Below are 56,476 nucleotides of genomic sequence, written 5' to 3'. Positions count from 1 at the left end.
TCAGCTCGGCCGGAGCCGGGGGATGCTCGTGGGACACAGTCACTCCGTTGAAGATCGAATCAGCGGGCCATGTTCACCTCATCCGTAAAAAATCGCCAGCGAATGCTTTCAGATCAGGGTATTAGGCGATGAATCGCATGTATTTGCGCACCTAAAAGAATCTAATAAATAGATAAAAGCAAGCCGATATTTACGCTTATTTTCGATCTTTGTTTGGCGCATCATGGCGTCATTCCACCCATTCAAGGAGCACGACCATGCTGCAACTGCGCCCGTTCGAAAGCCTCGGCCACGCCAACCACGGCTGGCTCGATGCCCATCATCATTTCTCGTTCGCCGAGTACTACGACCCAGCGCGCATGAGCTGGGGCAACCTGCGGGTCTGGAACGATGACTTGATCGCGGCGGGCAGCGGCTTCCCGCCTCACCCGCACCGCGACATGGAAATCATCACCTATGTACGTGAAGGCGCCATCACCCACCAGGACAGCCTGGGCAACAAAGGCCGCACCGAGGCGGGGGACGTTCAGGTGATGAGCGCAGGCACCGGGATCGTGCACAGCGAGTACAACCTGGAAAAGGTCGACACTCGGATCTTCCAGATCTGGATCATGCCTGAGCGCGTCGGCGAAGCGCCTTCCTGGGGTACCCGGCCCTTCCCCAAAGGCGAGCGCGGCGAAGGTTTCGTGACCCTGGCCAGTGGCCGGGACGGCGATGAAGACAGCCTGCACATCCGCACCGACGCGCGCCTGGTGGCCGCCACCTTGCGTGCCGGTGAAACCGCCGAGTACCGCTTCGACGCCGGCCGCCGGGGCTACCTGGTGCCAGCCAAGGGATTGGTCGAGGTCAATGGGCTCAGGGCCAAGGCGCGTGATGGCGTAGCCATCGAGCAAGAAGACGTGCTGCGGGTCATTGCGATCGAGGACAGCGAAATCGTCCTGGTGGATGTGGCCTGACTCCGGCCTTCACGCCCGAAGTAGGCTGACGGTGAAACCCCAAGCGTTCGGCGAAACAGTACGCTGAACGCGCTGGGGCTTTCATGGCCCACGTCCGGCGCGAGCTCACCGGATGCGATTAATCAGATGCTCCGCTCAAAGCGGACCGACTGTCGAAGGGCTCAGCGGGTTTGCAGGAAACTCATGACCTGCTCGGCCGCCGCTGCCGGGTCTTCCTGCATGAAGCAGTGCCCTCCGGCCACCTGCTGGGCACTCACCTGATGGTTCAATGCGGCCAGCCGCTGCACCGAGTGGGGTACGAAGGGATAGGTATGTTCACCGTAAAGGATGCGGGTGGGGGTCTGGATCCGCGTCAGATGGGTCCACATCCGCTCGGGAAACGAACTGAAGATTTCGACCTCGCGGCTAGGCCGGCACTTGAGCACGACACCATCACCACATTCACCGATGGCATGCTCCACATAGGCGTGCAACGAGGCATCGGTCCAGCCTTTGAAAATGCCACGCCCTTGCAGCGAGGCCAACGCCGCCTCCCGATCCGGCCAGTGGCTGCGGCGGGTCGCAGCCTTGCGTGCCAGGGCATGGCGACGGTGCAGCCCGACCAGCGCGGCGGCACCCATCACGCCGATCATGCGACGGCTGAACAGCACCGGGTCCAGCAGCACGGCGCGCTCGAACAGGCGCGGCTCAGTGGCCAGAATCAGGCCGGTCAGCACCCCGCCAAAACTGTGCCCGACCGCGAAGCGGGGCACGTCGCCGTATTCGCCGCGTCCAGCGTCGAAGGCTTCCACCGCCAGCGCCGCGCTGCGATTCCACCCACGAAACACCCCGCCGTGGTCACTGTCGCCATGCCCCTGAACATCACTCAGCCACAGATCGAAGTGTTCACCCAAGTGCATCAGCAAGGGCTGGTAGGCCAGGCAGCAAAAACCGTTGCCGTGCAAGAAGTGCAACAAGGGCCGCCCGCTGGCTGGCGAGCGCCAGCCACGCAAGGTGAAACCTTCGGAGCTTTCGTGGGACCAGGGAATCAACTGCATCGGCCTTGTGTACTCATCGGTTCAGGAAAACACCGATTCTACAAATAGCAGCGGGTACAGCGAAATCACCAGCAGCAAGGCCATCAGGACATTGAACAGCGTCAGCCAGCGCGGGTTCTGCAGGAAGTTGCGCAAAGCACTGCCAAACATCACCCAGATCCCGACGCTGGGCAAATTGACCAGTGCGAACAAGGCTGCGATGACGATCACGTTGAGCACATAGCCCTGGGCCGGCGTATAGGTGGTAATCGCCCCCACTGCCATCACCCAGGCCTTGGGGTTGACCCACTGGAACGCCGCCGCCCCCCAGAAGCCCAGAGGCTTGCGTGTGTGTGCGGCATCGCCGGAGATCGGCCCGGAGGTGGCGATCTTCCAGGCCAGGTAAAGCAGATACACGGCGCCCGTGTAGCGCAGGATGCTGTACAGCGACGGCCAGGCAGTGAACAACTGGCCCAGGCCGAAGCCCACGCCCAGCACCATCACCATGAAGCCAATGCTGATACCCAGGGCATGAGGGATCGACCGGCGCACACCGAAGTTCACCCCCGAAGCCAGCAGCATGGTGTTGTTCGGCCCTGGGGTGATCGATGAAACGAAGGCAAAGAGCACGAAGGCGGTGAGCAGATCGGCTGATCCAAGCATGGCAGGCTTCCACAAAGGGTTGTTGTGTTGTCACACTAGCCGAGCGCTTTTCTGCGCGACCCGTACAGTTGCAACAAATTGCACCGATACACATGACTGTATCGGCTTCAAACGACTTGCCCTGCCCCTTCAAGGACGTCTGCACATGAGCTTGACCATTCGCCCTGCCGTGCGTACCGATGCTGCGCAAATCCTCGCCTTCATCACTGAGCTTGCCGAATACGAACGCGCGCGCCATGAAGTGGTGGCCACCGTTGCCGACATCGAACACAGCCTGTTCGACGAAGGCAGCACCGTCCACAGCCTGATCTGTGAGCGCGACGGTGTGGCCATTGGCTTTGCCGTGTACTTCTACAGTTACTCCACCTGGCTTGGACGCAACGGCATCTACCTGGAAGACCTTTACATCACGCCCGAACAACGCGGCGACGGCGCCGGGCGGCAAGTTTTGCGGCACATTGCCCGCGAAGCCGTGGCCAAAGGCTGCGGGCGTATGGAGTGGAGCGTGCTGGACTGGAACGAGCCAGCCATCGGTTTCTACAAGTCCCTCGGCGCCGAGCCTCAGGATGAGTGGGTGCGTTACCGGCTCGATGGGGAGCGGTTGGCGCAATTTGCTGCGCAGACCTGAGACCCCGGGGCCGCGTCCCGGCCCTTACCCGTCCGGGACGCCTGGCGTCCATGTGTCCTGATCGATGATGCATGGCCACATATCATTCCGCTTGATAATAACCTTCGCGCCGTTCGATTCGTTCCCCGCGCGCAAGACTCGCAGAATCCGCCCACTATCCAATCATTGGCGGAGTTCTCCATGGAACAATCACTCAAACCCCTGCGCTTTCCCCTCGCTGCCCTGGCAGTGCTGGTGATCGCCGCGTGCGGTCGTACTCCGGAGGCTGTACAGGCTCCTGCCGCGCCCAAGGTCAGCGTGGCCAAGGTGATCGAGCAGCCGATCAACGAATGGGACGAGTTCACCGGTCGCCTGGAAGCGCCGGAAACCGTCGAGGTGCGTCCGCGAGTCTCCGGCCAGATCGACCTGGTGGCTTTCACCGAAGGCGCCCAAGTGCAAAAAGGTGACCTGCTGTTCCAGATCGACCCGCGTCCGTTCCAGGCCGAGGTACGCCGTCTGGAGGCGCAACTGCAACAAGCCCGCGCCACGGCGCTGCGTAGCGAGAACGAAGCCCGTCGTGGTGAACGCCTGCGTGACAGCAACGCGATTTCCGCAGAGCTGGCCGAATCGCGCAGCAGCGCCGCCGCCGAGGCTCGCGCCGGCGTCGCGGCGATCCAGGCGCAACTGGACCTGGCCCGCCTGAACCTGAGCTTCACCCGAGTGACCGCGCCGATCAGCGGCCGTGTCAGCCGCGCCCAGTTCACCGCCGGCAACATCGTCACCGCAGACGTCACGCCGCTCACCTCCGTGGTTTCCACCGACAAGGTCTACGCCTACTTCGACGCCGACGAGCGGGTCTACCTCAAGTACACCCAGCTGGCCCGCGACGGTCAACGCGGCCAGAGCACCCCGGTATACCTGGGCCTGACCAACGAGACCGGCAATCCGCACCTGGGCCAGATGAACTTCGTCGACAACCAGGTCAACCCGCGCACCGGCACCATTCGTGGCCGCGCGGTGTTCGACAACCGCGACGGCCGGTTCACTCCCGGCCTGTATGCCCGCCTGAAGCTGGTCGGCAGCGCCAAGTACGACGCCGTGCTGATCAACGACGAGGCCGTGGGCACCGACCTTGGCAAGAAGTTCGTACTGGTCATGGACAAGGACAACAAGGCCGCCTACCGCGCTGTGGAACTTGGGCCCAAGCTCGAAGGCCTGCGGATCGTGCGCAGCGGCCTGAGCAAGGATGACCGCATCGTGGTCAAGGGCCTGCAGCGCGTACGCCCCGGCTCGCCGGTCACGCCACAGGAAACGCCGATGGCCAGCGAAGAGACCCTTGCCACCCTGGCCCGCCAGCGCCAGGCCCTGGAAGCCAGCAACAAGGCAGCACCGGCCGTCGCCGGCGCTCGTGAAAACGTCGCCAGTGCCCAGGCACCGCGCGGTTAAGGGACCCCACCGATGAACTTTTCGAAATTCTTCATCACCCGGCCGATTTTCGCCGCCGTGCTTTCGCTGGTGCTGCTGATCGCAGGCTCCATCGCGCTGTTCAAGCTGCCGATCAGCGAATATCCGGAAGTGGTGCCGCCTACCGTGGTGGTGCGCGCCAACTTCCCCGGCGCCAACCCCAAAGTGATCGGCGAAACCGTCGCCGCACCGCTGGAGCAGGCGATCACGGGCGTCGAGAACATGTTGTACATGTCCTCGCAGTCTACCGCCGACGGCAAGCTGACCCTGACCATCACCTTCGCCCTGGGCACCGACCTGGACAACGCCCAGGTGCAAGTGCAGAACCGGGTCACCCGGACCCAGCCGAAGCTGCCCGAAGAAGTGACGCGCATCGGTATCACGGTCGACAAGGCCTCGCCCGACCTGACCATGGTCGTGCACCTGACCTCGCCGGACAACCGCTACGACATGCTGTATCTGTCCAACTACGCCATCCTCAACATCAAGGATGAGCTGGCGCGCCTGGGTGGCGTGGGTGACGTGCAATTGTTCGGCATGGGCGACTATTCCCTGCGGGTCTGGCTCGATCCGAACAAGACCGCCTCGCGCAACCTGACTGCCAGCGACGTGGTGGCGGCCATCCGCGAACAGAACCGCCAGGTCGCCGCCGGCCAGCTGGGCGCCCCGCCCGCCCCTGGCGCGACCAGCTTCCAGTTATCGATCAATACCCAAGGCCGCCTGGTCAACGAGGAAGAGTTCGAGAACATCATCATCCGCGCCGGCGAGAACGGCGAGATCACTCGCCTGAAGGACATCGCCCGGGTAGAGCTGGGCTCCAGCCAGTACGCCTTGCGCTCGCTGCTGAACAACCAGCCGGCGGTGGCGATCCCGATCTTCCAGCGCCCGGGGTCCAATGCCATCGAAATCTCGGACGAAGTTCGCGCCAAGATGGCCGAGCTGAAGAAGGACTTCCCCGAGGGGATGGACTACAGCATCGTCTATGACCCGACCGTGTTCGTTCGCGGCTCCATCGAGGCCGTAGTGCACACCTTGTTCGAGGCCCTGGTGTTGGTGGTGCTGGTGGTGATCCTGTTCCTGCAGACCTGGCGCGCCTCGATCATCCCGCTGATGGCCGTGCCGGTATCGCTGATCGGCACCTTCGCGGTGATGCACCTGTTCGGCTTCTCGCTCAACGCGCTGTCGCTGTTTGGCCTGGTGCTGGCCATCGGGATCGTGGTGGACGATGCCATCGTCGTGGTGGAGAACGTCGAGCGCAACATCGGCCTGGGCCTCAAACCCATGGAAGCGACGCAAAAGGCCATGAGCGAAGTGACCGGGCCGATCATCGCCACCGCGCTGGTGCTGTGCGCCGTGTTCGTGCCGGCCGCGTTCATCTCCGGCCTTACCGGGCAGTTCTACAAGCAGTTCGCCCTGACCATCGCCATTTCGACCGTGATTTCGGCGTTCAACTCGCTGACCCTGTCGCCGGCCCTGGCCGCGGTGCTGCTCAAGGACCACCACGCGCCCAAGGACCGCTTCTCGCGGTTCCTGGAAAAACTGCTGGGCAGCTGGCTGTTCGCCCCGTTCAACCGCTTCTTCGACCGTGCAAGCCATCGTTATGTTGGCGGTGTGCGCCGGGTCATTCGTTCCAGCGGTATCGCCCTGTTCGTCTATGCAGGCTTGATGGGCCTGACGTACCTGGGCTTCTCGTCCACCCCGACCGGTTTCGTCCCGGCCCAGGACAAGCAGTACTTGGTGGCCTTCGCCCAACTGCCGGACGCCGCCAGCCTCGACCGCACCGAGGCGGTGATCAAGAAGATGAGCGAGATCGCCCTGGAGCAACCTGGCGTAGCCGACTCGGTGGCCTTCCCTGGCCTGTCGATCAACGGCTTCACCAACAGCCCCAACAGCGGCATCGTGTTCACCCCGCTCAAACCCTTCGACGAGCGCAAGGACCCGAGCCAGTCGGCGGCCGCCATCGCGGCGGCGCTGAACGCCAAGTTCGCTGACATCCAAGACGCCTACATCGCGATCTTCCCGCCGCCGCCCGTGCAGGGCCTGGGCACCATCGGTGGCTTCCGCCTGCAGATCGAGGACCGTGGCAACCTGGGTTACGAAGCGCTGTACAAGGAAACCCAGAACATCATCGCCAAGAGCCATAACGTGCCGGAGCTGGCAGGTCTGTTCACCAGCTATCAGGTCAACGTGCCTCAGGTCGATGCCGCCATCGACCGCGAAAAAGCCAAGACTCATGGCGTGGCGATCAACGACATCTTCGAGACGCTGCAGATCTACCTGGGCTCGCTGTACACCAACGACTTCAACCGCTTTGGCCGCACCTACCAGGTCAATGTCCAGGCCGAACAGCAGTTCCGTCTCGACGCCGAACAGATCGGCCAGCTGAAGGTACGCAACAACCTGGGCGAGATGATCCCGCTGGCGACCTTCCTCAAGGTCAGCGATACCTCGGGACCTGACCGGGTGATGCACTACAACGGCTTCATCACCGCCGAAATCAACGGCGGTGCCGCGCCCGGCTACAGCTCCGGCCAGGCCGAGGCCGCCATGGAGAAACTGCTCAAGGAAGAACTGCCCAACGGCATGACCTTCGAATGGACCGACCTGACCTACCAGCAGATCCTGGCGGGCAACACCGCGCTGTTCGTCTTCCCGCTCTGCGTATTGCTGGCCTTCTTGGTGCTGGCCGCCCAGTACGAGAGCTGGAGCCTGCCGTTGGCGGTGATCCTGATCGTGCCGATGACCCTGCTGTCGGCCATCACCGGCGTGATCATCTCGGGGGGTGACAACAACATCTTCACCCAGATCGGCTTGATCGTGCTGGTGGGCCTGGCGTGCAAGAACGCCATCCTCATCGTCGAGTTCGCCAAGGACAAGCAGGCCGAGGGCCTGGATCCGCTGGCTGCGGTGCTGGAGGCGTGCCGCCTGCGTCTGCGTCCGATCCTGATGACCTCGATCGCCTTCATCATGGGTGTGGTGCCGCTGGTGTTCTCCTCCGGTGCCGGCGCTGAAATGCGCCATGCCATGGGGGTGGCGGTGTTCTCGGGGATGATTGGCGTGACCGTGTTCGGCCTGTTCCTGACGCCGGTGTTCTTCTTCCTGATCCGCCGTTTCGTCGAACGTCGCCAGGCCCGCAAGGCCGAGCGCGCCCACTCGCTGGAGAGCCATGCATGAACCTGCTCAAACCCCTGACCCCGAGCCTGCTGGCATTGGCCCTGGCGGCCTGCGCGGTGGGCCCGGACTACCAGGCGCCGGCGACCGAGCCTGCGCACCTGGACGCCGAACTGCCGACCAAGGCCTTGGACCGCAGCCGCTTCGAGAGCATCTGGTGGAAGCAGTTCGACGACCCGGTGCTCAACCAACTGGTACAGGCATCGCTGGAAGGCAACCGTGACCTGCGCGTGGCTTTCGCCAGGCTCAAGTCAGCGCGCTCGATTCGCGAGGACGCCGAGAACGACCAACTGCCGGTGGTGACCAGCCGCGTCAGCAGCGACATCGGCAAAGGCCAGATCCCTGGCCAGACCGAGCAGCGGGTCAACAGTGAGCGCTATGACCTGGGCCTGGACATGGCCTGGGAGCTGGACCTGTTCGGCCGCATCCAGCGGCAAATCGAGGCCAGCCAAGCGCAGGAGGAGGCTGCTGCGGCCGACCTGCAGCAGTTGCAGGTCAGCCTCATCGCAGAACTGGTGGACGCCTATGGCCAACTGCGCGGCGCCCAACTGCGCGAGAAGATCGCCTTGGCCAACCTCAAGACCCAGCAGGAGTCGCGCAGCATCACCGAGACCCTGCGCGATGCCGGGGTCGGCAATGACCTGGACGTGGTTCGCGCCGATGCCCGCCTGGCCGCGGTGGAAGCGACCGTGCCACAGTTGCAGGCCGAACAAGTGCGCGCCCGCAACCGCATCGCCACCCTGCTTGGCCAGCGTCCGGATGCGCTGAGCGTGGACCTCTCGCCCAAAGCCTTGCCGGCGATTGCCAAGGCCTTGCCGGTGGGTGACCCCGGCGAACTGCTGCGCCGCCGCCCGGACATCCGCAGTGCCGAACGCCAGCTGGCAGCGGCCACGGCCAACGTCGGTGTGGCCACCGCGGACCTATTCCCGCGGGTGAGCCTCAGTGGATTCCTGGGCTTTACAGCGGCGCGTGGGTCGCAGATCGGCTCGTCGGCGGCCAATGCCTGGGCTTTGGGGCCGAGCATTACCTGGGCGGCGTTCGACCTGGGCAGCGTCCGGGCCCGCCTGCGCGGCGCCAAGGCCGATGCCGAGGGGGCGCTGGCCAACTATGAACAGCAGGTGCTGCTGGCCTTGGAAGAATCGGCCAATGCTTTCAGTGATTACGGCAAGCGTCAGCAACGGCTGCTGGCGTTGATCCGCCAAAGCGATGCGAGTCGCAAGGCGGCTGACTTGGCGTCGGTGCGGTATCGGGAAGGGACTGTCGATTATCTGGTGCTGCTCGATGCGGAGCGGGAGCGGCTCAGTGCCGAGGATGCGCAGGCGCAGGGTGAGGTTGAGCTTTATCGGGGCATTGTGGCGATCTACAAGGCTCTGGGGGGCGGGTGGCAGCCTGAGGGGCAGGCGGTGGCCAGCGTTCGCTGAGGTTTTTCTAGGACTCCTTTGGTTGGTTCCTCCCCCAACCGTTTGCCCTGCTGGCCTTTGGTCTGCGGGGCTTTTTTTTGAGGGGCTTGGGCTTTCAGGCTGTGTGAATATCCGGGTTTGGTGGGGGCGCCACCGGCGCTTTTCGCCTTTACGGCGACCTACTTTTGCTCTTGGGCAAAAGTAGGCAAAAACCGCTGGCTCCCACATCCGGCCCCTGCGCTGCGCTCCGGGGTCCCCTCCGCTCCGGTGCCTTTCGGGGCTTCGCGGCCTCCGGCTGGCTGCGCCAGCCTCCATCTCGCGACTTCGGCTAGCGCCGAAGGGCGCTGCGCGCCTGCCCCTCCAGACACCTCCACTCGGCCTTCTGAGGTCGCGATAGGTGGCGTCTGGACTATCGCGTATCAAAAGCAACGGCAACGGCAAACAAGTTAATTGTTTGGCTGTTTGTTCCGGCCTATTTGCGGGTAGGAGCGCCGCCGCTCCTACAGGCACAGCGCCGTTCTCAAGAGCTGTGAGCCTGTGTGTGCGGCGGTTCGGCGCCCCGATTTACCCGCGAATAGGCCCAAAAGCTCACCACAAAAACCACTCAATGAAACAACGCCAGCCCAGGCGCCGCCCGTAACTTGCGCCCCATCAGCAGGCCGAGCGGAGGTGTCTGGAGGGGCAGGCGCGCAGCGCCCTTCGGCGGTAGCCGAAGTCGCGAGATGGAGGCTGGCGTAGCCAGCCGGAGGCCGCGAGGCCCCGCAAGACACCGCAGCGAGGGGACCCGGTGCGAAGCGCCGGGCCGGATGCAGGGGCGCGCGGCTTTTGGTTACTTTTGGCCAAGACCAAAAGTGACCCGCCGTAAGGGCGGAAAGGTGACTAACCGTCGCCAAATCAAACGGATAAGCCCACAAACCACAAAACCACAAAACCATCAGGAAACCGCCGAAACCCCCTCAACCCCACGCGCAGCGTACTTCTGAGCCAACACCGCACACACCATCAACTGAATCTGATGAAACAACATCAACGGCAAGATCATCGCCCCAATCCCACCGCCCACGAACAAGACCTGAGCCATCGGCACTCCCGTAGCCAGGCTCTTCTTCGACCCGGCAAACAAGATGGTGATGCGATCTTCCACACTGAACCCCAACACACGCCCCAACACCCGGGTCACGAACAACACCGCTGCAAGCAAGATCCCGCAGACGACGAACAGCCCCGCCAAATGCTGCGCCGAGACCGTATGCCAAAGCCCGGTGACCACCGCATCGCTGAAAGCCGTATACACCACCAGCAGGATCGAACCTTGGTCGACGATCTTCAGCCACCGTGCATTGCGCTTGACCCATTCCCCGATCCAGCGACGGGCAACCTGCCCTGCCACGAACGGGACCAGCAGTTGCAGCGTGATCTTCAACACCGCGTCCAACCCCGACCCGGTGTCGCCCTCGGCACCGAGCAGTAGCATCACCAGCAACGGTGTGAGGAAGATCCCCAGCAGGCTCGATGCCGCTGCGCTGCAGATCGCCGCCGGAATGTTGCCGCGCGCCAGGGAGGTGAAGGCAATCGCCGACTGCACTGTCGCCGGCAAGGCGCACAGATAGAGCACGCCCAGATACAGCTCGTTGCCCACCAACGGCACGAACAGCGGCTTGAAGGCCATGCCCAGCAACGGGAACATCACGAACGTGCAGGCGAACACCAGCAAGTGCAACCGCCAATGGCTGGCGCCAGCGATGATCGCTTCGCGCGACAGCTTGGCGCCGTGCAGGAAGAACAGCAGGCCAATCGCCAAATTGGTCAACCAGCCAAAGAACACCGCGCCATCGCCTGAACACGGCAAGAAGGTGGCGATCAGCACGACCCCAAGCAAGGCTAAGGTGAAGTTATCGAAGATTTTTCTGACGTACTTCATGGTTTATTCCGAGTTGTATTTATGCAGGAGCAAACGATAAGGTCTCGCCTTCCCTACCGCTAACGCCGGAACCCCCACTAGTGTCGCTGAACGGACATCCCGAGGCCTGCCTCGACCAGCTCGAATGCCTACCACGACAGGTCTATGGCCAGGCCGAAAGCCTCCCCAACATTGCCTTGGGCTATCGTCACCGGCATCCATGGGGGCAACTCTCCCACGCCCGCAACGGCATCCTGCGCGTGCACACGCCCGAAGGCCTGTATCTGGTGCCCCCCCAACGGGCCGTCTGGATCGCCGCACAGGTTCCCCACCGTGTGGTCTGCGAGCCCAACACCTGTATCCGTAGCCTGTATATCGAACCTGCCGCCCTGCCCTGGCCGGCCATGGCCTGCCGGGTGGTGGTAGTGGAACCGCTGCTGGGCGAACTGATCCAGGCGTTCTCGCAATTGCCCGTGCACTATGACGAGTCAGGCGCCGATGGGCGTCTGGTGCAGGTGCTGCTCGACCGTCTGGCCAGTGCCCAGGAAGAACAGATGCTCCTGCCGCTCCCTCGCGATCGTCACTTGCGTCAGATCTGCCGTCGCCTGCAAGCCTCGCCCGACGATACCCGCAGTCTGGCCGACTGGGCGCTGCGTCTTGGCATCTCGGAAAAGACCCTCAGCCGGCGCTTTCTGCGCGAGACCGGCCTGACCTTCCGCCTATGGCGTCAACGGGTGCGCCTGCTAAGTGCCTTGCCAGCGCTGGAGCGCGCAGAACGGGTCACTGACGTGGCCTTGGCTTGTGGCTATGCCTCGCTTTCAGCATTCATCGCGGCCTTTGGCGAGCATTTCGGCCAATCGCCAGGCGAGTTCCTGCGACGCCACACACCTTACTGAATCTGAAAAGGATCTTTTGCATGAAGCCACTGCCCTACGTGCGCTTTGCACTCGCTTTGAGCCTCGCCACCGTGACCGGGCACAGCCTGGCCGACGCGCTGCACACACAGGTCGATGAGGTTATCGAGCCCTTGATGCGTGAACACGACATCGCGGGCATGGCCGTGGCCGTGATCGCCGATGGCAAGGAGCACTACTTCACGTACGGCGTGGCCAACAAGGCCAACGCCCAACCCGTGAAACGCGACACGTTGTTCGAGGTCGGCTCGCTCAGCAAGACCTACACCGCCACCCTCGTTGCGCTTGCCAGCGCCCAGGGTACGCTGGCGCTGGATGCCCCCGCCAAACGCTACCATCCGGCCCTTGAAGGCACGTCCCTGGGTGAGGCCAGTGTGCTGGAACTGGGTGCCTACAGCGCCGATTGCCTACCGCTGCAATTCCCCGACAACGTGCAGACCGAAGCGCAGGTGCAGGCCTTCTATCAGCACTGGAAACCGCGTGTTGCACGGGCCACTCAGCGCTGTTACTCCAACCCCAGCCTAGGCCTGTTTGGTGATCTGGCGGCGCGTGCACAGAAACAATCGTTCGCCAAGATCATGACCGAACAACTCTTGCCTGCACTAGGCCTGACCGATACCTACCTTGCCGTACCTGGCACTGCACAACAGCGTTATGCCCAGGGCTACAACGCCAGCAACCAGCCGGTGCGGGTCAATCCAGGACCATTGGCGGACGAAGCCTATGGAATCAAGACCACCGTGAACGATGCCGCACGCTATGTGCGCCTGCAGTTGAACGCCGACTCGCTGGCGCCATCGCTGCAAAAGGCGATCGCCCTCACCCAGGCGGGCTACTTCAAGGTCGGCCCGATGACCCAGGGCCTTGGATGGGAGCGCTACCGGTATCCAGTCGCCTTGGAAACCTTGCTTAAAGGCAATAGCTCTGAGGTAGCTCTCAACCCCCAACCTACCGTCCGTTTGCAACCGACCCTGCCCACCGAACCAGCCGCTTGGTACAACAAGACCGGTGCCACCGGAGGTTTCGGTGCGTACTACGCCTTCATCCCGGCCAAGGGGCTGGGGATCGTCCTGCTCGCCAACCGCAACTACCCAAATGAAGCCAGGGTACGCGCGGCCTACCAGATCCTTTCCGCCTTGGAGCGCTGAGACACGAAGCAGCCACTTCAGCCCCAGAACACGCTCGAGGCGCTGCGCGTGATCGATTGTCAGACAACATGTAGTGCCAAAAAATATTCACTACAAACCTGTTGACGTCGTTCATCACCCTTGGGCATGATGAGGCCGTCTCCCTGATCGGGAGCGGTGGCAAGGGTGTTCCAGACGGCCTGCGCGGTAACGCAGGCCGTCCGTGGAGAGGGAAACTGTCCAAAAGGCAGCGTGAGAAGGCCCCTGTTGCAATGCTGCTGTAGCAGCCGTGTTAGTGCGCTACACATCGTGGCGCCGAGTGAAAAATCACTGACTGATGGGTAATGGGGGCTTTATGATGAATTTGAACAACAATCCTACGATCGACCAATTGGCCCAGCTGTTCGCCGCGCGCAAGGACAGCCTCGATGACCACCTGCTGTGGGTCAGCCAGACTGGCGAGGTACGCCTCGACCGTCTGCCACCCAACACGGTCGAAGATGAATTCGAATCGCACATGCCCAGCATGCGCGCCCGCTTCAAGGTCTACCGCCGTGGCCAAGGCTATGTCGGCAAGAAGGCCGCCGCCGACACCGAGTTCGTCGGCCGCGTCCTGCAGACCCTACAACAAGAATGGCCTACCGCCCGTGAGCGGCAGGCAGTCAAGGTGATAGACCCATTGAACTGAGTCGTACCACCCTTCTTTGAGCCCGGCCCTGCAAGGCCGGGCTTTTTCATGCCTGTTACACTGTGCGCTCCTGTTTGTTGGAGCCTGCGATGAATATCCCTGCCTATGGCACCGGCGACGCGTCCTACCTGGCCGCTGGCGGCATCGACGGCCTGCGCCGTCTGGTCGATGATTTTTACCGATTGATGGACCAGCGCCCTGAAGCATCCAGCGTGCGGCGCATGCACCCTGACAACCTTGAAGGCTCACGGGACAAACTGGCATGCTTTCTGAGCGGTTGGCTCGGTGGACCACGCCTGTACAGCGAGCGCTATGGCTCGATCGCCATTCCCTCATTCCACGCACAATGGCCAATCGACGAAGAGCACGCCAACGTCTGGCTAAGCTGCATGGAACAAGCCATTGCCTTGCAGCCTTGGGCCAAGGATTTTGCAGAGTACCTGTTGCGCCAGCTGCGCGTGCCGGCCGAGCGTATCGTCCAGGCCAGCCGCAACCGCCGCGCTCAGGCCTGAAGTCGCCGGGCCCTGGCCGCGGGCAACGGCACGGCGCCGGTGGCCAAGGCCCGAGCGCGCTCCACGCCCCAGACCAGGGCACGGGTCATGGTCTCACCGGGGCGCGCGGGATAGTACTCCTCCAGCAGGGCTTTGCCGTTTCCAGCATATAGCCCGAGAAACAATTGCGTGGCACCCAACCGCGACAACCGCACCTGGATATCGAGCACGGTGCCATCACTCAGGACTTCGTCATGGCAGCGGCTGTGCAACTGGGCATCGGCCCATTCCCAGTAAGTCTGTTCCCTGACACGCATGCTTTCACCTCCTTGTGCTGAAAATCGGCGCAAGAAAAGCACAGCCGTGAGCGCCCGGCGAGTACGACCCACCGATGCCATGAGCAAGATCAACAAACAGGATGAAAAGCTGCCAGCGATCGTGATGCAGTTCTCCGATCGATCAGGCAAGCGTCGGCGCAGGAGCCAAAGTGCCCTCGCCTGACCGCTGTATTGCTGGCCAGGCGAGAACGCTGGGCGGGGTTACTTCCGGGTCCGGAACCGGGGCGTGAAACGGCCCTTTTTGACGCGCTGCAAATGTGCAGGCTTAAGTTGTTCCGATTCATCCAGGGTCATGTTGGCGAACCCCAGGCGCAAGAACGCCTGGCCACACCACACTTGGCTGTTGATCGGGAACGCATCGTTCATGTCTTCGGAAAAGGATTCGCTCATGCCCTGCTCCCTCCAATGATGGCTGCGCCAGCAAGCACTCTGCTTGCTCAGAAGCGGCGGCCCGTTGAAATGGAGACTAGTCGGTCATTTGCAGACCTTCCGGACAATCCGGCATCACCCGACCAGTGGCAAAGTGCCCTACTTCAGGCGGACTGCCGTACCGGTTGCGAATACCACGACCATGCCGCCTTGGACTGATGGCATGCTGATTTCGAAATCCACACCCAGCACTGCATCGGCTTGCAATTGACGTGCCCGCGCCTTCAGCTCCTCGGTGGCCTGCTCACGCGCCTCGCGCAGGGCGCTTTCCAGAGTCTGGGAACGGCCGCCGAAGAAATCACGAAAGCGAGCAAAGAAATCGCGCACGAAGTTGATGCCTTGCACCGATTCGGCGCTGACCACACCCAGGTATTCGGCGACGGGGCGGCCTTCGAGCTGGCTGGTGGTGCTGATGATCATGAAACGGCTCCTTGGCCACAGTTGGAAACGCGCGAATCTTAACAGACCTTTCCATACGATCTGGCCTGGCCAGCTGCCGCACGGGCGTTGCAATTAGTGTCCGGCTGTCCCAAGCTCTGCCATTCCCGCCGCCACGGACCGCCCGATGCCCAACCGCCGTCGTTACCTGATTGCCCTGCTCTTGCTGGTCCTGGTATCGGGTGTCATCGGCTACCTGAGGCGTGACCCGCAACCCACTGCCCCTGCCATCCCTGCCCACAGCTATGCCAAGGCCTTGCGCCAAGCTCATGATGGCGAGCCGGGTGCAGCGCGGGTGCTCTACCAGCAACTGCAGCGCAACGACCTGGCGCCGATCCGCCGGGCAGCCCTGCACGCCGAGCTGCCCAACTACCCCTCCCCCCAGGCACTGAAACTCGCTCGCCAGGACCTGGAGCACGACGACCCGATGGTTCGTCGCGCCGCCATTACCAGCATTCGCCGGCTGTTACCCGCAGCTCAACGTAGTCTGGTTCTGGGCCCGTTGCTGGAGGACGAGGACCAAGGCGTGCGTTTTGCTGCGGTGGATGCCTTGCTGGGCCTCGATCCCGATGCAATCGGTTTGTACTTCGGCCCCTTGCAGGACACCTTGGAGCAGTACCAGCAGGCACTGGAGGCCCAGCCCGACGACGCCGCCGCGCAAGTGCACCTGGCGCGTCTGTATCTGCATGAAGATGCCTACGACCAGGCCGCCGCCGCCCTGCAACGCAGCCTCAAGATCGCCCCTGAGAACCTCGACGCACTGGCCACGCAGGTCCGACTGCTCGAACGCCAGGGCCAGCACGACGCCTCTCGTCAAGTGCTCGCCAAAGCCTTGGCCCTGCGCCCGGACTCAGCCTTCCTGCAGCATCAGCTGGGCCTTTGGCTGACCCGCCACGATCAAGAAGAGTACGCCCTGCTCGCCTTCTCACGCGCCGTCGAGCTGGAGCCGGACAACCTCGACTACCGCTACAGCCTGGCCGTCACTCTGCATGACTTGGAGCAGGTCGAGGCTGCGCAGAAACAGCTGGAGACCGTGCTGAGCCGGGAACCTGCGAATCGGCGTGCGCGGGTGCTGTTGATTCAGTACTGGAAGGAAACCGGGCAACTGCAGAACGTACAGGTGCTGCTGGCCGAACTCGAGCGGCAGAATCCGGACGATCCGTTGCTCCAGCAAGGCTTGTAGGACGCCGCTCATCTGCGGCGGAACCCCTGCTCTCTGTTCGTGGTCCAGTGGGTATCGGTGACCAGAGTCAGGAGAATCCCTTGGCCGCTGCGGTGCTCATAGACGAACGGGCTCTCATCCTGGGGCCCGCGCAGATCGCTGCGCAGATGTCTCGCCTGCTGACAGGTGCAGGCTTCGTGTGCCTGTGCACCGACAATGTCACGCGCCTGGGCGAATGGCTGGCCGAAGGTGTAGGCCTACTGATTGCCGCCAACAGCACGCTGCCGACAGACCCGCAATCGCCACTGCAAGTGTTCATCGACCAACAACCGGTGTGGTCGGACCTGCCTGTTCTGCTGCTGCTCGATACCCCCCCTTCAGGTACCGACCCTCCCACCTCACGACTGGGCCATCTGCTGCAATTGCCATCGCCTGTCGACGATACCCAGCTCCTTCAGATGAGCCAGGTGGCCCTGCATGCACGGCGCCGGCAGTACCTTGCCCGTGACCGCCTGTGCGAACTGCAACAGCGCCTCGATGACCAACGGCAACGGCCTAAGGAGGAGGATCGGGCATGGCGCCAGACCCGGAAGATGGACGCCGTAGGCCAGCTGGCTGGCGGCATCGCTCATGACTTCAACAACTTGCTCACCAGCATCGGCGGCAGCTTCGAACTGATCGAAAAGCGCTTGCTCCAAGGACGTACGGAGCAGTTGGGAGGCGTACTGCGCATGGGACGCGAAGCCGTGGCACGCGCCGCTCGCCTCACCCATCAGTTGCTGGCGTTCTCTTCTCGGCAGTCCTTGCAACGAAAAATCATCGATCTGCGCAGCCTGCTCCAGCGAGAATCCCTGCAAGCCAAGCTCAACGTATCCGTGACGTTGCAGCTGATCCTGCCAACGAATCTTTGGTTGGTCGAGGCAGACGAGATGCAATTGCGTGAAGTACTGGACAACCTGGTACTAAACGCCTGCGAAGCCATGCCAAGCGGTGGTCAGCTCGACATCGAAGCCAGCAATCAGCATATCGACGATGCCTGTTTCAGCGGCGGTGGACTGTCCGATGGCGACTATCTGCGCCTGAGCATCCGTGACACCGGCCATGGCATGTCGCAAGGCACCCTTGAACGTGCCTTCGAGCCGTTCTTCAGCACCAAACCGATCGGTCAGGGTATCGGCCTGGGCCTGTCGATGGTCTACGGTTTCAGCAAACAGTCTCACGGCCATGTGGTGCTGCACAGCCAGATTGGACACGGTACCCAGGTCGACCTTTACCTGCCACGCTATCGCGGCCAGGCAAAGCCCAAGACAGATACTCACCCCATGAAAGCCGTCGACGGCAATCGTGATGTGCTGATCGTCGAGGACGATCCTCATGTACGAAACCTGGTTTTCCAGGCGCTGCGCGAAGAGGGTTTCCCCTGTCAGGCCGCCTGCAATGCCGATGAAGCCCTGCAACTGCTGAACTCGCCAAGGCAGTTTGCTTTGCTGATCAGTGATGTAGGGCTACCAGGAATGAACGGTCGTCAGCTCGCGCAGATCGCCCGTAAACGGCGGCCTGGCCTGCAGGTGCTGTTCATCACCGGCTATGCCGAGACCGCCATGGCTCGCGACGACTTTCTCGACCCCGGCATGCAGCTGATCTGCAAACCGTTCGAACTGAGCCAGTTGCAGGCCCGGGTCATGCAGATGCTCGGCGAGGTCTGATCAACGACCGATGTCTTCATTCCACAGCGCTGGATGGTTTTCGATGAAGTCGCGCATCATCTGCTCGCACGAGGCATCCTGCAGCACTTCTACGCGTACTCCCCGGCTTTGCAGCAATTGCTCTTCACCCATGAACGTGCGGTTCTCTCCCACCACCACATGGCCGATGCCATAGAGCAAGATGGCGCCACTGCACATCGGGCAAGGCGACAGCGTCGTGTACAGCGTAGCCTCGCGGTAGACCTGCGCGTTTTGGCGACCGGCCCGTTCCAGGGCATCCATCTCGCCGTGCAGGATGGCACTGCCGCATTGCACCCGGCGGTTATGCCCACGCCCGATGATCCGCCCCTCATGAACCAGCACCGAGCCAATGGGGATGCCCCCTTCGGCAAGTCCTTGGCGCGCCTCATCGATGGCCGCCTGCATGAATGTGTCCATACTGCCTCCTGTCATGCCGCCATGCTCGACGGTCTGCCGAGCAGGCTAGCACACGCGCCGGGCCGTGGCTTTCCCGCCATGGGCGTCTATGCTCATTAGGTTTTCTTCTGCCCCGGGCAGATCCGGGCCCTTTGCTGGCGCTGGGAGTGTGGTCATGAGCAAGAAAATCCTGGTTGTGCTGACCAATACGGCGAAATATCCAACGCTGCGGCGCGCCACCGGTCTGTGGCTGGGCGAAGCGGTGCACTTTGTCGACGAGGTCCAGAAGGCCGGCTATGCCGTCGACTACGTCAGCCCCGCCGGGGGCTATGTACCGATCGATCCCCACAGCCTGCAAATGGCGCCCGAGCTCGATTGGCAGTGGTATGACGATAAAGCCTTCATGAATCGCCTGGGCAGCACCCTTTCTCCCGGCCAAGTCAAGGCCGACAGTTATTGCGCGATCTACTACGCCGGCGGCCATGGCGTGGTCTGGGACCTTCCCGACAACGCGCCGCTGCAGGAACTGGCCCGACGCATCTACGAGGCCGGAGGGGTGGTGGCTGCGGTGTGCCATGGCGTGGTCGGCTTGCTCAACATCAAGCTCAGTGACAACAGCTTGTTGGTCAGGGGGCGACAGGTCACCGGGTTCTCCAACACCGAGGAGAAACTCGCCGAGTTGGACAAGGTCGTTCCGTTCCTGACGGAAAACGAACTGGTCGCCCGTGGCGGCAAATACAGCAAGCACGAGGACCCTTGGGCTGCCTTCGTCGTCAGCGACGACCGGCTGATCACCGGGCAGAATCCGGCCTCGAGCCGGCAGGTAGCGCAACAGGTGCTGGAGCGACTGAAAAAGCCGGCATGACTCCGACAACGTCTTTTGCCATGTACCGCTGCGCAAACGGATCGCAGCTACAGTCCACCGGCTACCTGCCCCGTTAATCTTTCCGGCTTCTGTCCATTCAGGACAGTCTGGTCGGAGGGTTACATTTCGATGTCGAGGTTCACTCACGCAGGCCGCAGCCTGCTCGAGATACTGCTGGTCCTGACGATCGGACTGGTCCCGATGGTGTCAGGCCTGCTAGTGATGGTGTACCAGCTGGAAAGAAAACTCGAAGAAAACGCCTTGGTGTCCGTTCAGGAGGCCATCTTCACCGTCGACCGAGTATTGGACCATTTGCAAACAGCCGCCTCCACTGCACTGCCGCTGGCTGGACAGCCCTGTGCGAAGGTTCTGGGGAAGCTCGAACGGCTGGTGGCTGGCGATCCGCGCATTCGCTCGCTGGTGCTGACCCAGGATGGCCAGGCCTACTGCAGCACGATCGAAACCACTTCGTCCTACAGCCCTGCCTTTTCCACTCCCAGCGCCCATGTGCAGCTCAACTTCAACTCGCCGGTCACACCCAATGACGTGGTCGTCGAACTGCGTCTGACCTATGCCAACCCAGGTGTGATTGCCACCGCCTACGGCCTGGAGCTGCGCAACGAACTACGCGGGTTCCAGGATGGCCTGGTGCTGCTGTTGGAATTTGGGGAGACATACCTGTGGAGCGCAGGCGATAGCCGAGAAGCCCAACGCCCTTCGCAAGCGGAGTTCTTTCGCAGTGCGATGTCGAGCAAGCATGGGTACACGGTCAAGGGAGGTTATCCCCAAGGCCATACCAGCCAGGAGATTCGTCAATCGATGTTGCAGATACTCCCCTCACTCGCCCTGATAGGGTTGCTGACGGGGGCAATGATGTATTGGGGAATTTTCAGGAATCGTGCCAGTGGCAGGCACGCTGCGTCATCCCGGGGATGACCCAGCGTGCCCTGGGCCTTATTCGACGTTCAGGACGCCGCGGCGAACCTGGTCACGCTCGATGGACTCGAACAGCGCCTTGAAGTTGCCTTCACCGAAGCCGTCGTCACCCTTGCGCTGGATGAACTCGAAGAAGACTGGGCCGAGCAGGGTCTCGGAGAAGATCTGCAGCAACAGACGCTTGTCGCCCGCCTCGGAAGAGCCGTCGAGCAGGATGCCACGGGCCTGCAGCTCGTCGACTGGCTCGCCATGACCTGGCAGGCGCTCTTCGAGCATTTCGTAGTAGGTCTGTGGAGGCGCGGTCATGAAGCGCATGCCATAACCTTTGAGGGCATCCCAGGTCTTGATCAGGTCATCGGTGAAGAAGGCCACGTGTTGGATGCCCTCACCGTTGTACTGCATCAGGAACTCTTCGATCTGCCCCGAGCCCTTGGACGATTCTTCGTTCAGCGGAATACGGATCATGCCATCGGGCGCCGTCATGGCACGCGAGGTCAGGCCGGTGTATTCACCTTTGATGTCGAAGTAGCGGATCTCGCGGAAGTTGAACAGTTTCTCGTAGAAACCGGCCCAGTAGGCCATACGGCCGCGATAGACATTATGGGTCAGGTGGTCGATGAGTTTGAGGCCCGCACCTTTCGGATTGCGGTCAACGCCCTCGATGAACTTGAAGTCGATGTCGTAGATCGAGCTGCCTTCTTCGAAGCGGTCGATCAGGTACAACGGCGCTCCGCCAATACCTTTGATCGCTGGCAGACGCAGCTCCATCGGACCGGTTTCGATTTCGACCGGCTGCGCACCCAGCTCCAGGGCGCGGGCGTAGGCTTCGTGGGCATTGCGAACACGAAATGCCATGCCGCAGACCGATGGGCCGTGCTCGGCGGCAAAGTACGAGGCGATGCTCTTGGGTTCGTTGTTCAGGATCAGGTTGATGCCGCCCTGACGATACAGGTGCACATCTTTGGAACGGTGGGTAGCCACCTTGGTGAAACCCAGCATCTGGAAGACCGGCTCCAGAACGCCTGGGGTGGGGGAAGCGAATTCGATGAACTCAAAGCCCATCAGACCCATCGGGTTGTCGAAGATATCAGCCATGTTGGTGTCCTCATCTATAAGCGAAAAACAGTGAAATCAGGTGCTTTGGATGTCGGACAGGCGTGGTGGCGAGCAGGGTATGCCGCGCACGCTGCGGGCAAGGAAGTCACCAATGATGAGTTTGAACCCTTGATATGTCATATGGACCCATTCTCGGCGGGCTTGATCCTCCGGAACGCGGAGAACCTTATTCTTGTATTCGTAAACGGATTCTACAGTGCGTAAAATCATTTGTCGCGCTTTAGTTCACCGCTTCGGCCGACAAACGGCTATCCTCTGCCCATTGTTTTTCATCAGATTAGATCAGCATGCCTTTCAAGGTTAAACGCTCCGCCCGTCGGGGCTGGCGAGTCCTGCTTCCCTGGGCCGTCGGCGCGCTGCCGCTGCTGTGTGGCCTGGCAATCATGCATTGGCAGGCCCAACGCGAGTTGCAAAACACCAGCCAGGCCACGACCCGACAAGTGGTAGAACAGGTCGAACATATCCTCGACAACATTTCCAACGCCGCCAAAGAGCTATTGCCGCTGGTCGGCCGCCCCTGCGACGAAATCGACCTGGCTCTGCGCAGCCAAGTCACCCGGAACGCCTTTGTGCGCTCCACCAACCTGTTCCACAACAACACCCTCTATTGTTCCTCGCTGTTCGGCAACTTCGACGAGCCGGTAGATGCGCAAGACTATACCGACGGTCGCCTCTGGCTGATGAGCGGCAACTCGGTTACGCCCAACCACCCCTTGCTGGCCTATCGCGCCAGCAACGCTGGCAGCGGTGCGATCGCCACCGTCGATGGCGACCACCTGACCAGCGCACTGCAGTGGGTCAGTTCTGGAGAAGAACTGCAGCTTCAGGTCGGCGACCACTGGATGGGCAAGGACGGTGTGGTACACAAAGGCACGCCGCCAGCAGCGGCCATCGCACCCTCGGTACAGGCATCGATCCGCTACCCGTTCAGCGTTCATGGCGGCTATGGAACAGGGAAGAAAGTCCAGTTCGTCTCCGAACACTATCCGGCCCTGCTCAGTCTGTTGCTATTGCTCGGCGTCCTCGCCGGCATCGTCTGCCACTGGCAGATCCGGCGTGCCTCGTCGCCTCGAGCCGAACTTAGCCGAGCCCTGGAGGCCGATGAATTCCTCCCATACTTCCAACCCGTGGTGCGCAAGGACGACTACCGCTGGGCTGGGGTCGAAGTCCTGATGCGTTGGGACCACCCACGCGAAGGCCTGGTGCGTCCCGACCTTTTTATTCCCTATGCCGAGCACAGCGGCCTGATCGTCCCCATGACCCGCGCTTTGATGCTGCGTACCGCCCAGGCCCTGGCGCCGTATGCCGCACTGCTGGAGGATGGCTTTCACATAGGCATCAACATTACCGCCGATCATTGCCGCGACTTGGAGTTGCTGGATGATTGCCGCACCTTCCTCCAGCACTTCCCGCCGGGGCGCGTGGTGCTGACCTTGGAGCTGACCGAGCGCAAGCTGATCGAAGCCACCCCCATTACCCTGGAGTTGTTCGAGAAACTTCATGACATGGGAGTGATGATCGCTCTGGACGACTTCGGCACGGGCCAGTCGAGCCTCAACTACCTGCGCCAGTTCAAGGTCGACTACCTGAAGATCGACCAGAGTTTCGTGGCCATGATCGGCGGCGACGCGTTGTCCCAGCACATTCTCGACACCATCATCGAACTCTCAGGCAAGCTGGGCCTGGGCATCGTGGCCGAAGGAGTCGAGACCGAGGTTCAACGCGATTACCTGGCCCGGCACCAGGTAGGCTTCCAGCAAGGCTACCTGTTCGGCCGACCGATGCCTGTGGACGACTTCCTCCAAGCCCTGGCCGCCCGCCCGGGGAGCTCGCGGTTGCCGCACAGCATACGGCCTGAGATCATGCCCAACTGATTCACACGCTCATATCCATTAACAGAGGCATTCGTGTCAAAAGGCATCGTTTCGTCCGTCATGGCGTCCTGTCTGTTCGCCGTGATGTATTTCTATACCTCCCTGATGGCTCCACTGGATGGCGAGGAGATCTTCGGCTGGCGCACGCTGCTCACGCTCCCCTGCCTCACCCTGTTCATGCTGGCCACCAAGGACTGGAAACTGGTCGGTGGCTTGCTCGCTCGGGTCAAACAAACGCCGACATTGCTACTGGGGATGATCGGCACGTCCTGGCTGATGGGCGTGCAGCTATGGCTGTTCCTCTGGGCGCCTTTGCATGGGCGCAGCCTGGAGGTTTCCATGGGCTACTTTCTGTTGCCGCTGGCCATGGTCCTGACTGGTCGACTGGTCTATGGCGAGCGCCTTTCGCGCCTGCAAAAAGTTGCGGTAGCGTGCGCCGTCCTGGGCGTGGGGCATGAGCTGTACCAGAATGGCAGCTTTGCCTGGGAAACCCTGGTGGTGACCATTGGCTACCCAATCTACTTCGTCCTGCGTCGGCGCTGCCGCACCGATCACCTGGGCGGTTTGTGGTGCGACATGTTCCTGTTACTGCCGTGGGCGCTGTACTTCGTGATGCAGCGCCCGCTCACGCCGGCCGACTTGGCCGAACATCCGGGCCTCTATGGCTTGATCCCGTTGCTCGGCGCGATCAGCGCCTCAGCCCTGATCGCCTACGTGCTGGCCAGCCGCTTGCTGCCATTTAGTCTGTTCGGGCTGCTCAGCTACGTGGAGCCGGTGCTGTTGGTCGGCGTAGCCCTGCTGCTGGGCGAGACCATCGGCCCTGACCAGTGGCTGACCTACCTGCCGATCTGGGCCGCAGTGCTGGTGCTGGTGCTTGAAGGCTTCAAGCACCTGCTACGCCAGCGTCGTCGCTCGGTGTAAGGCGAACCTGGCGCACCCTGCGCTCCTCCACTGCCATCACCGTCAGCGTCCAGCCATCGCAGGCCAGACGATCACCGACCACCGGCAGACGATCCAGCAAGCTCATGACCAGACCCGCGAGGGTCTGGTAATCCTCGGTAGCGCGGGCGCTGAAACCGGTACGCGCCTGTACTTGGCTCAGGTTCAACGCACCGCTGACCACAAACGCCCCGCCCTCTTCGACGATGCCTGGCCCAGTCACTTCACTGGCGTCAGGCAGTTCTCCCGCGATCGACTCAAGGATGTCGGTCATGGTCAGCAAGCCTGTGAAGTCACCGAACTCATTGACCACGAAGGCGATATGCGTGGAATGTGCGCGCATCTGCTCCAAGGCATTGAGGATGCTGAAGCTCTCCAGCAGGTTAAGCGGCGCACGTGCCAGGCGCTCCAGGTCAGGTCGCCCACCGGACAGCAATTCCTTGAGCAGTTCTTTCTTGTGCACGAAGCCCAACGGCTCTTCGATCCGCCCATCACGGATCAGCGGCAGACGTGAATAGGGCGAGTGGGCCAGCGCTTGGGCGATGGCATCGGCAGGCAGGGCCAGGTCGATGGCATCCACCTTGACGCGCACGGTCATCACGGTGCGGATCGGCCGCTCGGCCAGATTCAGCACGCCACTGATCATCACCCGCTCGCGACGGTCGAAGACCACCTGTTCACCACCGCCTTCGACCAGATCGGCGATCTCATCGCCCACTTCGTCCGCCTCCACCCGGCGCCCGCCCATCAGCCGTAGGACGGCATGGGCAGTTCGCTCGCGCAGCGGTCGATGCTGTTGCAAGCTGCGCTTGCGACGCGCACGCGCCAGCTGGTTGAACAGCTCGATCAGCAACGAGAAGCCGATGGCCGCGTACAGGTAGCCTTTCGGAATGTGGAAGCCCAGGCCCTCGGCTGTCAGGCTGAAGCCGATCATCATCAAGAAGCCCAGGCACAGCATGATCACCGTGGGGTGGGCATTGACGAAGCGGGTCAGGGGCTTGCTGGCGACGATCATGATGCCGATGGAGAAGATCACTGCGATCATCATCACCGACAAATGTTCGACCATACCCACTGCGGTAATCACCGCGTCGAGGGAGAACACCGCATCCAACACCACGATCTGCGCCACGATGGGCCAGAACGCCGCATGCCGGGTAGCGCCGTTGGTCTGCACCACATGCCCTTCCAAACGCTCATGCAACTCCATGGTGGCCTTGAACAACAGGAACACACCACCGAACAGCATGATCAAGTCACGACCCGAAAAACTCTTGCCCAGCACCTCGAACAATGGCGCGGTCAAGGTGACCATCCAGGAAATGCTGGCCAACAGGCCCAGACGCATGATCAAGGCCAGGCTCAGGCCAATGACCCGCGCACGGTCGCGCTGATGCGGCGGCAGCTTGTCGGCCAGGATGGCGATAAACACCAGGTTGTCGATGCCCAGCACCAGTTCGAGCACGATAAGCGTGGCAAGGCCCAGCCAGGCCGTAGGATCGGCTAGCCATTCCATTGCGAAGTACTCATGCGGGAGGCGTCACAGGGACGTGGGAAGGAAGGCCGATATGGCCAGAGACTGGGGGGCTCCGAGAAGGTGCTCATGGTGACCTTGATGGCTAATTGGGATGTTGATCCTACAGTCACCGCGGCTTTTTCTGACAGGGTGAAACTATTACAAAAGCTGTAGGGAACTTTTCTTCAATACCCTGCCTGCCCCCTTCGGCCACGATGGTGCGTCCCACCACTCAAGGAAAATTTCTCATGAGCCTGTCCCTGTCCATGGCTGCTTTCGCTCTGGCGGCGTCCATTTCACCCGGCCCGGTCAACATCGTTGCCCTAGGCAGTGGCGCTCGCCATGGCCTGCGCGCAAGCCTTGGCCATGCCGCCGGAGCGACCCTGGGCTTTTGCCTGTTGTTGGTGCTGGTTGGCCTGGGCCTGCATGAACTGCTGCTGCGCTGGCCGTTGCTGGGCCGCTTGCTGCATGGCGGCGGGGTGCTTTTCTTGCTGTACATGGCCTGGAAGCTGGCCTGTGACAATGGCCAGTTGACTACCGAGCATCAGGACGACGCGCCTTCAGCCTGGCATGGCGCGGCCATGCAGTGGCTCAACCCCAAGGCCTGGCTGGCCGCTGTGGCAGGCATTGGAGCCTATACAGGGGGTGAGCAGCATTTGTTATGGCTGTTTGCCTGGATCTATGGGCCGATCTGCTTCGTCTCGATTGCCAGTTGGGCCTGGGCCGGCAGTGTGATTCGCCAGTACCTGGGCAACCCTGGGCATATGCGCATGTTCAACCGGGCACTGGCAGCTTTGTTGCTCGCCAGCGCGTTGTACCTGGCCTTGGGCTGACCCTAGCGGCCCGAGCGATAATGCCCAGGGGTCGCCGCCAGGTGCTGCTTGAATGCCCGTTGCAGATGCGCCTGATCGGCAAAGCCTGCCTCCGCCGCTACTTCGGCGATCGCCCGCCCCTGGCGTAATTGGGCCCGGGCGTGCTGCACGCGTTGGTCGAGCAGGTAGCCATGGGGTGTCAGGCCGAAACGCTGACCAAAGGCGCGGATCAGGTAAGCCCGCGACAGGCCGACGGCAGCGCAGATATCTTCGATCGTCAAAGGGTCGAGCCGATGAGCGCGGATGAACGCAGCAGCAGCTTCCAACCGGGGATTGAACTGTATCGGCGGTGTCGGCTCGTCGTCGAGGTCACCCCGCAAGGTCCTGAAAAACGCGGCCAGGCAGGCTTGACGGTCTGCGCACTGGTCATCGAACAGTGTGGCAAAGACCTCAAGCAGCCGCCCGTACAGCACCGGTGAGGTGCTGTACGTCGCCAACGGCAGTTCAAAGCCCTGGGCCTGTAGCCACGGCAGGTCGACGAACAGCATCAGGTAGGACCAAGGCTCGTCCTTGATGGGGTTGCAAGTATGGACCACGCCGGGGTTCATCAGCACCGTGGTGCCTGCACTTACCTCCCGTCGTACGGTGCCCGTCACGTAGGTGCTGCGCCCGCCGGTGATAACGCCAATCGAAAAGCTCTCGTGGGAATGGGGCGCATAGCACACCTGGCGGCCATCCCCCACTCGCCGGGCTTCAACGAAGGGTAAAGCCGGATCCCGCCAGAACCGCGACACCTCGATCATCGCTGCGCCCTCATCGCGCCTGGAAAAACGTCAAAACATGATGTGATACGGCGTATAGGCCCACTCTGATGCACGCTGAACAGCGCCGGTTTGCGGCTCGAGCAGTTGCAGGCGCAGCCATTGGTCGATGAACAGATTCGCCGCATGGGCACCTTTGGCATTCTGCCCGAATACGATGCCCACCGAGTAGGGATACAGATTGTTTTCCAAGTACGCCGTTTTGGCGGCCTTGGATTTGTAGGCCAAGGCGAAATCATCGCAATCGAACACCTCTGGCTTGTACCTGAAATACTTGAGGCCTGACTCAACCCAGATGCCGCGCGCTTGTTGAGCGGATATGGCCTCGTAGTACGAATCCACGGACGTCTGATACGTCAAAGTCGTATTGGGCCAGGTCGCTTTGATCAACTCTCTCACCCTGACAAGCGGAATCGACAATTTGTGCAAAGAGAACCGAAGCTGGTCATCGTCGGAGACGTCGCTTTCAGGCACCAGCTTCACCCACCCCCACTTACCAGCAGGCGCCTGCACGGCCATACGCGTGCTGCCGATTTCACAGCTCAGCGTGAAAGCAAACATTTGTCGATGGTTGACGATTGTGGTCCCACTTCGCTTGATCCTGAAACGCAGGCGCGGATAGTCCGTCCAAACCTTGAACCCCGCGAATACATAGTCTCCAGCGGTCGAGTTGCCATCGGCGAAGAAGGACCAGCCGACCATCTTCTTTTCCGCGGACATCGACAGGTTTTGACTGGTCGGGTCCAGATGCACCACCAACGGCACTAGTTCAGCGCCATATCGTTCCGGCTCACCCAGATACACCCACCCCCAATCATCGGACTTTGCATGAACGCACAGGACACGCCCATGCTGATCACGCAGCACCATGCGATCAGTGGCCTTGATCTGCTTAAGGCCCAGCGCACGGGTCAGCTCTGCCGTGAAATCCGGGGCGGTGGTATCAGGCTCCGGTGGCGGCTCGACGGGTTCAGGGCGCGGCAATATCTGACCAACGAGTGGGCTGTTGGCATCATCGGGTTGACCGGGGACAAGTTTGTGAATGGGCATGGGTAATTGCTCGTCGACTTGAAATGAGTCGACAACATGCGCGAGACCTGAGCCAGCCATCAGCGGGTAAACATTCCTGAGACCACTGACAAGGCGCACTCATCAGGCAAAAAAGGGCGGTTCTCACCGCCCTCTTCCCACACTCTGCAAACCTTACGGCATGACCGGTGGCACATAGTGCAAAGTCGTGCCCAGGGCCCACAGCAACACCAGCACCAACGGCACGTGCACCAGCAATTGTACGAATGAAAAGCCGATCAGGTCCCGCGCCTTGAGCCCCAGCACGCCCAGCAGAGGCAGCATGTAGAACGGGTTGATCAGGTTGGGCAAGGCCTCGGCGGCGTTGTAGATCTGCACCGCCCAGCCCAGGTGGTACTGCAGGTCGTTGGCCACCAGCATCACGTAGGGCGCCTCGATGATCCATTTGCCGCCGCCGGACGGGATGAAGAAGCCCAGCACTGCCGAGTACACCCCCATGAGCACGGCATAGGTGTCGTGGGAGGCGATCTGCACGAAGAACGTAGAGATGTGGTGCGCCAGGGTCTGTTCATCCACGCCCTTGACCTGAGTGAGGATCGCGGCGATCGAGCCGTACAACGGGAACTGGATCAACACCCCGGTGGTGGTCGGCACCGCGCGGGTCACAGCATCGAGGAAACTGCGCGGACGCCAGTGGAGCAAGGCGCCGAGCATGATGAACAGGAAGTTGTAAGTATTCAGGCCGGAGATAGCGGTGATCGCAGGTTTGGTGGCGAATTCTTGGTACAGCCAACCGCCAGCCAGGGCAACCAGCAGCAGGGTCAGTATTGGGCTGTACTCCAGCCACTCGCCCGGACGGGTGCGTTGGGCCACCGGTGCCGCGCTGAAGCTTGGGTCGACGCCGCATTGCTCGGCGGTGCGGGCACTGTTCGGCCCTGGCGCAGTGGCATAGGCAATGACCAGCGAAACGATCACCAAGGCCGCCAGCATGACGCCGGATTGCCAGAGGAAAATGGTCTCGGTGAATGGAATCACCCCCGTAATGGCGAGGATCGACGGCGGCAGACTGGCCGGGTTGGCCTGCAACTGTGCAGCCGACGACGAAAGCCCTAGCGCCCAGACCGCACCCAGGCCCAGATAGGCGGCAGCGCCTGCGGCACGGTAATCCATCTTCAGGTCCTGGCGCCGGGCCAGGGCACGCACCAGCAAACCGCCGAATACCAGCGACAGCCCCCAGTTGAGCAAGGATGCGAGCATCGAGATCAGCGCTACCCAGCACACCGCCGAACGACCGTTCTTCGGCAACCTGGCCAGGCGGTCGATCAGCCGCGCGGCGGGCGGCGAGCTGGCCACCACATAACCACCAATGACCACGAAAGCCATTTGCATGGTGAATGGGATCAGGCTCCAGAAGCCATCGCCGAACGCCTTGGCGGTATCGGTAGGCTTGGCGCCCATGACCATCGCGCCCAGGCACACCAACACAACGGCCAGGGCGGCGAATACCCAGGAATCGGGGAACCAGCGTTCGGCCCAATTGGAGCAACGCAGGGCAAAACGGGCGGAGCGGCTGTCTTGGATTTCAGCGGCCACGGGATTTTCCTTTTATTTGTTTTTTTGATTTTCAAGCACTGAAGCAGCACAAAGCCCTGTGGGAACAGACTCACCCGCGAAGACGTCCGTTCAGGCGACGGTGTCGCCTCGACTGACGCTTTCGCGGGCAAACCCGCTCCCACAGGGCCGATGTTTCTTAGAAGGTCATTTCCTTCACGTCATCCGGCACGATCAGCTTGCCGGCGGTCTTCTCGATGATTTCCTCCACGCTGACCCCCGGGGCGGTCTCGCGCAGGATGAACGCGCCGTCTTCGATTTCCAGGTAGGCCAGGTCGGTGAGCACCTTGCGGATGCAACCGGCGCCGGTCAGCGGCAGGCTACAGCGCGGCAGCAGCTTGGATTCACCATCCTTGGAGGCATGGGTCATGGTGACGATGATGTTCTCGGCACCAGCTACCAAGTCCATGGCGCCGCCCATGCCCTTGACCAGCTTGCCAGGAATCATCCAGGAGGCGATGTTACCCTCCACGTCAACTTCGAACGCTCCCAGCACGGTAAGGTCGACGTGGCCGCCACGGATCATGGCGAAGGATTGCGCGGAGTCGAAGATCGATGCACCGCGGCGGGCGGTGACGGTCTGCTTGCCGGCATTGATCATGTCGGCATCGATCGTGCCTTCGGTGGGGAACTCGCCCATGCCGAGCAGGCCGTTTTCCGATTGCAGCATCACGTCCATGTCGGCGGGCACGTAGTTGGCCACCAGGGTGGGGATGCCGATACCGAGGTTGACGTAGTAACCGTCCTTCAGTTCACGGGCGACGCGTTGCGCCATCTGTTCGCGGGTCAGTGCCATGGTCAGGATCTCTTTGTTGTTCTGTGGACGGCGCGTTAGGCCTTGACGGTGCGCTTCTCGATGCGCTTTTCGAACGTGCCGACGATGACCCGGTCGACATAGATGCCGGGGGTGTGGATCTCGCTGGGCAGCAACACGCCCGGTTCGACGATCTCCTCGACCTCGACCACGGTGATCTTGCCGGCGGTGGCGGCCAGCGGGTTGAAGTTCTGCGCGGTGTTGCGGTACACCACATTGCCGTAGTGGTCGGCTTTCCAGCCCTTGACGATGGCGAAATCGCCCGTGATGGATTCTTCGAGGATGTACTTGCGCCCCTTGAATTCACGCACTTCCTTGCCTTCGGCGACGGGAGTGCCGTAGCCGGTGGCCGTGTAGAAGGCCGGGATACCGGCACCGCCTGCGCGCATCTTTTCGGCCAGGGTGCCTTGAGGGGTCAGCTCGACTTCCAACTCACCGCTGAGCAGTTGGCGTTCGAACTCGGCGTTTTCGCCGACATAGGATGCGATCATCTTGCGGATCTGACGGTCTTCCAAGAGGACACCCAGGCCGAAGCCGTCGACGCCGCAGTTGTTGGAGACCACGGTCAGGCCTTTGACGCCGCGGCGCTTGATTTCAGCGATGAGGTTTTCGGGGATGCCGCACAAGCCGAAGCCGCCGGCCAGTACCGTCATGTTGTCGGTCAGGCCTGCGAGGGCCTCTTCATAGGTTGCTACGCGCTTGTCCAGTCCGGCCATGCTCAGTCGCCTTTTGTAGTTGTTGGAACCGTGGAGGCATCTTCACCGCTGTCGACTGATTTGTTAATTTTGTTTTCGTCATCGATTGATAACTTTTTCAAAACAAAATCGGGTTCGTCATGAACGTCAAGCAGTTACGCGCCTTCATCACCGTGGCCAAGTACCAGAGCTTCGCCCAGGCCGGCGAACATCTGCATGTCTCCCAGCCGGCCTTGAGCCTGACCATCAAGGCCCTGGAGGACAACCTCGGCGGTGCGCTGTTAACCCGCACCACCCGCAGCGTCAGCCTCACCCCCGAAGGTGAAGTGCTATTGCCCTTGGCCCGGCGCCTGCTGGCAGATTGGGATGACACCGAGGAAATGCTACGCCAGCGCTTCACCCTGCAATTGGGGCGGGTCTCGGTGGCGGCCATGCCCGCCTTTGCCGGCAACCTGCTGCCGCGCTCGCTGAAGGTGTTCCGCCAGCGCTACCCCAAGGTCAACGTCACCGTGCATGACGTGATCAACGAACAGGTGCTGGAGCTGGTGCGCCATCGCCGCGTCGAGCTGGGTATCGGTTTCGAGCCGGAAAACCTCGACGGTTTGCGTTTTCATCCCCTTTATCTGGACCGCTTCGTGGCGGTGGTACCCGCCGACTCGCCACTGGCAAGCCAACCTCAGGTCACCTGGCAGGATCTGCTGGCCCAGGATTTCATTGCCTTGCAGCGTCCTTCGGCGGTGCGTCTGCTGATGGAGCAGAATGTAGCAGCCAGCCACGGCAAACTGACTGCGGCGTTCGAGAGCCATCAACTGTCGACCGTAGGTCGCATGGTCGCCAACGGCCTGGGCGTGAGCGCCGTGCCAGCGCTGTGCATCAACCAGATGCAGGAGCTCGGCGCGCGCTGCGTGGCCCTGGTCGAGCCCCGCGTGGAGCGCCGCATCGGCGTCATTGCCCTGGCCGACCACAAACTTTCCACGGCAGCGCAAGCGTTGCTCGACGTCGTGCTTTCCCACACCGATCCACAGGAGGTGACATGCGTTTCGTGAATCTGGCAGACGCCAGCGTCCCGGCCATTGGCCAAGGCACCTGGTACATGGGCGAGGACCCACGACACAAGGCCGCCGAGGTGGCCGCCCTGCAACAGGGCATCGAACTGGGCCTGACACTGATCGACACGGCGGAGATGTACGCCGAAGGTGGCGCCGAGCAGGTGGTCGGCCAAGCCATCGCCGGACGCCGAGAACAGGTATTCCTGGTCAGCAAGGTCTACCCGCACAATGCCAGCCGCCGCGGCATTCCCGCTGCCTGCGAGCGGAGCCTGACGCGTATGGGTACCGACTGCATCGACCTGTACCTGTTGCACTGGCGTGGCCAGTATCCGCTGGAGGAAACCGTCGAAGCCTTCGAGCGCCTGCGCGAGCAGGGCAAGATCCGTCGCTGGGGCGTGTCCAACTTCGACCTGGAGGACCTGCTCGAGCTGGACAATCCCGACTGTGCCACCAACCAAGTGCTGTATAACCCGGCTCAACGAGGCATCGAGTTCGATCTGCTGCCATGGAGCCAGACACATCGATTGCCGACCATGGCCTACTGCCCGCTGGCCCAGGCCGGGCGTTTGCTGCAACACCCGGTACTGGCCGAGATCGCCGAGCGGCATGGGGCCACACCGGCCCAGGTGAGCCTGGCCTGGGTGACGCGCAACGAAGGCGTCATCGCCATCCCCAAGGCGGTGGAGCCACTGCATGTGCGGCTCAACGCGGCGGCGGGCGAACTGAGCCTGACCGACGAGGACTTGCAGGCGATCGACAAGGCATTTCCGGCGCCGACGCGCAAGCAGCACCTGGCGATGGTCTGAGCGTTCTTCGGGGCTGCTTGGCCCGGCGCTCTCCGCGATCGGGTTCGAGGCTAGTGAAAATCCCGGCTGCGCACATCCAGCCCCTGCAACAAGGGGCTGATGTCCTCAAGGCGCCGGGCAATTAAGTGGCGGACGCCCTTCTCCTGCTCCAGCCGTCCGCTCACCTTGAGCAGTTGCGACCCGACCAGTGCCCTGCGTTGGCGCTCAGCCAGGTCACGCCAGACCACTACGTTGACCATGCCGTGCTCATCTTCGAGGGTAACGAACGTCACGCCGCTGGCGGTCTGCGGCCGCTGTCGCCCTACCACCACGCCGGCCACGGCGATGCTGTCCCCATGCTCGACATCCGCCAGCTCGGCAGAGCTGCGACATCCCAATACCCGAAGATTTCGTCGCAACAACGCCAGAGGATGTGGCCCTAGGGTCGTGCCCAGGGTGGCGTAATCGGCAAACAGGTCCTCGGCCACGCTCGGCACCGGCAACTCCACCGCCACTTCTGGCGCAGCCTCCACCTGGGCGAACAACGGCAGCTGCGCCTGCACGGCCGCCACCTGCCAACGTGCCTGATGACGGTCGCGAGCCAAAGCACGCAAAGCACCGGCATCGGCCAAGCGGGCACGGGCGCGGCTGTCGAGCTCGGCGCGCAAGCACAAGTCCTCGACATCACGCCAGGGCTGACGCGCCCTCGCCTGCTCGAGGCGTCGGGCATCGGCCGCGCTGAACCCGCGTATCTGCCGCAACCCCAGGCGAATCGCCAACGCGCCCTCACCGTGCGGTTCCAGGGTGCAGTCCCATTCGCTGTGGCACACGTCCACCGGTCGCACCTCGATGCCCTGGCGACGCGCCTCCTGCAACAGCTGATCAGGGCTGTAGAAGCCCATGGGCCAGCTATTGATCAGCGCGCAGGTGAAGATCGCTGGCTCATGGCACTTGAGCCAACTGCTGGCATAGCAGAGCAAGGCGAAGCTGGCGGCATGGGACTCGGGGAAGCCATAACTGCCAAAGCCCTTGATCTGCTCGAAGATCCGCTCGGCAAAGGCCCGCTCGTAGCGGTTCTTCAACATGCCATTGATCAATCGTTCACGGTGCGGCTCCAGGCCGCCGTGGCGTTTCCAGGCAGCCATGCTGCGGCGCAACTGGTCCGCCTCGCCCGGGGTGTAGTCGGCGGCGATCATGGCCAGCTCCATCACCTGCTCCTGGAACAACGGCACCCCGAGGGTACGCTCGAACACAGCTTCCAGTTCGGGTGAGGGATAGGTCACTTTCTCCTGCTTCAGGCGTCGGCGCAGGTAGGGGTGGACCATGTCACCCTGGATCGGCCCGGGCCGGACGATGGCCACCTCGATCACCAGGTCATAGAACTTCTTGGGTTTGAGGCGCGGCAGCATGGCCATCTGCGCCCGCGACTCGATCTGGAACACACCCATGGTCTCGGCGCGGCTGATCATGGCGTAGGTGGCGGGGTCTTCCTTGGGGATAGTCGCCAAGGTCAGGTGCCGGTCTCGGTGACGGGCCAACAGGTCGAAGCAGCGGCGCAAGGCGCTGAGCATGCCCAAGGCCAGCACATCGACCTTGAGCAGGCCGACCAGGTCGAGGTCGTCTTTGTCCCACTGGATCACCGTGCGCTGCGCCATGGCGGCGTTCTCCACCGGCACCAGGCGGTCCAGCGGCTGCTGGCAGATGACGAAGCCCCCTGGGTGCTGCGACAGGTGCCTGGGAAAGCCGATCAGCTGGCCAGCCAGCACCAGGATGCGTTGCAGCGAAGGGCTCTGTGCCTCGAAACCCGCCTCGGCCAGGCGCTGGGCATCGGGGATGCGGTCGCTCCAGCGCCCGCAGCACTTGGCCAGGGCGTCGACCTGGTCGGCCGGCAGCCCCAGGGCCCGGGCCACATCACGTATCGCGCCGGCGGCATGGTAGGTGTTGACCACTGCCGTGAGCGCCGCCCGGTCACGGCCATAGCGACGGAACACATACTGGATGACCTCTTCCCGGCGGTCATGCTCGAAGTCCACGTCGATGTCCGGCGGCTCGTTGCGCTCACGGGACAGGAAGCGCTCGAACAGCAGCCGATGCTCCATCGGGTCCAGTTCGGTGATGCCCAGCACGAAACACACCACCGAGTTGGCGGCAGAGCCCCGCCCTTGGCAGAGGATGCCCTGTTTGCGAGCGAAATCGACGATGTCGTAGACGGTGAGAAAGTAGCTTTCGTAACCCAGTTCGGTGATCAGTCGTAACTCTTTGTCCAAGGTGTCCAGCGCCTTGCGGCTGACACCTTGCGGCCAGCGTTCGGGCAAGCGCGACTGGCACAGATGGCGCAACCAGCTGGCGGGGGTGTGTCCTTGCGGCACCACTTCGCTGGGGTACTGGTATTTCAGCTCATCCAGGCCGAAGCGACAGCGGTGGGCAATGACCTGGGTTTCGGCCAGCAGGTCGGGCGGATACAGCTCGCCAAGCTCGGTCAAGGTGCGCAGGTGACGCTCGCCATTGGGGTACAGGTAGCGGCCGGCCTCTGCCAGGGTGCAATGCTGGCGGATTGCGGTCATGCAGTCCTGCAGGGCGCGCCGGCCCCGGACATGCATATGTACGTCGCCGCACGCCACCGCGCGAATCCCCACCTGGCCCGCCAGGACGTGCAGTTGTTGCAGACGCCGGGCATCGTCGCACCCTCGATGCAGGTGCACCGCCAGCCACAGCCGCTCGCCGAACAGCGACTTCAGCCATAGCCCATTGGCCGGTGCATCCCCGGGCTGGGCAACCCACAGCGCCAGCAGACCCTGGCAATGGGCTTGCAAGTCCTCGCGGAGCAATTGGTAGGTGCCTTTTTCCGACCGGCGTCGCGCCCGAGTGATCAGTGCGCAGAGGTTCTGGTAGCCCTCGAGGCTTTCGACCAGCAGCACCAGCTTGGCGCCCCCATGAAGCTGTACTTCGCTCCCGACGATAAGCCGTACACCCTCCTGCCGGGCTGCCTGCCAGGCGCGGACGATGCCGGCCAGGGTGCATTCGTCGGTGATCGCCAGGGCCTGGTAACCCAAGGCCTTGGCCCGCTTGAACAGCTCGTCGGCACTGGAGGCCCCGCGCTGGAAGCTGAAATTCGACAGGCAATGCAGCTCGGCGTAATCCAACAGACTCATGCGAACCACCCCTGCAGCCACAACTGCCCGGGCTTGCTCAGGTCGTCATAGGCCCACCCCTGCAACCCATCACGGGTCTCGATGCGGTAGTAGTCACGACGCACGTCGCCGCCGTCCCACCAACCCGACTCGATACGCTCGGCCCGCCCCAACCGGCGCAAGCCTGCTTCGCTCAGAGGCTGGGGCTCAGGTAGCAGCCAGCCAGGGCGGCTGCCTGGCGCGACCGGCAATACGCCCAAGGCCCCCTGCTCCACCGGCTGCCAAGCGCATTCGGGACGGTGATCGGCTTCGGCGCTCAGCGCCTTGACCGCATCGTCGCCCAGGCGCGCCCGCAGGCGTTCGCGCAGCTGCTCCCAGGGTTGGGCCTGTTGGGCCCGAGGGTCGAACAGTGCCTGGTGCTGGGGCACGAAAGGTGGCAGGTCCTCGGCCAGTAAACGAAGGTTACGTACCGGCGCAGGAATGCGCAGCGACTCCAGGCGCCCGCGTGCCAGCTCGAACAGCCTGGCAGCATCGCGCTCGGCGGCCAGCAGACCGACCTTGAGCTCGGTCGCCGGCCCTTGGGCATGTTCCAGGTACAGGTGGAAGCGCTGGACGCCGCAGTCCCGCCCCGCGAGAAAGACCGCCAGGTCGCTCAGCAGACGGCGCAAGGGGAACAACAACGCCTGGTGCGATTCGACATCGAAGTTCAGCTCCAGCCGCACCTCGAAGCGCTCCGCTGGTTGATGGTAGGCCAGGCCCAGGCTGCGCAGGCCGAGCAACTGGTCCAGGTGCACCTGCACCTGGGCGGCAAAGCGCCGGGCCAGCGCATCGCGTGGCAGGGCCAGGACTTCACCGAGATGGCGCAGCCCCATGCGGGCGAACGCCGTCGCCGCCTCCGGGGGCAGACCGATCTTCTCGACAGGCATGCATGCCAGGGCAGCCCGGGTATCCTCCACCGTCATCACTGCCAAGCCGTCATGACCATTGGCGAGCACGCGCGCGGCCACCGGGTTGGTGGCCAGGACAATACGGTGACGCAGCCCCAGTTCGTCCAGCTCCAGACGCAATCGAGCCTCGAACGCCGGCCAGGGCCCGAACAGCCCCAGACTTGAACCGACCTCCAAGAGCAATGCCCGCGGGTAGTGCCGACTGACCTGGCCACTGAAGCGGTAGGCCCAAGTGGCGAGCAACTGCTGGAGCTGCTCGATGCGCGCAGGGTCGGCCTCCACGCACGTGAAGCCATCAGCCAGGGCACGGGCGGTCGTGAGGGTTTGCCCGGCCCGCAGCCCCAGCGCCGCAGCCGCCGCATTGACCGATTGCACCACCCGCCGCTGCTGCGGCCCGCCGATCAGCACCAGGGGGGCGCCAGGGTCGTCACGCTCACGCAGGACGCTGTCCAACGCCAGTTGCGGAAACACGATACACGCCCACAGCATGCTGCATCAGCTCCGCACCGGGCAGGCGATGGGCGCTGCCGGCGACAAGCCGCCACGGCATTTGAGCACCCGCCATTGGGCAGGCCGGGTGTCGATGGCAATACGCAAGGCTGCTGGCGAAGGATTGTGCAAAGCCTGCTGCCCGCGGCAGACGAACGCCAGGGCCTGCCCTGTCTCGGCAGCCACCTGCAAGCGCCGCAGGGCTCGGTCATCGGCACGCCCAGGCCAGCACAGCACGGCCGCGCAACTGCCGGAGCGCAGGCACTGCTCGGCGGCCCACAAGGCTTCGGCCGCAGGGGCCTCGACCTGGGCCAACCAGCGCAGGTCGACACCAGCCGCCTGCCAGGCCGGCGCATAGGGAATGAACGGTGGTGCCACCAGCACCACCCGGCCGCCTTCACCGGTCAGGCGCGCCAGGCTTGGCCAGAGCAATTGCAGCTCACCGCAGCCAGGACTGGCCAGCAGCAGTTCCGTGAGTGCAGCAGCCGGCCAGCCGCCTTCGGGCAGCCGATCGTCGAGCGAGGCATGGCCGGTAGGCTGCAGGCCCTGAGGCCGTGCCTGGACCTGGCGCCCGCGCCAGATCCGACGCTGGTCAAGCAGGCGATCGAGGTCGACTACCGCGCCCATCAGTCACGCCTCAGCAGGCCACAGAACACGCCTTCGATGACGAAATCCCGACCCGACGCCACATCGATTGGCGCATAGGCAGGGTTGCGTGGCAGCAGGCGATAGCCTCCGGGGATGCGCTGAAGGCGCTTGATGGTCACCTCGCCATCCAGGCGGGCGACCACGATCTGCCCGTCGCGGGCCTCGCCCTGCTGGCGGATGCCGACCAGATCGCCATCGAAAATGCCGTCGTCGACCATCGAGTCGCCGCGCACCTTGAGCAGGTAGTCGGGCGTACGACGGAACAGGCTGGGGTCGAGCAACAGCTGCTCGTGGATGTCCAGGTCGGGACCGATCGGCGCGCCCGCCGCCACTTGGCCAAGCACCGGGATTTCGAGGATCTCGGGCCGACGCAGCGGCTCGGCCAGCCGGATGCCGCGGGCCTGGTTGGGTGTCACGTCGATGAAGCCGGCCTGGCTCAAGGCGGTGATGTGCTTGCGCGCCACGCTGCGCGAGGCAAAACCGAAGCGCTGGGCGATGTCGGCCAGGCTGGGGGGCTGGCCGTGATCGGCGATGCGCTCGCGGATGAATTCGAGAATGGCGCGGCGTTTGGGGGTCATGTTATCCATGGAGTACATTTGTACTCTTTTCGGCGTACAGTGAACAGCCCCCTTCGTCGTCCGGTTTGGCTATCATGGCCGGGATTGACGTTTTCCCCTTTTGGATACCCGATGCTGACCGCCCTGCTGTTCGACCTCGATGGAACCCTCACCGATACCGATACCCTGCATTTGCAGGCCTTCCGCCAGTTGCTGCGCGAGCATGACGGCCGCGAGCTGAGCCAAGCGCAGTTCGAGGCCCAGGTCAGCGGGCGGGCCAACGGAGAGCTGTTCGCCGAGCTTTTTCCTCTCTGCAGCCCGGCCCAATGCCTGGCCCTGGCCGAGCGCAAGGAGGCGTTATTCCGCGAACTGTCGCCTCGGCTGACGCCCATGCCCGGACTGGCACGCCTGATGACCTACGCCCGGCAGCATGAAATCGGTATGTGCGTGGTGACCAATGCGCCCCGCCTCAATGCCGAGCACATGCTGACAGCCATGGGCCTGGAGGGATGTTTCGGACATGTACTGGTGGCCGAGGAACTGGCCCGCCCCAAGCCCGACCCGCTGCCCTACCTGACTGGCCTGCAGCGCCTTGCAGCCACGGCCAGCCAGGCCCTGGCCTTCGAGGACTCTCTGCCCGGCGTAAAGGCTGCCAGCGATGCAGGCATCTTCACAGTGGGCATCGCCACTACCCAGACTGCCGAGCGATTGCTCGCTGCCGGGGCGCGATTGGTGGTCGAAGATTTCAACGACACGCGGTTGTGGGCGTTGATAGACGAGATGGCCGGCTAGCGTCGACGGTAGCTTTTGTTGCCCGAGGGTGTCAGGCAATACACCCCGCCTCGCGGGCCCGTGCAGTAGTTGCCACTGCCGCATCCGCAGCCTTCGTCGCTGGCGCGCAATGACTGCACTGCCGGGCGCGCGGTACGGCTCCCGTATAACGCGCTGCAGTTTTTCTTCGAAGCGCTGATCGAACCGTCGTTGCACAGGAAGATCTCGCCGTCACACCCTGCAATCCCACCCTTGCGACCCGAGCACGGGGTGTTAGCCGCCTGGGCCGACGTGATGCCGAGCAGAAGAGTCAACAGAAATAACGACAGACAACGCCAGCGCATGCACAGCTCCTTGTGATTAGTGGCCTGATGATATCACTCGAATTCATCCGGGCTACTGCACCATTCGTCGTGAGGGGGCAAGCCTTTGTCGAATCCAACAGCCGCCATTCGACCATTCGCTGAATCCCTCACGTGGAGCCAGCGTCATGAACAATCCAGACATCAAGCACCCAGTGGTGACCCGAAGCGAGTGGCTCGCCGCCCGGCGCCAGCTCTGGCTGCATGAAAAAGCCCTTACTCATCAGCGTGACGAAGTGGCAGCGGCCAGGCGGGCCTTGCCGTGGGTCAAAGTCGAACAGCCTTACCGCTTCCACGGGCCCGATGGCGAGCTGGGGCTGACGGACCTGTTTGCCGGGCGCAGCCAACTGCTGGTCTATCACTTCATGTTCGCCGACGGTTGGAGCGAGGGCTGCCCGGGGTGTTCGTTCCTGGCCGATCATTTCGACGGTGCCAACCTGCACCTGGCGCACCATGACGTTTCGCTGGTCGCGGTGTCGCGGGCGCCCTATGGGCAGTTCCAGGACTTCCGGCGGCGGATGGGGTGGCGGTTTCCTTGGTTCTCGTCACACGGTGGCAGTTTCAACGAGGACTTTGGGGTGAGTGTCGCCACGGATGGGTCTGGGCAGTACAACTACGAGGCCTATGCGGGGAGCGAGCAGGAGCTGCCAGGGCTCAGTGCGTTCTACCGGGACGGGAATGGGGCGGTCTATCACACCTATTCTACGTATGCGCGGGGGCTGGACATTCTGGTGGGGGCTTACAACTTTCTCGACATTGCGCCGTTGGGGAGGAATGAGGGGGGGACGATGGATTGGGTGCGGCATCATGATCGGTATGAGGTGGGGGCGCGGGCTGGGCAGTGTTGTCATGAGTGAGGGCTTGGGCTTGGGCTTGGGCTTGGGCTTTCAGGCTGGGTGAATATCCGGGTTTGGTGGGGGCGCTACCGGCGCTTTTCGCCTTTACGGCGACCTACTTTTGCTCTTGGGCAAAAGTAGGCAAAAACCGTTGGCTCCCACATCCGGCCCCTGCGCTGCGCTCCGGGGTTCCCTGCGCTCCGGTGCCTTTCGGGGCTTCGCGGCCTCCGGCTTGCTACGCCAGCCTCCATCTCGCGACTTCGGCTACCGCCGAAGGGCGCTGCGCGCCTGCCCCTACAGACACCTCCACTCGGCCTCCTGAGGTCGCGATTGGTGGCGTCTGGACTATCGCGTAGCAAAAGCAAAAGCAACGGCAACGGCAACGGCAACGGCAACGGCAAACAAGTTAATTGTTTGGGTGTTTGTTCAGGCCTATTCGCGGGTTAATCGGAGCACCGAACCGCCGACCCTACAGGCACAGCGCCGTTCTCAAGAGCTGCGGTGAGCCTGTGTGAGCGGCGGTTCGGTGCTCCGGTTTACCCGCGAATGGCCCAAAAGCTCACCACAAAAACCACTGAACGAAACAACGCCAGCCCAGACGCCGCCCGTAACTTGCGCCCCATCAGCAGGCCGAGCGGAGGTGTCTGTAGGGGCAGGCGCGTAGCGCCCTTCGGCGGTAGCCGAAGTCGCGAGATGGAGGCTGGCGCAGCCAGCCGGAGGCCGCGAGGCCCCGTAAGACACCGCAGCGAGGGAACCCGGTGCGAAGCGCCGGGCCGGATGCAGGGGCGCGCGGCTTTTGGTTACTTTTGGCCAAGACCAAAAGTGACCCGCCGTAAAGGCGGAAAGGTGACTAACCGTCGCCAAATCAAACGGATAAGCCCACAAACCTCAAAACCAACAACCAACAACAACCAACGCCAAATCAAATCTCGTGCGCCGCAAGCAACTCCATGAGCACCTCGGCCAACGCCCGAACCATTCCATCCGCCGTCGGCCGATGCACCACCACGATCTCGTAGCTATCGACCTCCGGCAGCCCCTGCTCCACTCCCAACACCCGGTGCTCCGCCGTCGCCGCCCGCGGCGGCAACAGACTGATCCCCATGCCATCGGCCACCGCCGCCTGTATCCCGCTCAAGCTGGAGCTGGTAAAGCTGATACGCCAACGCCGCCCCATCCCCTCGATCGCGGTAATCATGTCATCGCGATACAACCCCCGCGGCGGAAAAGTCACCAGTGGGATCGGGTCGAGTTCGAAGGCCGGTGTCCGGGCACTGTCGATCCACTGCAATCGCTCAGGCCAGCACGCCACCCCTTCCCTCGCATTACGCCGCTGCTTGAGCAACACCAGATCCAATTCGCCGTTGTCATAGGCTTGGCTCAGGTCCCGGCACAACCCGCTGGTAACCTCCAACTTGACCTGAGGATGGCGTCGACTGAATGCCGACAAGGCATTGGTGGTGCGCCCACCGACGAAATCCTCAGGTACTCCCAAGCGCACCGTCACGCCAACCATCGCCCCCGCCAGGGCTTCGAGCATCTGGTCGTTCAGCGCCAGCATGTGCCGGGCATAACCCAGCAGTGTCTGCCCTGCGTCCGTGGGCAGCACGTCGCGGTTGCCTCGCACCAGCAGGCGGTGCCCCACCATGTCCTCCAGCCGGCGTACTTTCTGGCTGATGGTCGACTGGGTGGAGTGCAAGCGCGTCGCCGCCGTGGTGAAACTGCCGCAGTCGGCCACCACGACAATGGCGCGCAGCAGGTCGAGGTCGAACAGGGCCCTATTCGGTTTAACGCTGATAGACATCGGTGTATTCAACTTCTGAATGACAGACCCGACTTCTAGCACGCCCATACACCGCCGGCAACCGCACGCGCCAGCGCGTCAGTCGCCCAGCGCCGTCCCTTCGCGCCGAGGATCGGCACCCGCCGACCAGCCGTCAGCGGTGCGCTGGATGATCTGCGTCCCGCTGGTCATCGTCATCGGTGTCACCTCATGGCCGCGGGCTTGAAGCGCCTGTATCAGGGCTGGGCTTGCCAACCCCGCTTCCACCTCGGTGCCGAGGTTGCGACTGCCGAAGTTGGGCAGGTTGATGGCCGCTTGGGGATCGAGCTTCCAATCCAACAGGCCGATCAATGCCTTGTTCACGTAACCGATGATCTGCGAGCCACCGGGTGAGCCCAGACTGGCCAGCAGTTCGCCGGACTCACGTGTGAATACCAGTGTCGGCGACATCGAGGACAGCGGTCGCTTGCCGGGAGCGACCGCATTGGCGACGGGCTTGCCGTCTGCGCTGGGTACGAACGAGAAGTCGGTCAGATGGTTGTTCAGCAGAAATCCTTTGACGAACAGGTGCGAGCCAAAAGCGGCCTCCACGGACGTGGTCATGGCAACCGCACCGCCCAGATCGTCGACGGCCGAGACATGGGAGGTGGCAATGCGCAAGGGAGACCGGTCAGGCGACAGGGCCAAGTTGTTACCCGGCGGTGTACCGGCCTCGGCGTGCTTCATGCTGCTCGGGCCGATCAGCCGGGCACGACTCGCCAGGTACGCCTTGTTGGTCAGCCCTTGGAGATTCACCGCCACATAGTCGCTATCAGCCAGATACTGAGCACGGTCGGCGTAGGCCAGGCGCTCGGCCTCGGCAATCAGGTGAACCGCCATGGGCGCGGGTTCCAGACCCGCCACCGACGCCGCCTGCGTCGGTGCCATGCTGGCCAAGTCCAGCGACGGTGTGGCCGACTGCAGGGCTTCGAGGATGCCCAGGGTCTGCAATACCGCGACGCCACCGGAGGATGGCGGTGGCATGCCGCAAATGCGCCAGATCTTGTAGGGCCCACAGACGGGCGTGCGCTCCTTGGCCTGGTAGCGGCGCAGGTCTTCGAGCGACAGCAGGCCGGGGTTGGCATGGCCGCGCACAGCCTCGACCATCGCCTGGGCAATGTCGCCGGTGTAGAACGCATCAGGCCCCTGCGTGGCGATCAGTTCCAGCGTCTGTGCAAGCTCGGGGTTCTTCAGAAGCGTGCCGACCGCCAAGGGCTTGCCTTGGGCATCGAGAAAATAGCGGGCCATGCCGGGCGAGCCGGCGACATAGGTGTCCGCTGCCAGCAGTGTGTGCAATCGCTTGGACATCGGGAAACCGTCGCGGGCCAAGGCGATGGCCGGGGCAAACAGGTCGCGCCATGGCAGTCGACCATGCTGTTCATGGGCCAAATGCAAGGCGCGCAGCACGCCGGGTACGGCCACTGAGCGGCCGCCGATCTGGGCGTCACGAAATGCCATGGGCGTGCCGTCAGACTTAAGGAACAGGTTCGGCGTAACCTGCGAGGGCGCGGTTTCACGACCGTCGAAGGCCTGGACCTGGTGCCCGTCCCAATAGAGGATGAACGCCCCTCCACCGATACCGCTGGACTGCGGTTCGACCAAGGTGAGCACCGCCTGCATGGCGATGGCAGCATCGATGGCGCTGCCACCTGCGCGCAACACCGAGCGCCCTGCGTCACTGGCCAAGGGGTTGGCGGCGGCAGCCATGTGCCGGCTGGCATGAGTCGGCTGTAGCCCGGCGCGGTAGCCGGAGTCGAGCTCGGGTGGCAACGGCAAGACCGAGGGCGTTTCTGCCGTTCGTCCACCCCAGCCACAACTGGTCAAGGTCGCCAGGCAACACAGAGCCGTGACACGCACTACAACGGGTAAAGGCCTTTTCAAGAAGGACATCCTGTAATTCGAGGGCAGGCGCAGGGCGCCAAAACCAGCGATTTTAGCCGAACCTGCGCAAAAGCCCGAAAACAGGGGTATATCCAGAAATGCACTGATGTTCATGCGCAGAATTAACTTCAAGCACTCAAGGGTATTTCCTAGGATGAAGACCGGTCATTCAGGAGCCTCTCCCATGCGCTTGCCGTTCGCCGCCCTCTTCGCCTTGCTCATCAGCGTTGTCGCCCACGCCGAGACCCTTGCCATGGATACCCAACTGCTCGATGCCGCCCAGCGTGGCGATGCTTCTGCCGTACGCCGTCTGCTCGATGAAGGCGCCAACGTCGATGCGCGGGACGCTCGGCGCCGCACCGCGCTGCTGGTGGCCACCCACGCCAATGAGGTCACGACAGCCAAGGTGCTGATAGAAGCTGGCGCCGACGTCAATGCCAAGGACGACATCCAGGACAGTCCTTATTTATATGCCGGGGCCCGTGGTCTGAACGAGATCCTGCGATTGACCCTGGATCACGGTGCCGACCTCAAGAGCACCAACCGCTACGGTGGCACCGCGCTGATTCCCGCCGCCGAACGCGGCCATGTGCAGACCGTACAGATGCTGATCGACGCAGGTGTCGACGTGAACCATCTCAACCGCCTGCACTGGACCGCCTTGCTGGAGGCGGTGATCCTTGGCGATGGCGGCCCGCGTCACGTGGACATCGTCCGCCGGCTGCTGGCGGCCGGGGCGGACCCGGCGATCGCCGACAAGGACGGCGTGACGGCACTGGAGCACGCGCAGCAGCGAGGATATCGGGAGATCGTGGCGTTACTGGAGAAATGAGGGCGAATGGAGCCGTCCGCCCTACTCCACCGCCTCGAACGGCAACCCCACATAGTTCTCGGCAATGTTCACCAACCCGGCCGGCGAGCTGAGGTAATACTCCCGGTCAGCTTCCTGCATCTTGCGGTCCCAGTCATCCTGATGCTCGCCGAAGTCATGCAGCAACTGGGTCATGAACCAGCTGAAGCGCTCACCCTTCCACACCCGGCGCAGGGCCAGGGGCGAGTACTGAGCCAGCAGGTCGGTACGCCCTTCGCGGTAGACCTTGACCAGGATCCGGTAGAGGTAATTGACGTCCGACGCCGCCAGGTTAAGCCCCTTGGCACCCGTGGGCGGGACGATGTGCGCGGCATCGCCGAGCAAAAAAAGCCGGCCGAACTGCATGGGCTCGACCACCTGGCTGCGCAGCGGTGCGATGCTTTTCTCCAGCGCCGCCCCGGTGACCAGTCGTGCCGCCACGTCCTCTGGCAGCCGCGCCTTGAGCTCTTCCCAAAAGCGCTCGTCGCTCCAATCTTCCACACGCTCTTGCAGCGGCACCTGCAGGTAGTAGCGGCTGCGGGTGTGGGAACGCTGGCTGCACAGCACGAAACCGCGCTCATGGTGGGCGTAGATCAGCTCGTGGTTGACCGGCGGCGTATCGGCCAAGAGGCCCAGCCAGCCGAACGGATAGACACGCTCGTATTGCTTGAGCACCCCCGCAGGGATGCTCTGGCGCGACACACCGTGGAAACCATCGCATCCGGCAATGTAATCGCAGTCCACGCGCAGGCGTCGGCCGTCCTGCTCGAAAGTGACAAAGGGCTGTGAAGAGTCCAGCCCGTGCAACTGCACCTGACTGGCCGAATAGACGATCGGCGCACCGCTGGCCTGGCGGGCCTGCATGAGGTCACGGGTGACCTCGGTCTGGCCGTACACCATGACTGTTTTGCCGCCGGTGAGGGCCTTCAGGTCAAGGCGTTGGCGACGACCGCCGACTAGCAGCTCGACGCCCTCATGCACCAGTCCTTCACGATCCATGCGTTCGGCGACACCCGCCTCGCGCAACAGGTCGACCGTGCCTTGCTCCAGCACGCCGGCACGGATGCGGCCGAGCACGTAGTCTGGGGTCTGACGTTCGAGGATCACGGTGTCGATGCCAGCTCTGTGCAGCAACTGGCCAAGCAGCAGGCCGGACGGACCAGCCCCGATGATTGCAACCTGAGTCTTCATTGTTGTTGTCTCGTCGTATCGATGCCGGTACTGGCAACGCATGCCTTGGCATCTGCAGATTTGGGTTTGCACCTGCATTTTTACTGGCCACTGCCTGGCAAAAAGTGTGAAATCCCGTGCATTAACTGCACTTTTGCAAATTTCGTTCGATTAACGGACAGACATGCCATGACCACCCGACTTCCCGGAGTGCCACTGTTCCAGCTCTACGGCGAAAACCAGGCCTGGCCCGGTGCCGACTTGCTGCATTGCGAGTCGATCCCTGCGCGCAGCCGTTTGCACCACTGGGAAATCAAGCCCCATCGCCATGCCGAGCTGTTCCAGCTGCTTTACGTGCAAAGGGGCCGGGCGCAGGTACAGATCGAAGGCCAGCGCAGCGAAATCCACGAAGCGGCGATTCAGGTGGTCCCTCCGCTGACCGTGCATGGGTTTCGTTTCAGCGCCGACATCCAGGGCCACGTGCTGACGTTCGGCACCGCCCTGGTGGCCGATCTGGAGCAGCGCCTCGGCGCACCCCTGGCAGTGCTGACGTCGGTGGGTTGCTACCCGCTGGGCAAGGACCGTATCCGCCTGCACGGTCTGATCGACACGCTGCAACAGGAATACCAGGGCCACGCGCCAGGGCGGGCCGCCATGCTGCAGGCGCTGCTCACCGCACTGATGGTGTGGATCAGCCGTCGCCAACAACTGGGCCAGGCCCCGCGCAACCGAGATGAACGCGACCGGCAATTGCTAAGCCGATACCTGCGCTTGGTGGAAGCCCATTACCGCGAGCACCTGTCGGTCGAAGACTTCGCGGCGAAGCTGGGTATTTCCAGCCTGCGTCTCAACCAGCTGTGCCGGGACCTGGCCGGGCAGACCGCTCTGCAAGTCGTTCACCAGCGCCTGTTGCTGGAAGCACGACGCAACCTGGTGTACACGCGCATGAGCATCGGCCAGCTGTCAGACCGCCTGGGCTTCACCGACCCGACCTACTTCGCCCGGTTCTTCAAGCGCCTGTCCGGCCAGACGCCAAATGGCTTCCGGCGATCGGCCCAATCTCAGGGGCCAGCAGCGCCTGCTTGACGTTTACGTCAAGCAGCCTTTAGGTTAGCGGCTATCACCTCTTCCGAGCCCAAGCATGAGCAGCCAGACCTACAGCATCTCCGACCTGTCCCGCGAGCTGGACATCACCACCCGCGCGATTCGCTTCTATGAGGAGCAAGGCCTGCTGAGCCCCGAACGTCGAGGCCTGGAGCGCATCTATTCGGCGCGCGACAAGGTCACCTTGAAGCTGATCCTGCGCGGCAAGCGCATCGGTTTCTCCCTGGCCGAATGCCGGGAGCTGATCGAGCTGTATGACCCTACCAGCGGCAATCTCAAGCAGCTCAACAGCATGCTGGCCAAGATCGCCGAGCGCCGCGCTCAGTTGGAACAGCAGATGCTCGATATCCAGCAAATGCACCTGGAGCTGGACACTGCCCAGGAACGTTGCGAGCAGGCCCTGGCCGCCACCCTCAACCAGCACAATCACAATAACCGTTGACCTGATACAGGAACCCCGCCATGTCATTGCCCGAGAAAGTCCGCCTGGTCGAAGTCGGCCCGCGCGACGGCCTGCAGAACGAAGCCCAGCCCATCAGCGTCGCGGACAAAGTGCGCCTGGTGGACGAGCTCACCGAGGCCGGGTTGTCCTATATCGAGGTGGGCAGCTTCGTCTCGCCCAAATGGGTACCGCAGATGGCCGGCTCAGCCGAGGTGTTCGCCGCCATCAAGCAACGCCCAGGCGTGACCTACGCCGCCCTGGCGCCCAACTTGCGCGGTTTCGAAGACGCCCTGGCAGCTGGGGTGAAAGAAGTGGCGGTATTCGCCGCCGCATCCGAGGCCTTCTCACAGCGCAACATCAATTGCTCGATCAGCGAGAGCCTCAAGCGCTTCGAGCCGATCATGGAGGCGGCGCGCAGCCATGGCGTGCGCGTGCGCGGTTATGTGTCGTGCGTGCTGGGCTGCCCTTACGAAGGCAAGGTCAGCGCCGAGCAGGTCGCGCCGGTGGCGCGGGCACTGCATGAGATGGGCTGCTACGAAGTGTCTTTGGGCGACACCATCGGCACCGGTACCGCTGGCGAAACACGCCGGTTGTTCGAGATGGTCTCGGCCCAGGTGCCACGTGGGCAATTGGCCGGGCATTTCCATGACACCTACGGCCAGGCCCTGGCCAATGTCTATGCCAGTCTGCTCGAAGGCATCCAGGTCTTCGACAGTTCCGTGGCGGGCCTGGGCGGCTGTCCGTACGCCAAGGGCGCGACCGGCAACGTTGCCACCGAGGATGTTGTGTACCTCATGCAAGGCCTGGGAATCGACACCGGCATCGACCTGGAGCGCCTGATCGCGGCCGGCCAGCGCATCAGTTCGGTGCTGGGCCGCGTCACGGGGTCGCGGGTTGCACGGGCGCGTAGCGCTCAATAAGTCATACGGGTGTCACATGTGTGTGGGTGAGTGTTACCTCACCCCCGTTTGCCAGCAAAAAATCGGGTAACAGGGAAACAAATCGACAGATTTTCAGGTGGCCCGGCTTCTGCGAATTCAGACAAGGCATTGATTTTAAAGGATTTTAAAAAGTTGGCATGGCATCTGCTTTATCTCTGGCATAACAAGAACAACAACGTGACACCCAATAAAAACAATAGGTAACGGCTCTGACATAACAAGAACAACACGGCAGAGGCGTAGCAAGCAGATTTTTTTGGAGTAGGCACGCTTTTCAGAGGGTTCGCCCTCGCGGTCTGACACAGAACAATAAAACTACCTGCAAGGTAGCGGCAGTCAGCATCGGATCAGCAATGATGAAAGCAGGTCAGCGCTCAAAAAAATACGTTTGCTCTTGTGCCCCGAGTGGGGGCCACCCGCACTACCGAGGCAATGGCTGACAAAAACAACAACAGGCCAGTCTCCAATAATAAAAAAAAGAGCAGGCAACAACGCTTTGAGGGGAGCTTCGGCTCCCCTCAGTGCTTCCTGTCACGCTCCTCCTCCTGCTTCCCTTCATCCTCGCCTTCAAGCTTCTCCACCAACAACGGCATGCTGCCCAGCACCAGCAGCGCCAGCACCGTGCTGATCACGGCAGTGGCCTCACGCCCCACACCCGCGGCCGTGCCGATGGCGGCGGTCATCCACAATCCGGCGGCGGTGGTCAGGCCTTTCACATGGCTGGTCTCCTGGCCGTTCCCTTTGAGAATCGTCCCGGCGCCCAGAAAACCGATCCCCGCGACGATCCCCTGGACCACTCGGCTGAGCGCCTGCTCGTCAGCGCCGGCCATGCTCGGCGCCAGGACGAACAGCGCCGCCCCCAGGCACACTAACATGTGCGTGCGCACGCCCGCGGACTTGCCCTTGTGCTCGCGCTCGAAGCCCAGCACCGCGCCCAGCACGGCGGCCATCAACAAGCGCACCAGGATCTGGGTGACCTCGCGCAGGTCGGCGATGTCGGCGAACTCGGCTTGTATGGCCAGCCATACCGTGTGCCACCAAGGGTGCATGTCAGACCTCCAGGTCGTGGGAGCGACGCTCGTACCTCTCAAGGCATGGACCGTTGGGCTTGCCGGGAGTGCAACCGAATCCACTGAGCGCAGCGATGCAGCAACCACCTGTTTGGCGCGGTCACAACTGCAGACCGCCAACCAAGAGGACATCGCCATGCCCGTAGAAATCGACGAAAGCAACCGCCGCTGTACGTTGATCGGCGAAGACCTACGCCTCGAGGCCGAAGGGCCGGACATCGAGATCGTCACGGATGAGCAGTTGCGCATGTCGGTGGCCCTGCTCGCCAACCAGCGCGTCCCCATCACCGAAGCCGAGGCCGACGCGCTCACCGTGGCCGGTGCGGTGGATAGCCGCAGGCATCTGAAGGCAAGCACGCCAGGCTCCGTGATCTGAGGCCTGCGAGGTACCAGCGGTTCATCTGATACGGTTTTTATCGCGCCACCTGAGTCTGTGCTGGAAACAGATCGCGCCCCATAGTGACCGGGCCTGATCGAGACTCAAGAGCACAAGCCATGAGCGATAGAATCCCGTACCGCGTGATTGACGTTGACGCGCCCGCCAGCCCGCGCAAGCGCCTGGGCGACAGCGGCATCCATACACGCAGTTTCACCGGCCTGTACCGCAACCTGCGCATTGGCTTTGCCGGTGCGCTGTTCGTGCTGTTCTTCGGCACCGCCTGGCTGGACTGGAACGGCCGCCAGGCTGTGCTGTGGGACCTTGCCGAAAGCAAATTCCATATCTTCGGCGCCACCTTCTGGCCTCAGGACTTCATCCTGCTCTCGGCGCTTTTGATCATCTGCGCCTTCGGGCTGTTTGCCATCACGGTGTTCGCGGGCCGTGTCTGGTGCGGCTACAGTTGCCCGCAGAGTGTATGGACCTGGCTGTTCATGTGGTGCGAGAAGGTCAGCGAAGGTGACCGCAACCAGCGTATCAAGCTCGCCGCAGCCCCCTGGAACCTTGAAAAGCTTGCGCGCCGCACCCTAAAGCACAGCCTGTGGTTGGCCATCGGAGTGCTCACAGGGCTGACCTTCGTGGGGTACTTCACGCCCATCCGCCCTTTGGCCGAGGCGCTGTTCACCTTGCAGTTGGGCGGCGTGGCGCTGTTCTGGGTGGTGTTCTTCACCGCCGCCACCTACCTCAACGCCGGCTGGCTGCGCGAAGCGGTGTGCATGCACATGTGCCCCTACGCACGTTTTCAGAGCGTGATGTTCGACAAGGACACCCTGGCGGTGGCTTACGACCCTCGCCGCGGCGAGGCCCGTGGCCCGCGCAAGAAAGGCAGCGACCCGCGCGCGCAGAACCTGGGCGATTGCATCGACTGTACCCTGTGCGTGCAGGTGTGCCCCACCGGCATCGATATCCGCGACGGCCTGCAGATGGCCTGCATTGGCTGCGCCGCCTGCATCGACGCCTGCGACAACGTGATGGATAAGATGGGCTATGCCCGTGGCCTGATCGGCTACAAGTCCGAACACACCTTGCAAGGCGGCAAGACGCACTGGCTGCGCCCACGCCTGCTAGGCTACGCCAGTGCCCTGGTGCTGATGATCGGTGCCTTGGTGGTGGCCCTGGACCTGCGCCCGATGGTGTCGCTGGATGTGATCAAGGACCGCGGCCTGTTCCGCGAGAACGCTCAAGGCCAGATCGAGAACATCTACTTGCTCAAGGTCATCAACAAGACCCAGTCTCCCCAGCGCTACGAACTGCGTCTGGTGGACGCCGAGGGCTTCGCGCTGAACGGCAAGACGGCCTTCGTCATTCCCGCCGGAGAAATGAGCGAGCTGCCGGTATCGGTCGCATTGCTGGCCGACCGCCCCACCAACAGTGCCCAGCAGATCACCTTCGAAGTCCGCGACAGCGATGAGCCGACGATCTACAGCCGCGCCGACAGCCGCTTCGTCGCGCCACTGAACCGTTGATCCCTTACACTGACTTGTCACCTTGACTGCCGAGCCACGATGAAACGCTACGAACGATTCGCTGACGACATTGCCGAACTGATCCGCTCCGGCGTCCTGGGGCCCGGCCAACGTGTACCTTCGGTGCGCTACGCCAGCCAGACCCACGGCGTCAGCCCGTCCACGGTGTTTCAGGCTTACTACTTGCTCGAGCGCCGTGGCCTGATTCGCGCCCGGCCGCGCTCAGGCTACTTCGTCAATGCCCACGCACCCCGGCCGTTCAGCGAACCCCAGGCCTTGGCACCGGTCAGCGAATCCACCCAGGTGGACGTCAGCGCGTTGGTGTTCTCCATCCTCGACTCGATCAAGGATCCGCATACCGTGCCGTTCGGCTCGGCCTTCCCCAGCCCGGAACTCTTCCCCCTCCAGCGTCTGTCGCGCTCGCTGGCGAGCGCCAGCCGAGCCATGGACCCGCGCATGGTGGTCACCGACCTGTCGCCGGGCAATCCGCAACTGCGCAGGCAGATCGCCCTGCGCTACATGGTCGGTGGGCTGATGCTGCCCATGGAGGAGCTGCTGATCACCAACGGCGCCCTGGAGGCGCTCAATCTGTGCCTGCAAGCGGTCACCGAACCTGGCGATCTGGTCGCAATCGAAGCCCCGGCCTTCTATGCCTGCCTGCAGGTGCTCGAGCGCCTGAAGCTCAAGGCCGTGGAAATCCCGGTGCATCCACGTGAAGGCATGGACCTGGCCGTACTGGCGCAAACCTTGGAGAAACACCCGGTAAAAGCCGTCTGGTGCATGACCAACTTCCAGAATCCGGTGGGCGCAAGCATGCCTGAGGCGAAGAAGCAGGCGTTGGTGGAGCTGCTGCGCCGCCACCAGGTGCCGCTGATCGAAGACGATGTCTACGCCGAGCTCTACTATGCCCAGCAAGCGCCCAAGCCGGCCAAGGCCTTCGACACCGAGGGCCTGGTGATGCACTGCGGTTCCTTCGCCAAGAGCCTGGCACCGGGCTATCGCATTGGCTGGGTGGCTGCCGGGCGCTTTGCCCAGAAGATCGAGCGGCTCAAGCTGATGACCTCGCTGTGCGCCTCGATGCCCGCCCAGGCTGCGATCGCCGACTACCTGCAACACGGCGGCTACGACCGCCACCTGCGCAAGCTGCGCTATGCCCTGGAAGGCCAGCAGTTGAGCATGCTGGCCGCCATCGCCCGGCATTTCCCGGCACAGACCCGTGTAAGCCACCCCAGCGGTGGTTACTTCCTGTGGCTTGAACTGCCGGAGCAGATGGATGCGCTCAAGTTGTTCCACATGGCCCTGGCCCAGGGCATCAGCATCGCCCCGGGGCCAATCTTCTCGCCCACGCGGCGCTTTGGTAACTGCATCCGCCTGAACTACGGCAGCCCTTGGAATGAGGGTGCCGAGCAGGCCATGGAGACGTTGGGGCGGATCGTGAGGTCATTCTGATCGCGCAGCAGGGTCTGCTTCGCAGCCCACCGCGGTGCGCGCTCCCCCAGCTACTTAGCGCCCACCACCCAGGTCAATGAAACTACCTGTCGAATAGGACGCTTTGTCCGACAGCAGCCACAGGATCGCCTCGGCCACTTCCTCCGGCCGTCCTCCACGCCCCATGGGCAAACCCGGTTCGAGTTTGGATACCCGGTCCGGATCGCCACTCAACGCATGGAAACCTGTGTGGATGTAGCCAGGCCGTACGCCATTGACCCGCACGCCCTCGCCTGCCACTTCCTTGGCCAGGCCGACGGTGAAGGTGTCCAGCGCACCCTTGGAGGCGGCGTAGTCGACATATTCATGGGGAGCCCCAAGGCGCGCCGCCACGGACGATACATTGACGATCGCCCCGCCCTGCCCACCATGACGGCGGGCCATGCGCAGCAATGCGTGCTTAGCGCACAGCATTGGGCCGACCACGTTGGTCTTCATCACCTTGAGCAGGCGGAACTCAGACATCTCCTCCACCCGACTCTGCTGGCCGATGGTGCCGGCGTTGTTGACCAGCGCGGTAACCGGACCAAGCTCCTGGTCGACGCGATGGAACAGCTGCGCCACTTCATCTTCGACACTGGCATCGGCTCGCACGGCGATGGCCGTGGCCCCGAGCGCACGCACCTGGGCCAGCACCTGTTCGGCGGCCTGGTCGTCGGCGTGGTAGTTGATGCAGATGCGATAACCCTGCTGCGCCGCCAGCAAGGCGGTGGCGGCGCCGATGCCACGGCTGGCACCGGTGATGACGATGACGTTCTCCATGAATCTGCCAATTGCCTGGAAATGAACGTTCGACAATAGAAGAAATGCAGAGGGTTGTGAATGCCCGCCTGAACGTTAGCGGTCGCACGCGTGCAGAGCCCCTTCGCGGGCGAGTCCGCTGTCACAGGAAGCAACCCGGGCCAGGCGCGAGTGGCTCATCCGCGAAGAAGCCGTTGCATCAGTGTCCGGCCGACGCTGGCCCCGCCTTGGCGGTGAACGGCGGCCGTGCGAGCCATACCAGCAGGATCAGCCCTGCGAACACCCAGGTCATCAAGGTGAAGTAATCCACCGTCGACATCATGTAGGCCTGGCCGTTGAGGATCCGCTCCAGCTGCGCATAGCTCTGCGGGTTGGCCCCGCCCAACTGCTCCAGCATGTGCTGGGTGGAAGGATCGTACTGACTGATGTGCTCGCTCAGGTACGCGTGGTGCTGGTCGGCGCGGCGAATCCAGATCCAGGTGGTCAGCGAGGCGGCGAAGCTGCCTCCGAGGGTGCGCAGGAAGGTCGCCAGCCCCGAGCCATCGGCGATCTGGTGAGGCGGCAGGTCCGACAGCAGGATGCTCAAGGTCGGCATGAAGAACAGCGCCACGCCGATGCCCATGAACAGTTGCACCAGTGCCACGTGCTGGAAGTCCACCTCGCTGGTGAAGCCGGCGCGCATGTAGCAGCTGGCGCCGATCGCCAGGAACGCCAACCCCGCCAGCAAACGCAGATCGACCCGGTGCGCATACTTGCCCACGAATGGCGACAGGACCACAGGCAGCAGGCCGATCGGCGCCACTGCCAAGCCCGCCCAGGTGGCGGTGTAACCCATCTGGGTCTGCAACCATTGCGGCAGGATCAGGTTGATGCCGAAGAAGCCCGCATAGCCAAGCACCATCACCAAGGTGCCGACACGGAAATTGCGGTGCACGAACAAACGCAGGTTGACCACCGGATGACGATCGGTGAGTTCCCAGATGATGAAGACCGCCAGAAATACCACCGAAATCAGGCTGCCGATGACGATGAACGAGGATTCGAACCAATCCAGGTCGTTGCCTTTGTCCAGCACCACCTGCAAAGCGCCCACGCCGATGATCAGCGTCAGCAGGCCGATATAGTCCATCGGCTGACGGCTGGTGACCACGGGTCGCGCGCGCATCTGCTGGCGCACCACGGCCGCGGCGAACAGGCCGATGGGGACGTTGATGAAGAAGATCCAGGGCCAGCTGTAGCTGTCGGTGATCCAGCCACCGAGAATCGGCCCGGCAATCGGCGCCACCACCGTGACCATGGCCAGCAAGGCCAGCGCCATGCCCCTTTTAGCGGGCGGGTACACGGCGATCAGCAGGGTCTGGGTCATCGGGTACAGCGGCCCGGCGACCACACCCTGCAGCACGCGGAAGGCCACCAGTTCCGGCATCGACTGGGCGATGCCGCACAGGAACGAGGCCAGCACGAACAGCAATGTGGCCCACAGGAATAGCTTCACCTCGCCGAAGCGCCGGCTCAGCCAGCCCGTCAGCGGCAAGGCGATGGCATTGCTCACCGCGAACGAGGTGATCACCCAGG

53 protein-coding genes (2 of these 53 cut by a window edge) are annotated in these 56,476 nt (G+C 62.8%); 27 read left to right on the top strand and 26 right to left on the bottom strand.

The genetic code is table 11. The features are described 5' to 3' along the window. On the bottom strand, positions 1-37 hold the 5' end (the start) of the coding sequence (locus AB1N67_RS11115) for a UvrD-helicase domain-containing protein (protein WP_090342547.1). The gene continues 2,435 nt to the left of window position 1, outside the view; 37 of the gene's 2,472 nt are visible here — the first part of the coding sequence; the start codon lies at positions 35-37; its stop codon lies beyond the left edge, outside the window. A 220-nt stretch (positions 38-257) separates the two neighbouring features. Here AB1N67_RS11115 and AB1N67_RS11110 point away from each other — a divergent pair, with 220 nt between their 5' ends. Further along, entirely contained in the window at positions 258-956 is a 699-nt protein-coding gene (locus tag AB1N67_RS11110; protein ID WP_043214056.1) for a pirin family protein, read from the top strand. A gap of 161 nt (positions 957-1,117) precedes the next feature. Here the strand turns inward: AB1N67_RS11110 and AB1N67_RS11105 are convergent, their stop codons facing one another. Together AB1N67_RS11105 and AB1N67_RS11100 are read right to left on the bottom strand one after the other, a co-directional pair. Further along, complete coding sequence (locus AB1N67_RS11105) at positions 1,118-1,993, bottom strand: alpha/beta fold hydrolase (protein ID WP_367863803.1); 876 nt, start codon at positions 1,991-1,993, stop codon at positions 1,118-1,120. Between the two features lie 21 nt (positions 1,994-2,014). Next, complete coding sequence (locus AB1N67_RS11100) at positions 2,015-2,635, bottom strand: LysE family translocator (protein WP_367863802.1); 621 nt, start codon at positions 2,633-2,635, stop codon at positions 2,015-2,017. A gap of 145 nt (positions 2,636-2,780) precedes the next feature. Here AB1N67_RS11100 and AB1N67_RS11095 point away from each other — a divergent pair, with 145 nt between their 5' ends. From AB1N67_RS11095 to AB1N67_RS11080, 4 genes are all read left to right on the top strand, one after another. Beyond that, the gene (locus AB1N67_RS11095) at positions 2,781-3,263 is read left to right on the top strand and encodes a GNAT family N-acetyltransferase (protein WP_043214063.1); all 483 of its coding nucleotides are present in this window, start codon (positions 2,781-2,783) and stop codon (positions 3,261-3,263) included. A gap of 180 nt (positions 3,264-3,443) precedes the next feature. Next, entirely contained in the window at positions 3,444-4,688 is a 1,245-nt protein-coding gene (mexE, locus tag AB1N67_RS11090) for a multidrug efflux RND transporter periplasmic adaptor subunit MexE (protein ID WP_043214066.1), read from the top strand. A 12-nt stretch (positions 4,689-4,700) separates the two neighbouring features. Continuing rightward, complete coding sequence (locus AB1N67_RS11085) at positions 4,701-7,880, top strand: efflux RND transporter permease subunit (RefSeq protein WP_043214068.1); 3,180 nt, start codon at positions 4,701-4,703, stop codon at positions 7,878-7,880. Further along, positions 7,877-9,298, top strand: coding sequence for an efflux transporter outer membrane subunit (locus AB1N67_RS11080; RefSeq protein WP_102081732.1), 1,422 nt, complete (start codon positions 7,877-7,879; stop codon positions 9,296-9,298). Before AB1N67_RS11085 ends, AB1N67_RS11080 begins: the two co-directional genes overlap by 4 nt. 913 nt (positions 9,299-10,211) lie before the next feature. Here the strand turns inward: AB1N67_RS11080 and AB1N67_RS11075 are convergent. Next, on the bottom strand, positions 10,212-11,198 hold the full coding sequence (locus AB1N67_RS11075) for a bile acid:sodium symporter family protein (RefSeq protein ID WP_336201785.1): 987 nt from the start codon (positions 11,196-11,198) through the stop codon (positions 10,212-10,214). 80 nt (positions 11,199-11,278) lie between these two features. On the opposite strand from AB1N67_RS11075, the gene AB1N67_RS11070 reads away from it, so the two are divergent. From AB1N67_RS11070 to AB1N67_RS11055, 4 genes are all read left to right on the top strand, one after another. Next, the gene (locus tag AB1N67_RS11070) at positions 11,279-12,073 is read left to right on the top strand and encodes a helix-turn-helix transcriptional regulator (protein ID WP_043214970.1); all 795 of its coding nucleotides are present in this window, start codon (positions 11,279-11,281) and stop codon (positions 12,071-12,073) included. 20 nt (positions 12,074-12,093) lie between these two features. Then, positions 12,094-13,239 carry a class C beta-lactamase gene (ampC, locus tag AB1N67_RS11065; protein WP_090342532.1) on the top strand — a complete coding sequence of 382 codons (1,146 nt, stop codon included), beginning with the start codon at positions 12,094-12,096 and terminating at the stop codon, positions 13,237-13,239. 334 nt (positions 13,240-13,573) lie between these two features. Next, the gene (locus AB1N67_RS11060) at positions 13,574-13,906 is read left to right on the top strand and encodes a hypothetical protein (protein ID WP_070572416.1); all 333 of its coding nucleotides are present in this window, start codon (positions 13,574-13,576) and stop codon (positions 13,904-13,906) included. Between the two features lie 89 nt (positions 13,907-13,995). Continuing rightward, positions 13,996-14,418, top strand: coding sequence for a group II truncated hemoglobin (locus AB1N67_RS11055; RefSeq protein WP_043214976.1), 423 nt, complete (start codon positions 13,996-13,998; stop codon positions 14,416-14,418). Here the strand turns inward: AB1N67_RS11055 and AB1N67_RS11050 are convergent. The 3 genes from AB1N67_RS11050 to AB1N67_RS11040 form a co-directional block, all read right to left on the bottom strand. Beyond that, on the bottom strand, positions 14,409-14,714 hold the full coding sequence (locus tag AB1N67_RS11050) for a hypothetical protein (protein ID WP_043214979.1): 306 nt from the start codon (positions 14,712-14,714) through the stop codon (positions 14,409-14,411). The genes AB1N67_RS11055 and AB1N67_RS11050 overlap by 10 nt on opposite strands. Before the next feature lie 222 nt (positions 14,715-14,936). Next, positions 14,937-15,125, bottom strand: coding sequence for a hypothetical protein (locus AB1N67_RS11045; RefSeq protein ID WP_043214981.1), 189 nt, complete (start codon positions 15,123-15,125; stop codon positions 14,937-14,939). Between the two features lie 138 nt (positions 15,126-15,263). After that, positions 15,264-15,584 (bottom strand): YbjQ family protein, encoded by a 321-nt coding sequence (locus AB1N67_RS11040; RefSeq protein WP_070572421.1) that lies wholly within the window; start codon positions 15,582-15,584, stop codon positions 15,264-15,266. A gap of 145 nt (positions 15,585-15,729) precedes the next feature. Here AB1N67_RS11040 and AB1N67_RS11035 point away from each other — a divergent pair, with 145 nt between their 5' ends. Beyond that, positions 15,730-16,785 carry a tetratricopeptide repeat protein gene (locus tag AB1N67_RS11035; RefSeq protein ID WP_090342529.1) on the top strand — a complete coding sequence of 352 codons (1,056 nt, stop codon included), beginning with the start codon at positions 15,730-15,732 and terminating at the stop codon, positions 16,783-16,785. Between the two features lie 80 nt (positions 16,786-16,865). Then, positions 16,866-18,470 carry an ATP-binding protein gene (locus tag AB1N67_RS11030; protein WP_367863801.1) on the top strand — a complete coding sequence of 535 codons (1,605 nt, stop codon included), beginning with the start codon at positions 16,866-16,868 and terminating at the stop codon, positions 18,468-18,470. Here AB1N67_RS11030 and AB1N67_RS11025 read toward each other — a convergent pair whose 3' ends face one another. Next, positions 18,471-18,908, bottom strand: a complete 438-nt coding sequence (locus AB1N67_RS11025; protein WP_043214990.1) for a nucleoside deaminase — start codon at positions 18,906-18,908, stop codon at positions 18,471-18,473. It abuts the gene before it with no gap. Between the two features lie 154 nt (positions 18,909-19,062). On the opposite strand from AB1N67_RS11025, the gene AB1N67_RS11020 reads away from it, so the two are divergent. Both AB1N67_RS11020 and AB1N67_RS11015 read left to right on the top strand, forming a co-directional pair. Further along, positions 19,063-19,752 carry a type 1 glutamine amidotransferase domain-containing protein gene (locus AB1N67_RS11020; protein ID WP_182940914.1) on the top strand — a complete coding sequence of 230 codons (690 nt, stop codon included), beginning with the start codon at positions 19,063-19,065 and terminating at the stop codon, positions 19,750-19,752. A 129-nt stretch (positions 19,753-19,881) separates the two neighbouring features. Further along, the gene (locus tag AB1N67_RS11015; protein WP_043214995.1) at positions 19,882-20,688 is read left to right on the top strand and encodes a CSS-motif domain-containing protein; all 807 of its coding nucleotides are present in this window, start codon (positions 19,882-19,884) and stop codon (positions 20,686-20,688) included. Between the two features lie 18 nt (positions 20,689-20,706). Here the strand turns inward: AB1N67_RS11015 and hppD are convergent, their stop codons facing one another. After that, on the bottom strand, positions 20,707-21,783 hold the full coding sequence (gene hppD / locus AB1N67_RS11010; protein WP_043214998.1) for a 4-hydroxyphenylpyruvate dioxygenase: 1,077 nt from the start codon (positions 21,781-21,783) through the stop codon (positions 20,707-20,709). 308 nt (positions 21,784-22,091) lie between these two features. Between hppD and AB1N67_RS11005 the strand changes: the two genes are divergently transcribed. Together AB1N67_RS11005 and rarD are read left to right on the top strand one after the other, a co-directional pair. Further along, the gene (locus AB1N67_RS11005) at positions 22,092-23,678 is read left to right on the top strand and encodes an EAL domain-containing protein (RefSeq protein ID WP_043215001.1); all 1,587 of its coding nucleotides are present in this window, start codon (positions 22,092-22,094) and stop codon (positions 23,676-23,678) included. Positions 23,679-23,711: 33 nt separating this feature from the next. Then, a complete protein-coding gene (rarD, locus tag AB1N67_RS11000; protein ID WP_043215003.1) occupies positions 23,712-24,599 on the top strand; it encodes an EamA family transporter RarD in 888 nt (295 codons plus the stop codon). Here the strand turns inward: rarD and AB1N67_RS10995 are convergent. Then, positions 24,562-26,133: a TerC family protein gene (locus AB1N67_RS10995; RefSeq protein WP_043215005.1), complete on the bottom strand. Its 1,572-nt coding sequence runs from the start codon at positions 26,131-26,133 to the stop codon at positions 24,562-24,564. The two genes, rarD and AB1N67_RS10995, sit on opposite strands and share 38 nt — an antisense overlap. 248 nt (positions 26,134-26,381) lie before the next feature. Between AB1N67_RS10995 and AB1N67_RS10990 the strand changes: the two genes are divergently transcribed. Then, positions 26,382-26,966: a LysE family translocator gene (locus AB1N67_RS10990; RefSeq protein WP_043215007.1), complete on the top strand. Its 585-nt coding sequence runs from the start codon at positions 26,382-26,384 to the stop codon at positions 26,964-26,966. A 2-nt stretch (positions 26,967-26,968) separates the two neighbouring features. Here the strand turns inward: AB1N67_RS10990 and AB1N67_RS10985 are convergent, their stop codons facing one another. From AB1N67_RS10985 to AB1N67_RS10965, 5 genes are all read right to left on the bottom strand, one after another. Further along, positions 26,969-27,748, bottom strand: coding sequence for an AraC family transcriptional regulator (locus AB1N67_RS10985; RefSeq protein ID WP_090342518.1), 780 nt, complete (start codon positions 27,746-27,748; stop codon positions 26,969-26,971). A gap of 30 nt (positions 27,749-27,778) precedes the next feature. Next, positions 27,779-28,816 (bottom strand): lectin MOA-related protein, encoded by a 1,038-nt coding sequence (locus AB1N67_RS10980; RefSeq protein ID WP_367863800.1) that lies wholly within the window; start codon positions 28,814-28,816, stop codon positions 27,779-27,781. A gap of 153 nt (positions 28,817-28,969) precedes the next feature. Then, the gene (locus AB1N67_RS10975; RefSeq protein ID WP_102082529.1) at positions 28,970-30,388 is read right to left on the bottom strand and encodes a short-chain fatty acid transporter; all 1,419 of its coding nucleotides are present in this window, start codon (positions 30,386-30,388) and stop codon (positions 28,970-28,972) included. Positions 30,389-30,545: 157 nt separating this feature from the next. Then, positions 30,546-31,202: a CoA transferase subunit B gene (locus tag AB1N67_RS10970; RefSeq protein ID WP_070572443.1), complete on the bottom strand. Its 657-nt coding sequence runs from the start codon at positions 31,200-31,202 to the stop codon at positions 30,546-30,548. Positions 31,203-31,237: 35 nt separating this feature from the next. After that, positions 31,238-31,936 (bottom strand): CoA transferase subunit A, encoded by a 699-nt coding sequence (locus tag AB1N67_RS10965; protein WP_043215587.1) that lies wholly within the window; start codon positions 31,934-31,936, stop codon positions 31,238-31,240. Positions 31,937-32,055: 119 nt separating this feature from the next. On the opposite strand from AB1N67_RS10965, the gene AB1N67_RS10960 reads away from it, so the two are divergent. Both AB1N67_RS10960 and AB1N67_RS10955 read left to right on the top strand, forming a co-directional pair. Next, complete coding sequence (locus AB1N67_RS10960; protein WP_043215586.1) at positions 32,056-32,961, top strand: LysR family transcriptional regulator; 906 nt, start codon at positions 32,056-32,058, stop codon at positions 32,959-32,961. Further along, positions 32,949-33,770 carry an aldo/keto reductase gene (locus AB1N67_RS10955; protein WP_043215584.1) on the top strand — a complete coding sequence of 274 codons (822 nt, stop codon included), beginning with the start codon at positions 32,949-32,951 and terminating at the stop codon, positions 33,768-33,770. The genes AB1N67_RS10960 and AB1N67_RS10955 overlap by 13 nt, the downstream gene beginning before the upstream one ends. Before the next feature lie 50 nt (positions 33,771-33,820). On the opposite strand, the gene AB1N67_RS10950 is transcribed toward AB1N67_RS10955, so the two are convergent. The 4 genes from AB1N67_RS10950 to lexA are packed head-to-tail and all read right to left on the bottom strand — an operon-like array spanning position 33,821 to position 39,560. Continuing rightward, a complete protein-coding gene (locus AB1N67_RS10950) occupies positions 33,821-36,901 on the bottom strand; it encodes an error-prone DNA polymerase (protein WP_367863799.1) in 3,081 nt (1,026 codons plus the stop codon). Further along, positions 36,898-38,316, bottom strand: coding sequence for a DNA polymerase Y family protein (locus tag AB1N67_RS10945; RefSeq protein ID WP_367863798.1), 1,419 nt, complete (start codon positions 38,314-38,316; stop codon positions 36,898-36,900). Before AB1N67_RS10945 ends, AB1N67_RS10950 begins: the two co-directional genes overlap by 4 nt. Positions 38,317-38,322: 6 nt before the next feature. After that, the gene (gene imuA / locus AB1N67_RS10940; RefSeq protein ID WP_090342495.1) at positions 38,323-38,943 is read right to left on the bottom strand and encodes a translesion DNA synthesis-associated protein ImuA; all 621 of its coding nucleotides are present in this window, start codon (positions 38,941-38,943) and stop codon (positions 38,323-38,325) included. Then, a complete protein-coding gene (gene lexA, locus AB1N67_RS10935; RefSeq protein WP_182818904.1) occupies positions 38,943-39,560 on the bottom strand; it encodes a transcriptional repressor LexA in 618 nt (205 codons plus the stop codon). The genes imuA and lexA overlap by 1 nt, the downstream gene beginning before the upstream one ends. Positions 39,561-39,653: 93 nt before the next feature. Here lexA and AB1N67_RS10930 point away from each other — a divergent pair, with 93 nt between their 5' ends. Further along, on the top strand, positions 39,654-40,313 hold the full coding sequence (locus tag AB1N67_RS10930; protein ID WP_102082815.1) for an HAD family phosphatase: 660 nt from the start codon (positions 39,654-39,656) through the stop codon (positions 40,311-40,313). On the opposite strand, the gene AB1N67_RS10925 is transcribed toward AB1N67_RS10930, so the two are convergent. Further along, positions 40,310-40,636, bottom strand: coding sequence for a hypothetical protein (locus AB1N67_RS10925; protein ID WP_090342390.1), 327 nt, complete (start codon positions 40,634-40,636; stop codon positions 40,310-40,312). The genes AB1N67_RS10930 and AB1N67_RS10925 overlap by 4 nt on opposite strands. 146 nt (positions 40,637-40,782) lie before the next feature. On the opposite strand from AB1N67_RS10925, the gene AB1N67_RS10920 reads away from it, so the two are divergent. Further along, positions 40,783-41,511, top strand: coding sequence for a thioredoxin family protein (locus AB1N67_RS10920; RefSeq protein ID WP_102082816.1), 729 nt, complete (start codon positions 40,783-40,785; stop codon positions 41,509-41,511). A 901-nt stretch (positions 41,512-42,412) separates the two neighbouring features. Here the strand turns inward: AB1N67_RS10920 and AB1N67_RS10915 are convergent. Both AB1N67_RS10915 and ggt read right to left on the bottom strand, forming a co-directional pair. Then, positions 42,413-43,294 carry a LysR family transcriptional regulator gene (locus AB1N67_RS10915; protein WP_043211342.1) on the bottom strand — a complete coding sequence of 294 codons (882 nt, stop codon included), beginning with the start codon at positions 43,292-43,294 and terminating at the stop codon, positions 42,413-42,415. Positions 43,295-43,372: 78 nt separating this feature from the next. Continuing rightward, positions 43,373-45,193 carry a gamma-glutamyltransferase gene (ggt, locus tag AB1N67_RS10910; protein ID WP_232095239.1) on the bottom strand — a complete coding sequence of 607 codons (1,821 nt, stop codon included), beginning with the start codon at positions 45,191-45,193 and terminating at the stop codon, positions 43,373-43,375. 184 nt (positions 45,194-45,377) lie between these two features. On the opposite strand from ggt, the gene AB1N67_RS10905 reads away from it, so the two are divergent. Further along, on the top strand, positions 45,378-46,025 hold the full coding sequence (locus AB1N67_RS10905; RefSeq protein WP_102082603.1) for an ankyrin repeat domain-containing protein: 648 nt from the start codon (positions 45,378-45,380) through the stop codon (positions 46,023-46,025). A 21-nt stretch (positions 46,026-46,046) separates the two neighbouring features. Here the strand turns inward: AB1N67_RS10905 and pobA are convergent, their stop codons facing one another. Continuing rightward, complete coding sequence (pobA, locus tag AB1N67_RS10900; RefSeq protein ID WP_182818896.1) at positions 46,047-47,234, bottom strand: 4-hydroxybenzoate 3-monooxygenase; 1,188 nt, start codon at positions 47,232-47,234, stop codon at positions 46,047-46,049. A 168-nt stretch (positions 47,235-47,402) separates the two neighbouring features. On the opposite strand from pobA, the gene AB1N67_RS10895 reads away from it, so the two are divergent. From AB1N67_RS10895 to AB1N67_RS10885, 3 genes are read left to right on the top strand one after another with little or no spacing between them, the layout of a single operon-like run. Then, on the top strand, positions 47,403-48,299 hold the full coding sequence (locus AB1N67_RS10895; protein WP_090342376.1) for a helix-turn-helix domain-containing protein: 897 nt from the start codon (positions 47,403-47,405) through the stop codon (positions 48,297-48,299). A 55-nt stretch (positions 48,300-48,354) separates the two neighbouring features. Further along, the gene (locus AB1N67_RS10890; RefSeq protein ID WP_043211252.1) at positions 48,355-48,759 is read left to right on the top strand and encodes a MerR family DNA-binding transcriptional regulator; all 405 of its coding nucleotides are present in this window, start codon (positions 48,355-48,357) and stop codon (positions 48,757-48,759) included. Between the two features lie 20 nt (positions 48,760-48,779). Continuing rightward, on the top strand, positions 48,780-49,679 hold the full coding sequence (locus AB1N67_RS10885; RefSeq protein WP_367863797.1) for a hydroxymethylglutaryl-CoA lyase: 900 nt from the start codon (positions 48,780-48,782) through the stop codon (positions 49,677-49,679). 539 nt (positions 49,680-50,218) lie between these two features. On the opposite strand, the gene AB1N67_RS10880 is transcribed toward AB1N67_RS10885, so the two are convergent. Beyond that, positions 50,219-50,749 (bottom strand): MgtC/SapB family protein, encoded by a 531-nt coding sequence (locus tag AB1N67_RS10880; RefSeq protein WP_043211255.1) that lies wholly within the window; start codon positions 50,747-50,749, stop codon positions 50,219-50,221. Between the two features lie 157 nt (positions 50,750-50,906). Here AB1N67_RS10880 and AB1N67_RS10875 point away from each other — a divergent pair, with 157 nt between their 5' ends. The 3 genes from AB1N67_RS10875 to mapR all read left to right on the top strand — a co-directional run bounded on the left by AB1N67_RS10875 (position 50,907) and on the right by mapR (position 54,121). Then, the gene (locus AB1N67_RS10875; RefSeq protein WP_367863796.1) at positions 50,907-51,146 is read left to right on the top strand and encodes a DUF3203 family protein; all 240 of its coding nucleotides are present in this window, start codon (positions 50,907-50,909) and stop codon (positions 51,144-51,146) included. A 119-nt stretch (positions 51,147-51,265) separates the two neighbouring features. Next, the gene (gene ccoG, locus AB1N67_RS10870) at positions 51,266-52,672 is read left to right on the top strand and encodes a cytochrome c oxidase accessory protein CcoG (RefSeq protein ID WP_253132702.1); all 1,407 of its coding nucleotides are present in this window, start codon (positions 51,266-51,268) and stop codon (positions 52,670-52,672) included. Between the two features lie 39 nt (positions 52,673-52,711). After that, positions 52,712-54,121 carry a GntR family transcriptional regulator MpaR gene (mapR, locus tag AB1N67_RS10865; RefSeq protein WP_090342361.1) on the top strand — a complete coding sequence of 470 codons (1,410 nt, stop codon included), beginning with the start codon at positions 52,712-52,714 and terminating at the stop codon, positions 54,119-54,121. Between the two features lie 54 nt (positions 54,122-54,175). Here mapR and AB1N67_RS10860 read toward each other — a convergent pair whose 3' ends face one another. Both AB1N67_RS10860 and AB1N67_RS10855 read right to left on the bottom strand, forming a co-directional pair. Continuing rightward, a complete protein-coding gene (locus AB1N67_RS10860) occupies positions 54,176-54,922 on the bottom strand; it encodes an SDR family oxidoreductase (RefSeq protein ID WP_043211264.1) in 747 nt (248 codons plus the stop codon). Positions 54,923-55,100: 178 nt separating this feature from the next. Then, positions 55,101-56,476: the 3' portion of a DHA2 family efflux MFS transporter permease subunit gene (locus AB1N67_RS10855; RefSeq protein WP_043211265.1), read on the bottom strand. 160 nt of this gene lie beyond the right edge of the window; the window shows 1,376 of its 1,536 coding nt (coding positions 161-1,536); the start codon falls outside the window, past its right edge; the stop codon is at positions 55,101-55,103.

The organism is Pseudomonas guariconensis, from assembly GCF_040822035.1.
In the GTDB taxonomy this organism is placed as follows: domain Bacteria; phylum Pseudomonadota; class Gammaproteobacteria; order Pseudomonadales; family Pseudomonadaceae; genus Aquipseudomonas; species Aquipseudomonas guariconensis.
Note: the sequence above shows the minus strand (reverse complement) of the source record. Positions and strands in the feature narration are given on the sequence as shown.

Coding starts and splice junctions, on each gene's coding strand:
- AB1N67_RS11110 (WP_043214056.1), top strand. CDS start 258: ATGCTGCAACTGCGCCCGTTCGAAAGCCTCGGCCACGCCAACCACGGC.
- AB1N67_RS11105 (WP_367863803.1), bottom strand. CDS start 1,993: ATGCAGTTGATTCCCTGGTCCCACGAAAGCTCCGAAGGTTTCACCTTG.
- AB1N67_RS11100 (WP_367863802.1), bottom strand. CDS start 2,635: ATGCTTGGATCAGCCGATCTGCTCACCGCCTTCGTGCTCTTTGCCTTC.
- AB1N67_RS11095 (WP_043214063.1), top strand. CDS start 2,781: ATGAGCTTGACCATTCGCCCTGCCGTGCGTACCGATGCTGCGCAAATC.
- mexE (WP_043214066.1), top strand. CDS start 3,444: ATGGAACAATCACTCAAACCCCTGCGCTTTCCCCTCGCTGCCCTGGCA.
- AB1N67_RS11085 (WP_043214068.1), top strand. CDS start 4,701: ATGAACTTTTCGAAATTCTTCATCACCCGGCCGATTTTCGCCGCCGTG.
- AB1N67_RS11080 (WP_102081732.1), top strand. CDS start 7,877: ATGAACCTGCTCAAACCCCTGACCCCGAGCCTGCTGGCATTGGCCCTG.
- AB1N67_RS11075 (WP_336201785.1), bottom strand. CDS start 11,198: ATGAAGTACGTCAGAAAAATCTTCGATAACTTCACCTTAGCCTTGCTT.
- ampC (WP_090342532.1), top strand. CDS start 12,094: ATGAAGCCACTGCCCTACGTGCGCTTTGCACTCGCTTTGAGCCTCGCC.
- AB1N67_RS11060 (WP_070572416.1), top strand. CDS start 13,574: ATGATGAATTTGAACAACAATCCTACGATCGACCAATTGGCCCAGCTG.
- AB1N67_RS11055 (WP_043214976.1), top strand. CDS start 13,996: ATGAATATCCCTGCCTATGGCACCGGCGACGCGTCCTACCTGGCCGCT.
- AB1N67_RS11050 (WP_043214979.1), bottom strand. CDS start 14,714: ATGCGTGTCAGGGAACAGACTTACTGGGAATGGGCCGATGCCCAGTTG.
- AB1N67_RS11045 (WP_043214981.1), bottom strand. CDS start 15,125: ATGAGCGAATCCTTTTCCGAAGACATGAACGATGCGTTCCCGATCAAC.
- AB1N67_RS11040 (WP_070572421.1), bottom strand. CDS start 15,584: ATGATCATCAGCACCACCAGCCAGCTCGAAGGCCGCCCCGTCGCCGAA.
- AB1N67_RS11035 (WP_090342529.1), top strand. CDS start 15,730: ATGCCCAACCGCCGTCGTTACCTGATTGCCCTGCTCTTGCTGGTCCTG.
- AB1N67_RS11025 (WP_043214990.1), bottom strand. CDS start 18,908: ATGGACACATTCATGCAGGCGGCCATCGATGAGGCGCGCCAAGGACTT.
- AB1N67_RS11020 (WP_182940914.1), top strand. CDS start 19,063: ATGAGCAAGAAAATCCTGGTTGTGCTGACCAATACGGCGAAATATCCA.
- AB1N67_RS11015 (WP_043214995.1), top strand. CDS start 19,882: ATGTCGAGGTTCACTCACGCAGGCCGCAGCCTGCTCGAGATACTGCTG.
- hppD (WP_043214998.1), bottom strand. CDS start 21,783: ATGGCTGATATCTTCGACAACCCGATGGGTCTGATGGGCTTTGAGTTC.
- AB1N67_RS11005 (WP_043215001.1), top strand. CDS start 22,092: ATGCCTTTCAAGGTTAAACGCTCCGCCCGTCGGGGCTGGCGAGTCCTG.
- AB1N67_RS10995 (WP_043215005.1), bottom strand. CDS start 26,133: ATGGAATGGCTAGCCGATCCTACGGCCTGGCTGGGCCTTGCCACGCTT.
- AB1N67_RS10990 (WP_043215007.1), top strand. CDS start 26,382: ATGAGCCTGTCCCTGTCCATGGCTGCTTTCGCTCTGGCGGCGTCCATT.
- AB1N67_RS10985 (WP_090342518.1), bottom strand. CDS start 27,748: ATGATCGAGGTGTCGCGGTTCTGGCGGGATCCGGCTTTACCCTTCGTT.
- AB1N67_RS10980 (WP_367863800.1), bottom strand. CDS start 28,816: ATGCCCATTCACAAACTTGTCCCCGGTCAACCCGATGATGCCAACAGC.
- AB1N67_RS10970 (WP_070572443.1), bottom strand. CDS start 31,202: ATGGCACTGACCCGCGAACAGATGGCGCAACGCGTCGCCCGTGAACTG.
- AB1N67_RS10965 (WP_043215587.1), bottom strand. CDS start 31,936: ATGGCCGGACTGGACAAGCGCGTAGCAACCTATGAAGAGGCCCTCGCA.
- AB1N67_RS10960 (WP_043215586.1), top strand. CDS start 32,056: ATGAACGTCAAGCAGTTACGCGCCTTCATCACCGTGGCCAAGTACCAG.
- AB1N67_RS10955 (WP_043215584.1), top strand. CDS start 32,949: ATGCGTTTCGTGAATCTGGCAGACGCCAGCGTCCCGGCCATTGGCCAA.
- AB1N67_RS10950 (WP_367863799.1), bottom strand. CDS start 36,901: ATGAGTCTGTTGGATTACGCCGAGCTGCATTGCCTGTCGAATTTCAGC.
- AB1N67_RS10945 (WP_367863798.1), bottom strand. CDS start 38,316: ATGCTGTGGGCGTGTATCGTGTTTCCGCAACTGGCGTTGGACAGCGTC.
- imuA (WP_090342495.1), bottom strand. CDS start 38,943: ATGGGCGCGGTAGTCGACCTCGATCGCCTGCTTGACCAGCGTCGGATC.
- lexA (WP_182818904.1), bottom strand. CDS start 39,560: ATGTACTCCATGGATAACATGACCCCCAAACGCCGCGCCATTCTCGAA.
- AB1N67_RS10930 (WP_102082815.1), top strand. CDS start 39,654: ATGCTGACCGCCCTGCTGTTCGACCTCGATGGAACCCTCACCGATACC.
- AB1N67_RS10925 (WP_090342390.1), bottom strand. CDS start 40,636: ATGCGCTGGCGTTGTCTGTCGTTATTTCTGTTGACTCTTCTGCTCGGC.
- AB1N67_RS10920 (WP_102082816.1), top strand. CDS start 40,783: ATGAACAATCCAGACATCAAGCACCCAGTGGTGACCCGAAGCGAGTGG.
- AB1N67_RS10915 (WP_043211342.1), bottom strand. CDS start 43,294: ATGTCTATCAGCGTTAAACCGAATAGGGCCCTGTTCGACCTCGACCTG.
- AB1N67_RS10905 (WP_102082603.1), top strand. CDS start 45,378: ATGCGCTTGCCGTTCGCCGCCCTCTTCGCCTTGCTCATCAGCGTTGTC.
- pobA (WP_182818896.1), bottom strand. CDS start 47,234: ATGAAGACTCAGGTTGCAATCATCGGGGCTGGTCCGTCCGGCCTGCTG.
- AB1N67_RS10895 (WP_090342376.1), top strand. CDS start 47,403: ATGACCACCCGACTTCCCGGAGTGCCACTGTTCCAGCTCTACGGCGAA.
- AB1N67_RS10890 (WP_043211252.1), top strand. CDS start 48,355: ATGAGCAGCCAGACCTACAGCATCTCCGACCTGTCCCGCGAGCTGGAC.
- AB1N67_RS10885 (WP_367863797.1), top strand. CDS start 48,780: ATGTCATTGCCCGAGAAAGTCCGCCTGGTCGAAGTCGGCCCGCGCGAC.
- AB1N67_RS10880 (WP_043211255.1), bottom strand. CDS start 50,749: ATGCACCCTTGGTGGCACACGGTATGGCTGGCCATACAAGCCGAGTTC.
- AB1N67_RS10875 (WP_367863796.1), top strand. CDS start 50,907: ATGCCCGTAGAAATCGACGAAAGCAACCGCCGCTGTACGTTGATCGGC.
- ccoG (WP_253132702.1), top strand. CDS start 51,266: ATGAGCGATAGAATCCCGTACCGCGTGATTGACGTTGACGCGCCCGCC.
- mapR (WP_090342361.1), top strand. CDS start 52,712: ATGAAACGCTACGAACGATTCGCTGACGACATTGCCGAACTGATCCGC.
- AB1N67_RS10860 (WP_043211264.1), bottom strand. CDS start 54,922: ATGGAGAACGTCATCGTCATCACCGGTGCCAGCCGTGGCATCGGCGCC.